At 68.0% G+C, this 57,671-nt stretch carries 52 protein-coding genes (2 of these 52 cut by a window edge); 26 read left to right on the forward strand and 26 right to left on the reverse strand.

From position 1 onward, the window contains the following. Positions 1-358: the 5' portion of an OmpA family protein gene (locus tag ACWPXK_RS20275; RefSeq protein WP_454197722.1), read on the reverse strand. It extends 149 nt beyond the left edge of the window; 358 of the gene's 507 nt are visible here — the first part of the coding sequence; its start codon is at positions 356-358; its stop codon lies off the left edge, out of view. Between the two features lie 332 nt (positions 359-690). Between ACWPXK_RS20275 and ACWPXK_RS20280 the strand changes: the two genes are divergently transcribed. Then, positions 691-1,266, forward strand: coding sequence for a potassium channel family protein (locus tag ACWPXK_RS20280; RefSeq protein WP_454197723.1), 576 nt, complete (start codon positions 691-693; stop codon positions 1,264-1,266). 40 nt (positions 1,267-1,306) lie between these two features. On the opposite strand, the gene ACWPXK_RS20285 is transcribed toward ACWPXK_RS20280, so the two are convergent. The 9 genes from ACWPXK_RS20285 to ACWPXK_RS20325 form a co-directional block, all read right to left on the reverse strand. Further along, a complete protein-coding gene (locus tag ACWPXK_RS20285; RefSeq protein ID WP_454197724.1) occupies positions 1,307-1,705 on the reverse strand; it encodes an NUDIX hydrolase in 399 nt (132 codons plus the stop codon). 55 nt (positions 1,706-1,760) lie between these two features. Then, entirely contained in the window at positions 1,761-2,528 is a 768-nt protein-coding gene (locus ACWPXK_RS20290) for a glucose 1-dehydrogenase (RefSeq protein WP_454197725.1), read from the reverse strand. Between the two features lie 75 nt (positions 2,529-2,603). Next, positions 2,604-3,458 (reverse strand): helix-turn-helix transcriptional regulator, encoded by an 855-nt coding sequence (locus ACWPXK_RS20295; protein WP_454197726.1) that lies wholly within the window; start codon positions 3,456-3,458, stop codon positions 2,604-2,606. Positions 3,459-3,485: 27 nt separating this feature from the next. Beyond that, positions 3,486-4,721 (reverse strand): cytochrome P450 family protein, encoded by a 1,236-nt coding sequence (locus tag ACWPXK_RS20300; protein ID WP_454197727.1) that lies wholly within the window; start codon positions 4,719-4,721, stop codon positions 3,486-3,488. Beyond that, positions 4,718-5,995, reverse strand: coding sequence for a cytochrome P450 (locus ACWPXK_RS20305; RefSeq protein ID WP_454197728.1), 1,278 nt, complete (start codon positions 5,993-5,995; stop codon positions 4,718-4,720). Before ACWPXK_RS20305 ends, ACWPXK_RS20300 begins: the two co-directional genes overlap by 4 nt. Beyond that, positions 5,992-6,630, reverse strand: a complete 639-nt coding sequence (locus ACWPXK_RS20310) for a GTP-binding protein (protein ID WP_454197729.1) — start codon at positions 6,628-6,630, stop codon at positions 5,992-5,994. Before ACWPXK_RS20310 ends, ACWPXK_RS20305 begins: the two co-directional genes overlap by 4 nt. Next, positions 6,611-6,976, reverse strand: coding sequence for a DUF742 domain-containing protein (locus ACWPXK_RS20315; RefSeq protein ID WP_454197730.1), 366 nt, complete (start codon positions 6,974-6,976; stop codon positions 6,611-6,613). The genes ACWPXK_RS20310 and ACWPXK_RS20315 overlap by 20 nt, the downstream gene beginning before the upstream one ends. Further along, positions 6,973-7,389 carry a roadblock/LC7 domain-containing protein gene (locus tag ACWPXK_RS20320; protein WP_195130172.1) on the reverse strand — a complete coding sequence of 139 codons (417 nt, stop codon included), beginning with the start codon at positions 7,387-7,389 and terminating at the stop codon, positions 6,973-6,975. Before ACWPXK_RS20320 ends, ACWPXK_RS20315 begins: the two co-directional genes overlap by 4 nt. After that, positions 7,386-8,714 carry a sensor histidine kinase gene (locus ACWPXK_RS20325; RefSeq protein ID WP_454197731.1) on the reverse strand — a complete coding sequence of 443 codons (1,329 nt, stop codon included), beginning with the start codon at positions 8,712-8,714 and terminating at the stop codon, positions 7,386-7,388. The genes ACWPXK_RS20320 and ACWPXK_RS20325 overlap by 4 nt, the downstream gene beginning before the upstream one ends. 490 nt (positions 8,715-9,204) lie before the next feature. Here ACWPXK_RS20325 and ACWPXK_RS20330 point away from each other — a divergent pair, with 490 nt between their 5' ends. Beyond that, positions 9,205-9,432 (forward strand): hypothetical protein, encoded by a 228-nt coding sequence (locus ACWPXK_RS20330; protein ID WP_454197732.1) that lies wholly within the window; start codon positions 9,205-9,207, stop codon positions 9,430-9,432. Between the two features lie 59 nt (positions 9,433-9,491). Here the strand turns inward: ACWPXK_RS20330 and ACWPXK_RS20335 are convergent, their stop codons facing one another. Continuing rightward, positions 9,492-9,908, reverse strand: a complete 417-nt coding sequence (locus ACWPXK_RS20335; protein ID WP_454197733.1) for a hypothetical protein — start codon at positions 9,906-9,908, stop codon at positions 9,492-9,494. 167 nt (positions 9,909-10,075) lie between these two features. Here ACWPXK_RS20335 and ACWPXK_RS20340 point away from each other — a divergent pair, with 167 nt between their 5' ends. From ACWPXK_RS20340 to ald, 3 genes are all read left to right on the forward strand, one after another. Further along, positions 10,076-10,489 carry a TIGR03668 family PPOX class F420-dependent oxidoreductase gene (locus ACWPXK_RS20340; protein WP_454197734.1) on the forward strand — a complete coding sequence of 138 codons (414 nt, stop codon included), beginning with the start codon at positions 10,076-10,078 and terminating at the stop codon, positions 10,487-10,489. A gap of 78 nt (positions 10,490-10,567) precedes the next feature. After that, positions 10,568-10,999: a nitroreductase family deazaflavin-dependent oxidoreductase gene (locus tag ACWPXK_RS20345; RefSeq protein ID WP_454197735.1), complete on the forward strand. Its 432-nt coding sequence runs from the start codon at positions 10,568-10,570 to the stop codon at positions 10,997-10,999. 208 nt (positions 11,000-11,207) lie between these two features. Beyond that, positions 11,208-12,314, forward strand: a complete 1,107-nt coding sequence (gene ald / locus ACWPXK_RS20350) for an alanine dehydrogenase (RefSeq protein ID WP_454197736.1) — start codon at positions 11,208-11,210, stop codon at positions 12,312-12,314. A 23-nt stretch (positions 12,315-12,337) separates the two neighbouring features. Here ald and ACWPXK_RS20355 read toward each other — a convergent pair whose 3' ends face one another. The 5 genes from ACWPXK_RS20355 to pruA form a co-directional block, all read right to left on the reverse strand. Beyond that, complete coding sequence (locus ACWPXK_RS20355; RefSeq protein WP_454197737.1) at positions 12,338-12,850, reverse strand: Lrp/AsnC family transcriptional regulator; 513 nt, start codon at positions 12,848-12,850, stop codon at positions 12,338-12,340. A 67-nt stretch (positions 12,851-12,917) separates the two neighbouring features. After that, positions 12,918-14,315 carry an amidase gene (locus ACWPXK_RS20360; RefSeq protein WP_454197738.1) on the reverse strand — a complete coding sequence of 466 codons (1,398 nt, stop codon included), beginning with the start codon at positions 14,313-14,315 and terminating at the stop codon, positions 12,918-12,920. A 198-nt stretch (positions 14,316-14,513) separates the two neighbouring features. Next, a complete protein-coding gene (locus ACWPXK_RS20365; protein ID WP_454197739.1) occupies positions 14,514-15,962 on the reverse strand; it encodes an amino acid permease in 1,449 nt (482 codons plus the stop codon). Between the two features lie 306 nt (positions 15,963-16,268). Further along, complete coding sequence (locus tag ACWPXK_RS20370) at positions 16,269-17,228, reverse strand: proline dehydrogenase family protein (RefSeq protein WP_454197740.1); 960 nt, start codon at positions 17,226-17,228, stop codon at positions 16,269-16,271. Then, positions 17,228-18,865, reverse strand: a complete 1,638-nt coding sequence (gene pruA, locus ACWPXK_RS20375; RefSeq protein ID WP_454197741.1) for an L-glutamate gamma-semialdehyde dehydrogenase — start codon at positions 18,863-18,865, stop codon at positions 17,228-17,230. The genes ACWPXK_RS20370 and pruA overlap by 1 nt, the downstream gene beginning before the upstream one ends. A 155-nt stretch (positions 18,866-19,020) precedes the next feature. On the opposite strand from pruA, the gene ACWPXK_RS20380 reads away from it, so the two are divergent. From ACWPXK_RS20380 to ACWPXK_RS20390, 3 genes are all read left to right on the forward strand, one after another. Continuing rightward, positions 19,021-20,280, forward strand: a complete 1,260-nt coding sequence (locus tag ACWPXK_RS20380) for a PucR family transcriptional regulator (protein WP_454197742.1) — start codon at positions 19,021-19,023, stop codon at positions 20,278-20,280. Between the two features lie 454 nt (positions 20,281-20,734). Next, entirely contained in the window at positions 20,735-21,274 is a 540-nt protein-coding gene (locus ACWPXK_RS20385; protein ID WP_454197743.1) for a type VII secretion system-associated protein, read from the forward strand. Between the two features lie 2 nt (positions 21,275-21,276). Further along, entirely contained in the window at positions 21,277-22,149 is an 873-nt protein-coding gene (locus ACWPXK_RS20390; protein WP_454197744.1) for a hypothetical protein, read from the forward strand. Positions 22,150-22,253: 104 nt separating this feature from the next. Here the strand turns inward: ACWPXK_RS20390 and ACWPXK_RS20395 are convergent, their stop codons facing one another. The 7 genes from ACWPXK_RS20395 to ACWPXK_RS20425 all read right to left on the reverse strand — a co-directional run bounded on the left by ACWPXK_RS20395 (position 22,254) and on the right by ACWPXK_RS20425 (position 27,755). Beyond that, the gene (locus ACWPXK_RS20395; protein ID WP_454197745.1) at positions 22,254-22,439 is read right to left on the reverse strand and encodes a hypothetical protein; all 186 of its coding nucleotides are present in this window, start codon (positions 22,437-22,439) and stop codon (positions 22,254-22,256) included. Between the two features lie 44 nt (positions 22,440-22,483). Then, the gene (locus ACWPXK_RS20400; protein ID WP_454197746.1) at positions 22,484-22,960 is read right to left on the reverse strand and encodes a DNA-directed RNA polymerase subunit beta; all 477 of its coding nucleotides are present in this window, start codon (positions 22,958-22,960) and stop codon (positions 22,484-22,486) included. Further along, a complete protein-coding gene (locus tag ACWPXK_RS20405) occupies positions 22,957-23,436 on the reverse strand; it encodes a hypothetical protein (protein ID WP_454197747.1) in 480 nt (159 codons plus the stop codon). Before ACWPXK_RS20405 ends, ACWPXK_RS20400 begins: the two co-directional genes overlap by 4 nt. Before the next feature lie 213 nt (positions 23,437-23,649). Then, positions 23,650-24,885 carry a helix-turn-helix domain-containing protein gene (locus ACWPXK_RS20410; protein WP_454197748.1) on the reverse strand — a complete coding sequence of 412 codons (1,236 nt, stop codon included), beginning with the start codon at positions 24,883-24,885 and terminating at the stop codon, positions 23,650-23,652. Positions 24,886-25,474: 589 nt separating this feature from the next. Continuing rightward, positions 25,475-25,696 carry a hypothetical protein gene (locus tag ACWPXK_RS20415; protein WP_454197749.1) on the reverse strand — a complete coding sequence of 74 codons (222 nt, stop codon included), beginning with the start codon at positions 25,694-25,696 and terminating at the stop codon, positions 25,475-25,477. 530 nt (positions 25,697-26,226) lie between these two features. Next, positions 26,227-27,456 carry a helix-turn-helix domain-containing protein gene (locus ACWPXK_RS20420; protein ID WP_454197750.1) on the reverse strand — a complete coding sequence of 410 codons (1,230 nt, stop codon included), beginning with the start codon at positions 27,454-27,456 and terminating at the stop codon, positions 26,227-26,229. Positions 27,457-27,572: 116 nt separating this feature from the next. Next, positions 27,573-27,755: a hypothetical protein gene (locus ACWPXK_RS20425; RefSeq protein ID WP_454197751.1), complete on the reverse strand. Its 183-nt coding sequence runs from the start codon at positions 27,753-27,755 to the stop codon at positions 27,573-27,575. A 451-nt stretch (positions 27,756-28,206) separates the two neighbouring features. On the opposite strand from ACWPXK_RS20425, the gene ACWPXK_RS20430 reads away from it, so the two are divergent. Then, entirely contained in the window at positions 28,207-29,544 is a 1,338-nt protein-coding gene (locus tag ACWPXK_RS20430) for an outer membrane protein assembly factor BamB family protein (RefSeq protein ID WP_454197752.1), read from the forward strand. A gap of 44 nt (positions 29,545-29,588) precedes the next feature. Here the strand turns inward: ACWPXK_RS20430 and ACWPXK_RS20435 are convergent, their stop codons facing one another. Continuing rightward, positions 29,589-29,954 carry a hypothetical protein gene (locus ACWPXK_RS20435; RefSeq protein WP_454197753.1) on the reverse strand — a complete coding sequence of 122 codons (366 nt, stop codon included), beginning with the start codon at positions 29,952-29,954 and terminating at the stop codon, positions 29,589-29,591. A 539-nt stretch (positions 29,955-30,493) separates the two neighbouring features. On the opposite strand from ACWPXK_RS20435, the gene ACWPXK_RS20440 reads away from it, so the two are divergent. From ACWPXK_RS20440 to ACWPXK_RS20480, 9 genes are all read left to right on the forward strand, one after another. After that, complete coding sequence (locus ACWPXK_RS20440) at positions 30,494-31,426, forward strand: LysR family transcriptional regulator (RefSeq protein ID WP_454197754.1); 933 nt, start codon at positions 30,494-30,496, stop codon at positions 31,424-31,426. A gap of 88 nt (positions 31,427-31,514) precedes the next feature. After that, on the forward strand, positions 31,515-33,224 hold the full coding sequence (locus ACWPXK_RS20445; RefSeq protein ID WP_454197755.1) for an AMP-dependent synthetase/ligase: 1,710 nt from the start codon (positions 31,515-31,517) through the stop codon (positions 33,222-33,224). A 96-nt stretch (positions 33,225-33,320) separates the two neighbouring features. Then, positions 33,321-34,580: an NAD(P)/FAD-dependent oxidoreductase gene (locus ACWPXK_RS20450; RefSeq protein ID WP_454197756.1), complete on the forward strand. Its 1,260-nt coding sequence runs from the start codon at positions 33,321-33,323 to the stop codon at positions 34,578-34,580. After that, positions 34,577-35,182 carry an SGNH/GDSL hydrolase family protein gene (locus ACWPXK_RS20455; RefSeq protein ID WP_454197757.1) on the forward strand — a complete coding sequence of 202 codons (606 nt, stop codon included), beginning with the start codon at positions 34,577-34,579 and terminating at the stop codon, positions 35,180-35,182. Before ACWPXK_RS20450 ends, ACWPXK_RS20455 begins: the two co-directional genes overlap by 4 nt. Before the next feature lie 29 nt (positions 35,183-35,211). After that, the gene (locus ACWPXK_RS20460) at positions 35,212-41,907 is read left to right on the forward strand and encodes an SDR family NAD(P)-dependent oxidoreductase (protein ID WP_454197758.1); all 6,696 of its coding nucleotides are present in this window, start codon (positions 35,212-35,214) and stop codon (positions 41,905-41,907) included. A 386-nt stretch (positions 41,908-42,293) separates the two neighbouring features. After that, positions 42,294-44,372, forward strand: a complete 2,079-nt coding sequence (locus ACWPXK_RS20465; RefSeq protein ID WP_454197759.1) for a beta-hydroxydecanoyl-ACP dehydratase — start codon at positions 42,294-42,296, stop codon at positions 44,370-44,372. Next, positions 44,372-44,755, forward strand: a complete 384-nt coding sequence (locus tag ACWPXK_RS20470; protein ID WP_454197760.1) for a hypothetical protein — start codon at positions 44,372-44,374, stop codon at positions 44,753-44,755. Before ACWPXK_RS20465 ends, ACWPXK_RS20470 begins: the two co-directional genes overlap by 1 nt. Next, the gene (locus ACWPXK_RS20475) at positions 44,752-46,320 is read left to right on the forward strand and encodes a PfaD family polyunsaturated fatty acid/polyketide biosynthesis protein (protein WP_454197761.1); all 1,569 of its coding nucleotides are present in this window, start codon (positions 44,752-44,754) and stop codon (positions 46,318-46,320) included. The genes ACWPXK_RS20470 and ACWPXK_RS20475 overlap by 4 nt, the downstream gene beginning before the upstream one ends. 364 nt (positions 46,321-46,684) lie before the next feature. Next, positions 46,685-47,872, forward strand: a complete 1,188-nt coding sequence (locus ACWPXK_RS20480) for a fatty acid desaturase family protein (protein ID WP_454197762.1) — start codon at positions 46,685-46,687, stop codon at positions 47,870-47,872. 307 nt (positions 47,873-48,179) lie between these two features. Here the strand turns inward: ACWPXK_RS20480 and ACWPXK_RS20485 are convergent, their stop codons facing one another. Further along, a complete protein-coding gene (locus ACWPXK_RS20485; protein ID WP_454197763.1) occupies positions 48,180-48,305 on the reverse strand; it encodes a hypothetical protein in 126 nt (41 codons plus the stop codon). Between the two features lie 118 nt (positions 48,306-48,423). Here ACWPXK_RS20485 and ACWPXK_RS20490 point away from each other — a divergent pair, with 118 nt between their 5' ends. Then, positions 48,424-49,188: an alpha/beta hydrolase fold domain-containing protein gene (locus ACWPXK_RS20490; protein ID WP_454197764.1), complete on the forward strand. Its 765-nt coding sequence runs from the start codon at positions 48,424-48,426 to the stop codon at positions 49,186-49,188. Between the two features lie 89 nt (positions 49,189-49,277). On the opposite strand, the gene ACWPXK_RS20495 is transcribed toward ACWPXK_RS20490, so the two are convergent. Beyond that, on the reverse strand, positions 49,278-49,709 hold the full coding sequence (locus ACWPXK_RS20495; protein ID WP_454197765.1) for a MarR family winged helix-turn-helix transcriptional regulator: 432 nt from the start codon (positions 49,707-49,709) through the stop codon (positions 49,278-49,280). A 132-nt stretch (positions 49,710-49,841) separates the two neighbouring features. On the opposite strand from ACWPXK_RS20495, the gene ACWPXK_RS20500 reads away from it, so the two are divergent. The 7 genes from ACWPXK_RS20500 to ACWPXK_RS20530 form a co-directional block, all read left to right on the forward strand. Continuing rightward, positions 49,842-50,930: an alkene reductase gene (locus ACWPXK_RS20500; RefSeq protein WP_454197766.1), complete on the forward strand. Its 1,089-nt coding sequence runs from the start codon at positions 49,842-49,844 to the stop codon at positions 50,928-50,930. A 118-nt stretch (positions 50,931-51,048) separates the two neighbouring features. Next, positions 51,049-51,972 carry a zinc-binding dehydrogenase gene (locus ACWPXK_RS20505; RefSeq protein ID WP_454197767.1) on the forward strand — a complete coding sequence of 308 codons (924 nt, stop codon included), beginning with the start codon at positions 51,049-51,051 and terminating at the stop codon, positions 51,970-51,972. A 208-nt stretch (positions 51,973-52,180) separates the two neighbouring features. Beyond that, entirely contained in the window at positions 52,181-53,497 is a 1,317-nt protein-coding gene (locus ACWPXK_RS20510) for an FAD-dependent oxidoreductase (RefSeq protein WP_454197768.1), read from the forward strand. Between the two features lie 4 nt (positions 53,498-53,501). Then, positions 53,502-54,365, forward strand: coding sequence for an alpha/beta fold hydrolase (locus tag ACWPXK_RS20515; protein ID WP_454197769.1), 864 nt, complete (start codon positions 53,502-53,504; stop codon positions 54,363-54,365). Then, positions 54,362-55,897 carry an aspartate aminotransferase family protein gene (locus ACWPXK_RS20520; protein WP_454197770.1) on the forward strand — a complete coding sequence of 512 codons (1,536 nt, stop codon included), beginning with the start codon at positions 54,362-54,364 and terminating at the stop codon, positions 55,895-55,897. Before ACWPXK_RS20515 ends, ACWPXK_RS20520 begins: the two co-directional genes overlap by 4 nt. 29 nt (positions 55,898-55,926) lie before the next feature. Further along, the gene (locus ACWPXK_RS20525; protein WP_454197771.1) at positions 55,927-57,441 is read left to right on the forward strand and encodes an FAD-binding oxidoreductase; all 1,515 of its coding nucleotides are present in this window, start codon (positions 55,927-55,929) and stop codon (positions 57,439-57,441) included. A gap of 30 nt (positions 57,442-57,471) precedes the next feature. Continuing rightward, on the forward strand, positions 57,472-57,671 hold the beginning of the coding sequence (locus ACWPXK_RS20530; protein ID WP_454197772.1) for an ester cyclase. 328 nt of this gene lie beyond the right edge of the window; the window shows 200 of its 528 coding nt (coding positions 1-200); it begins with the start codon at positions 57,472-57,474; its stop codon lies off the right edge, out of view.

Consider the following 57,671-nt stretch of genomic DNA (forward strand, 5'->3'; position numbering starts at 1 on the left):
CTTTGGCCGTCGCGGAGTTCGCATCCTGGGCGTAGGTGGTGATCTCTATCTTGGCCTCATTGCCCTTCAACGGGACCGCGACCAGTTTGATGGTGGCGACGTCTCCCGCGCTGAGATCCGAACTGCCGCTGTCGAAGTTGATCGGCGCGGCGGCCAGCGCCGTGTTGATCGCGTCCTGGATGGCTTGTTGCGCGGCATTCAGGATCGGGGAGGTGGTCGCGGCGATACCGGTGCGCGTATCGGGCGTGTGTTCGCGTGTCGGTGTCGATTCCGTGTCGTTGTCCCCTCCGCATGCCGCGGTCATGAGCAGTACGACCGCCGTTGCGGCAATTCCGGTGACGCTTTTCCTGGATATCATCGGCCTACTCCTGTAGTCGGTGGAGAATCCCGTTTTGCGTCATTCAGTGCGATGCCTGGAAATCTTCGGCACTCGTCGCACCCTGTGGCGGGTCCGCGCGTATCGATCGACGGTGCCGGTGCACCGATCCTCGCATATGTGCGTCATCCGGACTGTCGTTTCGAGGTCGCTCGATATCCGGAACACCGTCAGCGCGGACTTCGGCACCGGAATGAATATAAGTCGAGGTGGCGGCCGGAATGACGGCGTAGCGTCGCAACAGGCATGCTTCTCGTGATCCTGTGGACGACCGGCTCCGAGCGGGCCGGACGTCGATGCGGAGGGGATTCTCGATGTCGACAGCGAACGGTTCGCACAGCGGATCGGCCGGAGACCGGCGGTGGGTGCTCCGCCGAGCGCTGCTGCCGCCGATCGTCACCATCACCGCCTTGCTGCTGGCGTATTTCTCGCTACCCTTCACCCGCATCAGCGGCATGCACACACTGGTACTTCTGCTGATCGGTCTGGCCGCGGTGGGCGTGGTGGCCGCCTGGCAGATCCGGCAGGTGCTGCGTGCGCGCGACCCTGTCGCGCAGGCGTTGCAGGCGCTGACGGCGACGTTCGGCTTCTATCTCGTCGGCTACGCGACGGTCTACGTCGTGCTCTCCCATGCCGCGCCCGGCGACTTCAGCGAGCCGCTGACGCGGATCGACGCACTCTATTTCTGCGTAACGGTCTTCACCACAGTCGGATTCGGCGACATCGTGGCCACGTCGGAGACCTCCCGGGCTGTCGTGCTCACCCAGATGATCGGCAATCTGGTCCTGATCGGCTTGGTGATCCGGCTGCTGGTTCATTCGGTCCGAATTCGCCGGGAGCAGCTGCACCGATCCGGCCCATTCGCGACCGGCAACAGCGAGGGGAGGTGAAGCACGGGCCGAACACGTGCGGCGCGGGGATACGGGTGGGTTACCAGTCGACCGCGCCGAGTTCGTGCAGCTTGCGGAAGACCATCATCGAGCCGGGGGCGACGTGGTCCATGGCGGCGTACTCGCGCACGGTGAAGTAGCGCAGCTCGGCGATCTCGCTGGTCGGTCGCGGTTCGGCGTCGAGTTCGGCGGTGAAACAGGTCATGTGCAGCCGGGTACCGGGGGAGTGCCCGTACGCCTCGGCCTGGAATACCCCGAGCTCGGCGTAGGAGACGACGCCAACGCCGAGTTCCTCGCGCACCTCACGATGCAAGGCCGCCTCGGGCGTCTCTCCGGGATCGATCTTGCCGCCGGCCATGTAGAAGACGTCCTTGCCGACCGAGCGCGCCTGCAGCAGGCGGCGATCCCGGATGTGGGCCAGCGCCGCGGTGCGAATCACCGGCCCACTGTACTGAGCGGCCCGAACCGGGCGTCAACCGGATTTCGCGCGGCGGCTAGATCATCTGGCGGGAGATGGCGGCGACCAGTCCGCCGTCGATGATCAGGTCCTGCCCGTTGACGTAGGACGCCTCATCGGACGCGAGGAAGGCGACCGCGTCGGCGACATCCTCAGCGGTGCCGAGCCGCCCGCCGGCCACCTCGGCGATAACCGCGGTGTGCGCTTCCGGACTCACGTTGTCGTGGAACATGGGGGTCTCGATATAGCCGGGGCTCACGGAATTGACGCGAATTCCCTTGGGTGCCAGTTCGGCGGCGAGGGTGTGGGCCAGGTTGTGCACGGCCGCTTTGGTCGCCGCGTACAGGGAGGCGCCGGGCAGACCGCGGTGCAGCGTCCACGACGCGTTGATGACGATCGCCGCGTGTTCGGACAGCAGCGGCAGGGTCTTCTGGATGGTGAAGAACACGCCTTTGAAATTGATGTCGACGACACGGTCGAATTCGTCCTCGGTGATCTCGCCGTGCGGCTGGAACGAGGCGACGCCCGCGTTGGCGAACACCACGTCCAGCCGTCCGTGCCGGTCGCGGATGGCGGCGGCGAGCGCGTCGAGATCGGTGACACGCCCCGCGTCGCCCGGTATCGCCACCACGCGGTCTTCGCCGAGCTGCTCGACCGCGGCCTCCAGCCGGGTCTTGTCCCGGCCGGTGATGATCACCTGTGCGCCCTCGGCGAGCAACCGTCGTGCGGTGGCCAGACCCATGCCGCTCGAGCCGCCGGTGATGAGCGCGATCTTGCCGTCGAATCGGGAAATGCTGTGCGTCATGGGAATCAGCGTGCCGAAGGGCGCGCTGGGCGAACAGTGTGCAGTTGACCTAGGTGTGGCACCACCTGGCCGCGGTCACGCCGGGGCCGCGAGCCGGATGCGCATCAGCCCTTCCACCCGGTCCGCGGTCTCGGTGCCGGGCTGCGGGTTGTACAGCACCAGGCACCAGTCCGGATGGTCCGCCACCGCAAGGGTGGTCGTGTCGAAGAACAGGTCACCCGCGTCCGGATGGCGCACCGCCTTCACGGCCAGGACCGGGGCGTTCACCTCGTGGCGGGCCCACAGCCGAGCGAACTCGGGGCTGGCGGCGGTGAGTTCGTCGATCACCGTGCCCAACCGCGGGTCGCCGGGACAGTGCGCCGCGTCGGCGCGAAACGCGGCGACCACCGCGGGCGCGATCGCGTTCCACTGCGTGTGCATGCCGCGATATCTGGCATTGGTGAAGAACGAGACCAGGCAATTGTGGTCGGCGTCGTCGAGCCCGAAAACCGTGCGCGCCGTGTCGTTGATCGCGAGCAGATTCCAGTAACGGTCGCGCAGCACCGCGGGCCGCGATCCCCACGCGTCGAGCAGCTGGCGTAGCTGCGGGCTGACTTCGGCGTCGCCCGCCGGGCCGGGTTGCGGCGGGTTGAGACCGGCGAGCAGATACAGGTGTGCCCGCTCCGGCTCGGTCAGCCGTAGTGCCGCTGCGATCGCGTCGAGCACCTCGGTCGAGACGGTGATGTCGCGACCCTGCTCGAGCCAGGTGTACCAGGACACGCCGATTCCGGCGATCATCGCGACTTCCTCGCGCCGCAGACCGGGCGTCTGCCGCCGCCCCACCGCCGCCAGACCGATGTCCTGGGGCGTCAGGCGGGCTCGACGGGTACGGAGAAAGTCGCGGAGCTCGGCGCGCCGGTGCAGCGCTGCCGTAGAGGATTCCCTGGCCATACGCACGGTAACAACCGGGCGCTGGGATCAGTTCCCGAGCTGCACCGGGAACGCTTCGAGGTCGTTCTGCGTGAGCACCGGGAGGTTGCGGATTTCCTCGATCGGCACCGCCGAGCGCAGGTCGGGGAAGCGAGCGAACAAGGCGGGCAGGGCGATCCCCGCTTCCAGGCGGGCCAGCGCCGCACCGGGGCAGATATGCGGGCCGTGGCCGAAAGCCATGTGCCGGTTGGCCGTTGGGCGGGTGATGTCGAAGTTGTCGGCATCCGTGCCGTGCACGGCGGTATCGCGCCCGATCGCACGGTAGGACATCACCACTCCCTCGCCTTGCTCGATCACGATGTCGCCGACGGTGATGTCCTCGGTGGCGAAACGCATCAGCAGATGTGTTACCGGGCTGTCCCAGCGCAGTGTTTCCTCCACCGCGGCGTCCCACGCGAACTCGCCGCCGTGGATGGCGCGCAACTGGTCGGGGCGGCCCAGCAGGGCGCGCACGGCATTGAGGATGAGGCCGATCGTGGTTTCGTGCCCGGCGGCGACGAGCGCCTTCAGGTTGCCAACCACTTCTTCCTCGGTCAGCGGTCCAGCGTCAACGCTGCCGACGATGAATGCGCTGGTCAGGTCGTCGGTCGGGGCGGCGGTCTTGGTGCGAACCAGGTCGGTGAAATACGCGTCCAGCTCGTCGATCACGCGCAGCCGCTCGTCCTGCGGTGTCAGCAGTGAGAAGAACGCTTTGTACCAGGCGAGCAGCATCGGATGGTCGGCGCGATCCACACCCATCAGCTCGCTGATCACCCGCATCGGCAGCGGGTAGGCGAACACCGTCTTCAGATCGACCACCGCCCCGTCCCGCCCGGCCTGCTCGAGATCGTCCAGCAGCTCGGCGGTCATCCGTTCGATGGTCGGGCGCAGCGCGTCCAGACGACGTTTGGTGAGCGCCTGCGTGGTCTTGATCCGGAGCCTGCGGTGCTCGGCGCCGTCCACGGTGAACATCGAACGACCTGCGTCGATCATGCCGATCAGCGGCCACTGCCTGGTCACCGCGCCGGACCGCCACAGCGACCAGGCGTTGATGTCCTTGACCAGCCTGGTGTCCACGAGCAGCTGCCTGGCCAGCGTGTGGCGGGTCACCGTCCAGGCCGGCACGCCGAGCAGATCGATCCGGGTGAGCGGACCCGCGGCGCACAGGCGGTCGGTCTCCCCGGCGAGGTCGCCGACCATGGGATCGATGGCGAGGATCGTTGCGTGCGGGCATTCTCGAGTCACGGGGTACCTCCGACGGCGCGAACGGGTGTGAAGCGGACAGGCAGGGACGTCATTCCGCGCAGGAAGGCCGACGGTCGCCGGACCAGGTTCTGGGCGGGCACCGCCAGGTCGAGGTCGGGCAGCCGGTCGAGCAGGACCTCGATACCGGTGCGCGCGATGACCTCGGCGATCTGCTGGGCGGGGAAAGGACAGCGGTATTCGCCGTAGCTGAAGGCGAAGTGCGCGCTGTTGCCCGCGTGGGCCGGCTCGGCGCCGTCGGAGGCGTGTTGGCGCACGTGCGGGTCGGCGTTGGCGGCGGCCAGGCCGAGCAACAGCATGTCCCCGGACCGGATGAGCTTGTCGCCGAGCCGGGTGTCGCGCGCGGCCCAGCGCCCGGCGAGGATCTGCGTCGGCGTGTCCTCCCACAGCACTTCGTTCATCGCCTGCCCCACGCTGTGCCGCCCGCCGCCCAGCGCCGCGGCGAACCGATCGTCGGTGAGCATCAGCCGTACCGAGTTGCCGATCCAGTCGGCGGTGGGCAGATGGCCCGCGGCGGTGATCGCCATCAGGTCGAGGACGTATTCCTGATCGGTGAACGGGCCGGGATGCGCCAGCATTCGGGAGACCAGATCGGGGCCGCGCTCGGCCTTCTTGGCCGCGAGCAGGCGCTGCATGCGCTCGGCGAATTGCTGATGCGCGGCCTGGGCCTCGGCCCCGCCGTCGGCGAGCGTCTTCATCGTCCACGCCAGCCGCGGCCCGTCTTCGTCCGGGAAGCCGAGGATTCGTGCCAGCGACAGCACCGGCAGCGGCTCGGCGAAATCGGCGACCAGCTCCGCTTCGCCCCGGCCGCAGAACGTGTCGATCAGACGGTCGGCCAATTCCTCGCAGGTACGCCGCAGTTCGAAAGTGTCGACCGTTTCCAGGGCCGGTTCCACCATGGCCAGGTGTCTACGGTGCTCCGTGCCCGCGGTGAAGTAGATCGACGGCATCGGTTGTCCGACCATCGGGAGCAGCGGCCAGTCCGCGGAGATGTTCGGCCACTGGTTCCACAAGCCGACGTCGCGCGGAAACAGCTCCGGATCGCTGGTCACCTGGTGTAATTCGCGATAACCGATGACCAGCCAGGCGGGTACGCCACCGGGTAACTCGACAGCGACAACCGGGCCGTGCTCGCGGCGCATCTCGTGATAGAGCTGGTGCGGGTCGGTGTGGAAACGCGGACCGCTCAACGCGACCGCGGCGGGGTCGGCGTGCACGGGGCAGCCGCGGGCGGAACTCGGTGCTGGCGTAGTCATGACGCGGCCTCCGGAGTCGGGAGCAGGGTGTGCCGCGGCGTCGGGGCGAGGGAGGAGAGGTGCTCGACGAGGGTGATGAGGACTCCCTTGCCGGACGCGCGGGATCTGGCGTCGCAGTCGGTGAGCGGCACGTGCGGGTCCAGATCGAGGGCGTCACGGACCTGGTCCGGACGATGCCCGCCGCCGAAGTCGTTGCAGGCGACGATGAACGGCGTCCGTTGGTGTTCCAGCCGGTCGATGGCGTACCAGCAGTCGGCGATCCGGCGCGGGTCGACCAGGACGATCGCGCCGAGCGCGCCGGCGAACAGGCGATCCCAGAGAAACCGGAACCGTTCCTGTCCCGGTGCGCCGAACAGGTACAGCACGTGCTCGCTGTCGATGGTGATCCGCCCGAAGTCGAAGGCGACGGTCGTCGTCGATTTGCCCGGCGCGCCGCTCGGGTCGTCGACGCCGAGGCCCTCGTCGGTCATGATCGCCTCGGTGTCGAGGGGACGGATTTCGCTGACCGCCCGGACCATCGTGGTTTTGCCGACGCCGAAGCCGCCGACGATGACGACCTTCAGGCCCTGCCTGGTCGCGCGGTGCAGGGGCGCGTCGGCGCGGGCGGGGCGCGGATCAGAGTTTGCGGAGTCCAACGAGCACCTTCTCGAGGGTGGTGGGGTCCGGTAGGGAGTGCCATGGCGCGCCGGGAAGGCCGGTCCGCGGTGGACGCACGGTGATCTTGCCCGCGTGCAGCAGGTCGGAGAGCAGGATCGTCGCGATGCCGACCGGAATACGCAGTTCCGCGGCGATTTCCACGACAGCGGTCGGAGCGTGGCACATGTCCAGGATCGCCACGTGCTCGGACTGCATGCCCGGTGTCGGATCGCACTCGCTCACCACCAGGGTGACCAGATCGAAGGTGTCCACGTCCGGTTTGCTGCGTCCGCCGGTCAGGGTGTACAGCCGATCGGGGTCGTCGTCCCGGCCTGGCCTTGTCACGACACGCTCGCTCCCCGGAAGCGCGGCGCGGCCGCCAGATGCTCGCCGAGCTGCTCCACCAGCTCGCGCATGTTGTGCCCGACCAGCCCGGCGTCGGCGTCCTCCGCGGCGACGACCGCGATGTGGGCGCCAAGCCCGGCCTCGACGATGAACAGGATGCCGCCGTAGAACTCGGTCATCGATTGGCGCACGCCGGCGCGGCCGTCGCCGAACTCCACCGACGCGCCGTGCGAGAGACTTTGGATGCCGGCGGCGATGGCGGCGAGCTGGTCGGCTTGGTCCACAGTGAGTTCGGGCGTGTGGCAGATCTTCAACCCGTCGCTCGACAGCAGCAGGGCGTGCCTGGTGCGCGGTGTGCGGGTCAGCAGCTGTTCCAGTAGCCAGCTCAGTTGGGCGGACTCGGAGGTTGTCATCGTTCGTTCTCCACGGCGGCGGAAGGGGCGGGGGAAGGGGTTGCGGCGCCGTCGGTCCGCTTGGTCACCGCCCGCTGGAACGCACCGAGTGAGTCGGGCCGCGACGCGGGAGGCGTCGGCGCGGCGGGCTCCGGCGCGGACAATCCGTCGGGGTGAACGGCGGCCAGGGTGCTGCCGCGGCGTCGCTTGGGAAGCGCGGGGACGGTGACGGCGGAGGGGGGTTCGGCGGCGGATATGTGCGAGGTACCGGTGGGCGTGTGCGCGGGCTCGTTGGGCGGCCGCGGTGGCTGCGCGGTGGTGTGGGCGAACTCCCGAGTGACGGGTAGCGTACCGGTGATGGTGGACGGCTGGGGCCGTTCCACCCGGATGGTGAGTTCCCGCGGGACCACCACGACCACCGCCGTGCCGCCGATGGCGGAAGGACGGTAGGACACGGTGAGGCCGTGCTTGCGCGCGAGATTGCCCACCACCGCGAGGCCGAGCCTGGTTCCGGTGAGCGAGGACAGGTCGACCCCGGAACCGGGTCCGGCGCCGCCCCGGCCCGTCGTCGATACGGCTGCCTCGGCGCGGCGCAGCGCCGATTCGCTCATGACCAACCCGCTGTCTTCGATCGTGATCACGACGCCCGCGGGGACCTCGGCGGCATAGACGTGTACCTCGGTTGTGGGCGGGGAGAAGTTGCACGCGTTGTCGAGCAGCTCCGCCAGTGCGTGCATGACGCCCTCGGCGGCGTGGCCGGAAACCGCGATATCGGCGACGGCACGCAATCGGACGCGCTGATAGCCCGCGACGCGACCCATCGCGCCGCGCAGAATCGATTCCATCGCAATCGGTTTGGCCCACCTGCGTCCGGATCGCGCGCCGCTGAGCACGGCGATGCTGTCGGCCAGCCGCCCCGCCTGGGCGGTGCGGTGATCGAGCTGCAGCAGGTCGGCGAGCACGGCGGGATCACCGTGCCGGTGCTCCATCTCGCGTAGTTCCGCGAGCATGCTGGTGGTCATCGCCTGCATGCGGCCGGCCGCTCCCGCGAAAGCCGCCATCGCCGCGGCGCGACGGCTGTCGCTGCGCTTCGACCGTGCGGCGTGCTCGGCCGCGGCGTCGTTCGCGGCGGTGGTCCTGGCGTCGGCGTCGGCGGCGGCGAGCGCGCTGTCCTTCCGGGCCTGGGCGGCATCCCGCCAGGAGCGGACGGCTTCCTGCCGGAAATGGACCGCCGCGGTGACGGCGGCGCACAGGATGATCGCCGCGGCGACGGCGCCTGCCGCCAGCGATACCCGGAATTCGGCGGGTGCGTAGTACACCGCCGCCGCGACGACGGCCGCGCTCACGATTACGCAGGACGTGAATGTCGCGTACGGCGGTTTCGCGCGCCGAACAGCGCTTTCGCCGTGCTCGCTTCGGGCCGGTTCCAATAACTGTGACAAGTTCCGTACTTCCGCATTCGCGGCGTCGAGGGGAAATCGTCCCCTGACCCCCTTCTGCGTGCCCGGCAGCCGAAATGCACAGCCCGGCAAGCAGTTTCGAACCTTGCGGGCCCGAGCATAGCGGGACGATCAGTGCGGCGCCACTCGAAAGGAATGCGGCCGAACCCGTCACGGCGGATATTCCGCATGCGGCGAAGATGCTCCGCCGCCGCCCTCGATGGCCGAAAACTGCCAGGACCCAGCGTGTTCGGCAGGAGAATTGTTCGACAGGCGTTTGCTCGAAATTCACTATTGCTACGATTCCGGATTTGTCCAGACGCCTGTATTCGTTTTGCGGTACTTAAGTTTTAGATTATTCGTTCGCGGTGGCCGGTGTCGTGTGCCGGAGCATCGGGTGCTGTGCACCGGCGACATGCCGGCCGACGCCCGGGGCGTGACCATGCCGGGCGTGTTCGACGCCGACAGCGCCGCCGTCGAGCGCGCGGTGATCCGGCTGGCGGAACTGGATGTCGAGACCATATGTGTCGGCCACGGCGACGTGCTTCGTGACCTGGACGCCGCGGCGTGGCGGGTTCAGCAGGTGCCGGAAGGCGGAGCAGTGTCGCCGCGTGTCCGGCGCTGAGATCGGCCCACCGGGCTGCCCGAGCCGGGGGCCGAATCCGAGCCGCTGTTTCTGGTCGATCAGAGTTGTGCGGTTTGCTCGGACGGGGGCAGACCGTCGGCTTGGCGGAGGACATCCGCGACCGACTCCAGGTAGAGCAGGGTGCGCAGCGAGACGCCGTCCACGGCCTGTCCGAGGCGGCGCAGGGCCGAATTGTCCAGATGCGCGAGCACTTCCGCGTCCTCGGCCTGACCGGGCCCCGGGTCGAAGCCGAAATAATTGGGATCGAGTCCGAACACGTGCGCCAGCCCGGCGCGGGCCTGTTCCGGGAGCGTGGTGGCCTGCCCGCGCCGCACCTGCCCCAGGTAGCCGGGTGCCAGGTCGTACCCGGCCGCGGTCAGCCATGATGTGACCGTCTCGTCGGCCAGTGGCCGCCCGTTCGCGCGTTCCCACATCTCGAACGCTAGGTTCAGCCTCGTCGTGATATCGATGTCCACTACCGCCTTCCTTCTGGCGACAACGCCTGTTGACGGGTCAAACATTGACTCGACCGTAGCGTGGGAGTGGACGATCGCTGGGATTTCATGGCAAATGTCCGGATGCATAGGGGGCGGAACGGACTCGATCCCCGATTAGCGGGTTCGCCGACATCGAGGAGGCGTGTGTGCGGCTGAGTTCCGAGGTGGCGCGCGAGCGATTCGCGGCAAGTCCGGTCGCGCGGTTGGCGACCGTTTCGGCGGCGGCACGCCCGCATCTGGTTCCGATCGTGTTCGTCGTCGTCGGCGACCGGATCTACACCAGCGTCGACGCGAAGCCGAAGACGACCACGGCGCTGCGCCGGCTGGACAATATCGCGGCGAACCCCGCGGTGGCCGCGCTCGTCGACCACTACAGCGACGACTGGGCTCAGCTGTGGTGGACACGCGCCGACGGAGACGCCCGTATCGCGGTCGCCGCCGAGGCCGAAATGGCGAAGCGCCGATTGGCCGCCCGTTATCCCGATTACCAGGACCAGCCGCCGCCCGGACCGGTGATCGCCATCGAGGTGACGCGGTGGTCGGGGTGGTCTGCGCGGTGATCGCCTCCGGTACAGTCCGAATCGCCGCTGACGCCGCCGTCGCGCCGAGCTCTCCGAAGAGAAGACTGTGAGGATCACATGCCCTCGAATTTCGCGCTGAAAACCATGAATACGGTGCATCGCGCCTTGCTGAAGATCAGCTTCGGGAAATTCGGCAACGAGTTCTCGGGTATGCCGTCGCTCGAGCTCACGACCACCGGCCGCAAATCCGGGCGCCCGCACGCGGTCATGCTCACCGCGCCGGTGGTCGACGGCGACACCTACGTCGTCGTCGCCTCGCGCGGCGGCGACCCCGTGCATCCGGCGTGGTTTCTGAACCTGCGCGACAACCCGGACGTCGTCGTGTCCGTGCGGAGCGGTCCGAAGGTGCCGATGACCGCCCGGGTGGCGACCGCGCAGGAGCGGGCAACGCTGTGGCCGAAGGTCGTCGAGGCGTTTCCGACGTATGGCGACTACCAGAAGAAGACCACACGAGAGCTTCCGCTCGTCTTGTTGACGCCGAAGAGCTGAGACGTCCGGGTTCCGGTCCGAAGATATTGCGGACGGCGGCCGGGGAAAGGTCCTGTGTTCGTGGATTCGGATGTAGTTCGGGCCTCTTTGAGAATTATATTCAGAAATATAGCTCCGATCTAGCAGAATATTCATACTCCTGAGGAGCGGTGATCGCACTCCGGTGCGCGTCGCCGATACCCGTCCCATCGACGATCAGGAGTGCAAGGTGCGAATCGGAATCCCCCGCGAGATCAAGAACCACGAGTACCGCGTCGCGTGCACGCCGGCGGGCGTGCACGAACTCGTGTCGCGCGGTCACGACGTGTACCTCGAGGCGGGTGCCGGACGGGGTTCGGCCTTCCCGGACGAGGCCTACACGGTCGCGGGCGCGCGCGTGCTCGACAGCGCCGACGAGGTGTGGGAAACCGCCGAGCTGGTGCTCAAGGTGAAGGAGCCGGTGGCCGAGGAGTACCGGCGCCTGCGCGCGGACCAAGTGCTGTTCACCTACCTGCACTTGGCCGCGTCGAAGGAGTGCACCGACGCACTGCTCGCTTCCGGTATCACGGCGATCGCCTACGAAACGGTGACCGGCCACGACGGCTCGCTGCCGCTGCTCGCGCCGATGAGCGAGGTCGCGGGACGGCTGGCCGCCCAGGCGGGCGCCTATCACCTGATGCGCAGCGCCGGTGGACGCGGCGTGCTGATGGGCGGCGTGCCGGGCGTGCGGCCCGCCAAGGTCACCGTGCTCGGCGCGGGCGTCGCGGGCGGCAACGCGATCGCCGTGGCGCACGGCATGCGCGCCGAGGTCACCGTGCTGGATCTGAACATCGCCCGCCTGCGCGAGATCGACGCGCAGTATCGCGGCCGGGTGCGCACCATCATGTCCAACAAGCTCGAGGTGGAGACCGCGGTGCGCGAAGCGGACCTGGTGATCGGCGCCGTGCTGGTGCCGGGCGCCAAGGCGCCGACCCTGGTGTCCAACGACTTGGTCGCCCAGATGAAACCGGGCTCCGTGCTGGTCGATATCGCGATCGACCAGGGCGGTTGCTTTGCGGACTCGCGGCCGACCACGCACGCCGAGCCGACCTATCAGGTGCACGATTCGGTGTTCTACTGCGTGGCCAACATGCCCGGCGCGGTACCCAACACCTCCACTGTCGCGCTGACCAATGCCACACTGCCGCATGTCGTTTCGCTCGCGGACCGGGGATGGCGCGGCGCCTTGGCCGCCGATCCCGGACTGGCCGCAGGGCTGAGCACCGACCGCGGTGTGCTGCTGTCGGCAACTGTGGCGCAGGCGCACGGCTACGCGGCGAAACGTTCCGCCGCGTAACGGGCGTGGCCGGACGACGTCCGTCAGTCGGTGCTCGACCGGGGCCGCATGTGCTCGAAGATGAGGATGGTCTCGGTCGAGGCGACCGCGGGATGGGCGCTGAGGTGATTCAGCACGAACGTGCGCAGCTCGTCGGTGTTCGCGGTGGCGACGTGCACGAGATAGTCGTCGGCGCCCGCGATGAAGTACACGTTGAGCACTTCGTCGAGCGCCGACATGCGCTCGCCGAACTCGGCCAGTCGCCTGCGCGCGCCGGCGTGCAGGCGCACCGCGATCATGGCCTGCAGGCTGCGGCCGAGCGCGGCCGGGTCGATGTCGGCGTGGAAGCCGCGAATGACGCCGCGCTGCACCAGCGCCCGCACCCGTCCCAGGCAGGTGGACGGCGCGATCCCCGCGGCGGCGGCGAGGGCGTTGTTGGTCATCCGCCCGTCCCGCGCGAGCTGGTCGAGCAGGATCCGGTCGATGTCGTCGAGCGCGACACCCGAGGGTGGGTGGCCGGAGGCGCCTGGGCCGCCCGCCGAGTCGGTCTTGCGCATACTTCGAAGGTACCGAATTCTGTTCGCTAGCCGGGGTCCCTCGATGAATGTTGTTCGGTCACCGCGCTCATCCACCCGGACGGGGCTGCGGTCGTGCCTGTTCCAGTTGCGCCGCCACCGGCAGAATCGTCGTCTCACCGTTCGTGGGAGCGACCAGCTGAACCGACAGCGGCAGCCCGTCCTCCCCGACGCCCGCGGGCACGGCGGCCGCCGGATGCCCGGTCACGTTCCACAGCGCGGTGTAGGCGACCATCGGCAAGGAGGCGAGCTGGGCGCGCACCGTGTTCGCACCGTCGAGCACGCCGAGCAGTGGCGGGCGGATCGCGGTGGTGGGCGTGAGCAGCAGATCGCACTCGGTGAAGATCCGATCGACCTTGCGCGCCACCACCTCTCCGCGCCGGATCGCCCATTCGACCACGGGTCCGCGCGCCCACGCGCCGAGCGCGACCGTCTGCCTGGTGCGGCGTTCGAGCAGTTCGGGATGATCCATCTGGGGCAGCTCGGCGCGCACGCCGCCGTAGAACTGCGGGAAGAAGGCGTGCGTCGAATCCGGGTAGGCCGGATTGATTTCCACGACCGTATGGCCCAGCTCCGCAAGCAGTTTCGCGGTGTCGAGGACGGCCTGAATATGCAGCGGATCAGGCTTCACCAGCGGCGTGGGGGATTTCATGCTGTAGCCGATGCGCAGCGGCCGCGCGGGTGTGCGGGCCGCCGCCTCGAACGACGTCTCCGGGTCGGGCGCCCGGAACCGGTCGGTGGGGGTGCTGCCCCGGATGACGTCGTAGATGACGGCGGAGTCCAGCACACTCCGGGTGAGCGGTCCGGCGACACCCAGCGCCCACCACAGGTGCTCGTTCGGCGCGATCGGCACCCGCCCGCGCTGTGGTTTGAGTCCGAACAAGCCGCAGCACGCCGACGGGATCCGGATCGATCCGCCACCGTCGCCGCCCAGCGCGGCGGGTACCAGCCCGGCCGCTACCGCCGCCGCGGACCCGCCGCTGGACCCGCCGGTGGAGCGGGCGGGGTCCCACGGGTTGTGCGTCATCCCGAAGGTGCTGGACTCGGTGAACGGCCACTGCCCGAACTCCGGCATCGCGGTCTTGCCGACGATGATCGCCCCTGCCGCGCGCAACCTGCGCACCATCTCGGCATCCGCCGCGGCAGGTGTCGAGTTCGCCCGGGTGCCGAACGTGGTGACCACACCGGCGACGTGGAACTCGTCCTTCACCGCGATCGGGACGCCGTGCAGCGGTCCGACCGCTTCGCCCGCTGCGCGCTCCCGGTCCCGCTCGGCGGCCTCGGCCCTGGCTTCCGCATGCAGCACGTGGGTGAAGGCGCCGAGGTCCGCGGCCGCGTCGATGCCGTCGAGTGTCGCCTCGACGAGTTGTCGCGCCGAAACAAGCCCCTGGGCCACCAGTTCACGCTGTTCGAGTACGCCTGACGAGACGACGTCCTGGAGTTCCATCCGCTACCGCTCCTCTCGGCCCTTTGCGAGCCGCCACGTATGGCCCCCGGCATCGATGCCCGACACCCCGACCGTATGTAGTCGAGCGACCGATCCGCAAGGAACACTCTCGGCGAGCCGGTTCGGTTCACCGGCGGCGTTGGACGAGGCCGGGTGGGTGGACGATCCACCCACCCGGCCGTTTCCGAGCGGCTGGCGTCAGTGCCCCTCGGAGGTCCCCTTGCCCGCCGACGCGGCGGTGAGCTCGAGCTTGGAGTGCGTGCGTGAGTAGCCGAAATAGACGATCAGGCCGACGACCAGCCAGACCGCGAAGCGCGCCCAGGTCTCCCACGGCAGCGACCAGATCAGATACATCGAGAACCCGATGCCGATCAGCGGGACGACCGGCATGAAAGGCAGCCGGAACTCGCGCGGCTCATCGGGCCGGGTGCGCCGCAGCACGATCACCGCGACCGACACCACGATGAATGCCATCAGGATGCCGATGTTGGTCAGCTCGGCGACCACCGTGATGTCCAGCAACCCTGCCATCAGCGCCGATCCGATGCCGACGATCCAGGTCACCCGGGTGGGCACCTTCCGGACCGGATGGGTCTTGGCGAACCATTCCGGCAGCAGCCCGTCGCGGCTCATGGCGAACCACACCCGGGTCACGCCGAGCATGAAGGTCAGCACCACGGTGATGATGCCGACGATGGCGCCGACCGCGATGATGTTCGCGACGCCGGGCTGCCCGACCGATTCGAAGGCGGTGGAGAACCCGCTGGTCGGGCTGATCTCGGTGTACTTCTGCATGCCGGTCAGCACCAGGGTGGCCAGCACGTAGAGCACCATGGCGATGGCCAGCGAATAGATGATCGCCTTCGGCAGGTGCTTCTTTCCGTCGGTGGACTCCTCGGCGGCGGTGCTCATCGCGTCGTAGCCGAACACGGCGAAGAAGACGGTGGCCGCGCCGGTCCACACCGCACCCGCGCCGAAGGGGAAGTACGGGGTGTAGTTGGAGCTGTCGATGTGGAACACGCCGAGCACGATGATGAGCACGACCAAGGCGACCTTGATGCCGACCGCGACGGTCTCGAACCGGCCGACGCTGCGGATGCCGCGCGAGAGCAACCAGGCCGTGCCGAGGCAGAACAGCACCGCGAACACGTCGATCACGTGGCCTTCTCCGGTGCCGGAGGCGCCCATCATCCAATCCGGCAGCGTGATGTCGACCTCCTCGAGCAGGAACTTGAAGTACCCGGATACGCCGATGGCGACCACCGCCGCGACCGCGATGTACTCCAGCAGCAGGTCCCAGCCGATGAACCAGCCCGCGAGCTCACCGAGCGATACGTAGCCGTAGGTGTAGGCGGACCCGGCCTTGGGCACCATTCCGGCGAACTCGGCGTAACACAGCGCGGCGGCGCCGCTGGCCACCCCCGCGATGAGGAACGAGATGAGCACCGAAGGCCCGGTGACGGAGTGCGCCACCGCACCGGCCAAGGTGAAGATGCCCGCGCCGATGATGCCGCCGACGCCGATCGCCGTGAGCTGCCACAAGCCGAGCGACCGCGCCAGCCGCTCGTCGGCGGGAGCGGTCTCCTCATCGATCTCGCCGAGAGGTTTGCGGCGCATCATCTGGCCGCGTAACTGCGCGAGGGACATGTACATCCTTTCGTCCACCTGCGGTACGCGGAGAGGCAGTAACGCAGATCACATTTTCAGCTGCCTACTCAATACGACCACAGGGACGCTGTGATCGTTCAGTTGGACAAATAAAGTTCTGTGTTTTTTGGACAGTGTTGGTTTTGCAGCGCCTGCGGCGCTGCGTGTTCGCGGCCGGGCCGCGAACGGGCAACGCTCGGTCTCGCTTCGCTCGAAAGCGGGGGCTGGGCCCGTGTGGTTGCCCATAGCACCGAAGCGTGAGTATTCAGGTGCAGAGGGACCAAGATTTGTTGTTCGAGCCTCGCGTCAGCGGTCTCGGCCGAAGGAGCGCAAAAAGAACGCGATGTTGGCCGGGCGCTCGGCCAATCGGCGCATGAAGTAGCCGTACCACTGGTCGCCGTAGGGCACGTAGACGCGCAGCGCGTGGCCCGCCGCGACCAACCGCCGCTGTTCGGCGTCGCGAATGCCGTGCAGCATCTGGAACTCGAACTCGCCGGAAGCGCGGCCGGTTTCGTGCACGTACCGCAAGGCCTCGTCGATGAGCGCGGGATCGTGTGTGGCGACCATTGGATAGCCCTTGCCCTCCATCAGCACCCGCAAGCAGCGCGCGTAGGACTCGTCGACCGCGGCTCGGCTCTGATACGCCACCGACGCGGGTTCGCGATAGGCGCCCTTGCACAACCGGATCCTCGAGCCGGTACCGGCGAACGTCCGGCAGTCTTCCACGGTGCGTTTGAGATAGGCCTGCAAAACCGTGCCCAGCCAGGGGAAATCCAGGCGCAGCTCGCGCACGATGGCCAGTGTGGAGTCGGTGGTGGTGTGGTCTTCCGCGTCGATGGTCACCCAGATGCCCGCGTCCCTCGCGGCGGTGCAGATCTGGTGCGCGTGCTCGCGCGCGATGGCGTACCCGTTCTGGGGAAGCGACTGGCCCAGCGCGGAGAGCTTGAGCGATACCTCCAGCGGGCGCACGGGTTGCTCGTCGTCGGCCCGCACTTCGGACAGCGCCGTCAGCAACCGCAGATAGTGCGCGACGGTGGTGCGGGCCTGGTCCAGATCGGTGGTGTCCTCGCCGAGATAGTCGATCGTCACGGCGCGTCCGGAGCGCAGCAGCGCCGAGGTCGTGGTCACCGCGTCGGCCTCGGTCTCGCCCGCGACGAATCGGTCGACCACCTTCTTGGTGGCAGGCATGCGGGTGATCGTGCGCTCCAAGCGCGGGGAACGGGAGGCCGCCAGCACGGCGGGCCGGAGCAGTCCGGAGAAGGCCATCACAGCTCCTGGTGCGGGTAACGGTGGTCGGTCGCGGGGACGAACGTTTCCTTGATCGTGCGAGCGGAGGTCCAGCGCAGCAGGTTCTGCGCCGAGCCTGCCTTGTCGTTGGTGCCGGACGCGCGCGACCCGCCGAAGGGCTGCTGCCCGACGACCGCGCCGGTGGGTTTGTCGTTGATGTAGAAGTTGCCCGCCGCGAAGCGCAGCCGGTCGGTGGCGGTGACTATTGCCGCGCGGTCCTCGGCGATGACCGCGCCGGTCAGGCCGTAGGGGGAGCCCTTGTCGACCAGGTCGAGCGTGGACTCGAACGATCCACGCACCGAATCGTCGTAGACGTGCACCGCCAGGATCGGGCCGAAGTACTCGGTGCGGAATGCCTCGTCGGCCGGGTCGTCGCCGAGCAGGACGGTGGGCTCGACGAAGTAGCCGACGCTGTCGTCGGCGTGCCCGCCCGTGGCGATGGTCAGGCTCGGGGTCGCCTTGGCGCGCGCGAGAGCGTCGGCGTTCTTCGTGAAGGCGCGCCGGTCGATGAGCGCGCCGCCGAAGTGGCTGAAGTCGGTGACGTCGCCGTAGCTGAGGGCGGCGACCCGGTCGACGAATTCGCGGCCCATCCTGGCCCACACCGACTTCGGGATGAACGCGCGCGAGGCGGCCGAGCACTTCTGGCCCTGGTAGTCGAACGCGCCGCGGATCAGCGCCGTGCTCAGCACATCCGGGTCGGCGGAGCTGTGCGCCACGACGAAGTCCTTGCCGCCGGTCTCGCCGACCAGACGCGGGTAGGTGTCGTAGCGGTCGATGTTCGTCGCGACCGTGCGCCACAGGTGCTGGAAGGTCGCGGTCGATCCGGTGAAGTGGATGCCCGCGAGGCGGCGATCGGCGAGCGCCACCTCCGACACCTCTGGTCCGGTGCCGTGCACCATGTTGATCACGCCGGGTGGCAGGCCCGCCGCTTCCAGCAGCTTCATCGTCCAGTACGCCGCCACCGACTGGGTGACCGCGGGCTTCCACACGACGGTGTTGCCCATCAGCGCGGGTGCGGTGGGCAGGTTGCCCGCGATGGCGGAGAAGTTGAACGGCGTGATCGCGTAGACGAAACCCTCCAGCGGGCGGTAGTCCACCTTGTTCCACACACCTGGTGCAGAGATCGGTTGATCCTCCAGAATGCGGCGGGCGAAGTGCACGTTGAACCGCCAGAAGTCGACCAGCTCGCAGGGGGTGTCGATCTCGGCCTGGTAGGCCGTCTTGGATTGGCCCAGCATCGTTGCCGCGGCGATGGTTTCGCGCCACGGTCCGGCCAGCAGGTCGGCGGCGCGCAGGAAGATCGCGGCGCGGTCGGCGAACGACAGTGCCTGCCAGCCCGGGGCCGCGGCGGTCGCCGCCGCGATGGCGTCTTCGACGTCGTTCGGCTCCGCCGTGGTGAGCGTGCCCAATACGGCGGCGTGCCGGTGTGGTTGCACCACCTCGAGCCGGTCGCCGTGACCGCGCCGATGCTCGCCGCCGAGGACGTGATGGATTTCGGTCGGCGTCGCGGCGAGCTCGGCCAGCTTCGCCCGCAGGCGGGCGCGTTCGGCGCTGCCCGGGGCGAAGGTGCCCACCGGCTCGTTCACCGGCTGGGGTGGCGACACGACGTTGTCCATGGATCCTCCTGCGGGGTAGGCGGGTGTCTCTTCGATCCGGTGTCTACTTGGCGATTTTCCGGTAGAGCGAAGTCAACACCGGAAAACTGCCCGAAGAATGAGTCAGTAGGACAAAGATGGGGCGAGTGCGTTGTCGAGTTGGCCGAAGGATGGACATGGCCGGGGATGAGGAGTTGGCCGTCGCGGACATCGATCTGTTCGGCCTGGCGCAGATGGTCGCGCAGAACGCGGGCGGGATGGTGTCCATCGAGGACCCGAACTCGCATGTGCTGGCGTACTCGGCGTCCGACGAAACCGCCGACCAGTTGCGCGTGCTGTCGATCCTGGGGCGGGAAGGGCCGCCCGAGTACCTGATGGTGCTGCGGAAATGGGGCGTGTTCGACCGATTGCGCAACAGCGACGAAGTCATCGATGTGCCCGCGCACGACGAGCTGAACATCAAGCGCAGGCTGGCGATCGGCATCCGGCATCCCGCGGACTCCGGCGCCCGCACGGTGCGCGTGCTCGGAGCGATCTGGTTGCAGCAGGGCGATCAGCCGTTCAAGCCGGACGCGGCCGAGGTGCTACGGGGCGCCGCGGCCATCGCGGGCCGCCTGATCTCCCGCAGCCTCGACGCACCGACCACCGAGGCGCTGCTGATCCGGCGACTGTTCGGCGCGGAAGGCGGCGCGGTCGACTCGGCGGCGGTGGCGAGAGCGCTGAGTGTGCGGCCGAGCGGTCCGGCCGCGGTGGTCGGGTTCGCGCTCACGGCGACCGAGCAGGCCACCGCTACCGAGCCCACGGCCCTCGGCAGCATGCTTCGGTTGCGCGCCAGCTCTTTTCGCGGCGACTCGGTGACCGCCACGTTGGGCGACCGCGTCTATGTCCTGCTCCCTGGCTACCGCTCCGCGCAGACGGTGACCGCCTGGACGCGGCAGCTGGTCGAACAGCTCGAGACGAAGCGCTCGCTGGCGTTGCGCGCCGCAATCGCCTGTCCCGTCGCCGATCTCGGCCGCGTAGCCGAGGCGCGGGCCGAGGTCGATCGCGTCTTGGACAGCACCGTCGCGACCTACCCGAAGCATCGGGTGACCACGCTCGCCGAGTCGCGGACGGCGGTGCTACTCGGTGAGGTCCTCGATCTCGTCGGCTCACGCGCCGAACTGCACGATCCACGGCTACGCGCGTTACTCGACTACGACCGCAAACATTCCGCGAGCCTGCGCGACAGCGTGGAGACCTATCTCCGCGAACACGGCGACGTGCGCGACGCCGCCGCGGCACTGCGCGTGCATCCGAACACGTTGCGCTACCGCATCCGTCGCGTCGAGGAGATCCTCGGCATGGACCTCGGCGATCCCGCCGACCGCCTGCTGCTGGAGATCCAGCTCGCACTGCATCGCCGGACCCCCGCCCGCCCGCCGGAGCCCTCGACGTGACGATGACTTTCTGTCGGATGCCGACCGTAGACGGAGAAGATCGAGAAATCACCGTGGATTCTCGCCTATAGGTACGCCCCCGGAGCCCGGGGGCGGTCTCGGGCCCGATGATGTACACGAGGGATTGAGACGAGTTGTGCCCGTACATCCCGATGCGGACGATCTACCTATTGGGTCACGATCGAGGTGTGGACCTCTCGCGGGAGGCCGCACGATCGGCGCGGTGCCGCGAGAAATCGGGGATGGCGCCGTGAGTTCAGCACAGCTAGCGTGGCCGGATCGGAGCCGGCTTGTTCCGTCGCCCCGCATCGGCGTGGCTGCACGGATGCCTGGCACTTCCGGACCATGCCCGATCGGGGTGCAAGGAACGCGCTCCCCGAATCACATGGCGGACCGGAGAGTGTGAGGTGCGGAAGACCGGCGGGGTTCGGGGACAGCATTAGCGGGAGCAGCGATGGATCAATCGGAGTCGGGGACCATCAGGATGGGTGACTGGTTCATCCTGACGTCACCGGCGTGGGAGCCGAACGAGTCGGAGCAATCGCCCCCTGCCCGCACGATCGTCGGACGCTGGGAGATCGGCACCGACGGACGGGTCGGTCCGTTCGAACCGAATCCCGCGTATCTGCCGCCCGACGAGTGGTCGCCGACCGACCCGCTGGATGCGCTGCTGCATCTGATCGGTGCCGGGGATGCGGACGCCGCTGCTGAACTCGTGCCGACCTTGCGGCAGTCGGTGGTGGAGATCGGTTGTGACGAACACGGCCGACCGGTCGTCGAAACCGCACCGGACGAGGTGCCTTGTGTCGTCGTCGTCACCGCGGAGGTGCAGAAGTTCGGCTCGCCGGTGCACCGCTGGCTACCAGTAGTGGGTGACGAGTTGCCTGCGGTCGTCCCGCTTGGCGTCGATATCCTGCTCAATGCGAACGGTCGCGCGGCATTCCGGTTGCGGGCCGAAGCTCTTCGCCGCCACGGATCCGCTACGCAGGATTAGCGATGCTGTCAGCCAAGTGGAAGTGGGTGGCGGAGCGGCTCACTCTGCAGCTGCGGCACGCGGCCGAGGCCGTGTCCAGGCGGGTGCCGGGAGATGAGCTGCGCGAAGCGGTCAATCGCTACGTGGAGACCGATTCCGCTGAGGCGTTACGGTTCCACCCGTTCTTTCAGAAGATAGATCCCGCGACGATCGACCCGAAAGACGTGGAGTCCGTCCGCCTGATCGGCCGCATGGGATCTTTCCGGGACGAATTCCGAACGATTGTCGACCTAGGTGTCGCGTTCCCGCTGTCGAAAGAGGATGGCAGGAGGTACAAGGCGTGGGCGGGAGCGGACTCCATGGACATGTTCCGGACCTACTACTACGAGTTGGCCGAGTACAAGGAGAATTACGGTGTGACGTCCGGGGCGCAGCCTCGGGTGCCCTGGCAGGTGCCGTTCCGCGACAAGCCGCCCGTCATGGCCATCAACGCCAGTCTTGCGTCACCGCGGCTCGACGACATAGACGCCGCGCCGGTCGACAATGTCCTCCTGCAGGTGCGCGCGGGCCGGAAGCTGGAAACCGTCGCCGTCGGCGAAGCGGATTACGCTCGAATCCTGGCCGGGAACAAATACTTCCGCCAAGCCGTCGAGCAGAACGGCGGGACGGTCGCCTTGCTGTCCCATGCACCGCTGTCCGATGTGGGCGCCCGCGCGGCGAAAATCCTGCATTCCGAGGCCGGAGTCACGGAAGTCCACGCCAATACCGGCTACCTGGAACTCGGGCAGAGCGGCGAGGGTATGGGCCCTGGCACGTCCAGGTCCGCCGACTTGAAGGTGCACAGTTCGGATGGACAGTCGCCGTGGGCACTGCACAAGCCGGCGGCGCCACCCTGATCTCCGCTGGGGAAGGAATACCACCTAGTGTGGCTGGCCGACATCTTGCGTGCCATCGGCCAGGACGTTCGCTGAAATGACGCACACCGCGCTGTGCGCGCGGGTCATGGCTCGATGTAGAGGCGTTCGGTGGGCAGCCGGGGCAGTCCGGCCGTGTCGCCGAGGTGCACGGTCAAGGTGCCGGAGTGGTGTTTTCGCGCCGCCCACACCTGCACGAATACCAGTGCGGCGGTCAGGCACGCGGCGAAGTCCAGGCGTATGTCCTCGGCGAGGTCGATCGATAGACGCACGTCCGGTTCCTCTGGGCATGGCGATTCGCCGGGGCGCGGCCGGGTCATCCGCGGCCTCGTGCGGGCAGGCAGGCGCGGACCGTGTTCAGCAGTACGCGTGCCGAGGGCCGGTAGGTGTCGTGGGGTGCTTCGATCCAGGATCGGAATCCGGTCTGTTCGTCCAGCGGGGATGGCAATGCGATGATCCCGCCGCTGGTGATCATCTTCACCCGATGGCGGAAGAGTTCCGCGAGTACCTCCGGGGTGTCGGGCAAGTCGGGTCGCGCCAGGAATGTCCAGGTATGCGAACGCGGGTGCGCCACGATCGGGCCGAGGCTCTGGGCGCGTGTGCGGATCGCATCCACCACGGCTACACCGAGGGTTTCGGGCATGCAGATCGCGCACACGGAGTTACTTGCCCGCATGATGATCCGGTCCGGTTCGACCTCGGCCGCGAGATTGGCGACGCGCTTGTAGAACGCGACCCGCCCTGCCACAGACCCGATATCCAAGGGGCGCAGTCCGATTCCGGGCGCGCTCACCCCACTACCCCCGCCGATCGGTCCACCCCTGAAGGCCGCGGCGCGGTGGGGTATAGGCTGCGGCCGAGCATCACATGTCCGGGCATGATCACGCTGCACACTTGGGTGAGCACGGCCAGGACCGCTCCGCCCAGATGCGTCATCCCCGGAATGATCACCGCACCGGCCCGCGTGACGTGCACACGCTCGATCAACCCGAGCAGCGCACCCGAATCGATGTGCGACTCGATCGTGAGTATGTGCGGCAATAGGTAACCGTGGCGATTCGCCAGCGCGCGAATGACCTCCTCGTCTCGTGCCGTGTCGGCACCAGCGACCGCATCGCAGCGGAACCCGATCGCTCGCGCGGTCTCCCCATCTACCGCAGACCCTGCGATGGTGTCGACGGACTCGACGCGTAGAAACTTAGCGATTCGTTCCAGATCGGCGATCCCCGCCGAATACAAACTCCCACTATCGGTACCGCCATCGCTCATATTCATCCCCTGCGCCTCCCTGCCAGTGATGGGTAGGCACCCGACGCCGAGGGCTCCTGCACCCAGTCAGCGGCAGTACCTGCACAGCTGGAGGAAGGCCGCACCAAGCGCGCCGGGATGAGGAAACCGGCCGCTCACCCCGGCGTCGGGGCCGAACCCGACGTTATGAGCAGGGCCACAAAGGATTTGCCCTAGCAGGACAAACGGGGGAGATCAGTTCTTCGGCGCGAGTTCGGGAGCAATCCCCAGCCGCCATGCCAGGCCGCGCAGGTCACGTCCTCCGGCGTCGCGACGAGCCGAGCGTAGGACGTCGGCCACGGCTTCGCGGGCGAGTACATCGGCGTGGACACGTTGCGGTGCAAGGTGTTCAGCCCGCAGAAGTACTTGCACTCCTTTGTCGCGACTGACGGGATCGGTCAGCAATGCGCGGCCGACTTCCATGTAGAATTCGGCTTGCCGGGACTTGCTGGGGATTGTGGCCACGTTGACCCCGCGCGCGTTCTCGGCAACCTTCGCACCGTCTCCGAACTCCAGTCCGATGCACGCGCGCCAGATGCCCACGTTCGGTGTGCCGAACCACATCCGCCCGAAAGTCCCGGTCTCGGTGTCCATACGTGCGGCCAGTGCGGCGGCTTCGTTCAAGTGTGTTTCGGCGGTGGATCGGTCGCGCTGGACCGCTGATGCGAGCGCCGCCGACAGGTGCAGCATTCCGGACGTTTGGAGTACCTCGCCGTCGTCCAGGTGCGGGTTCAGTTCATCGATGCAGCGCACCGCACGGCGGTACTGCTCAGGACGCGACAGCCCACCCGTGGCATCACCCCGGAGCCAGGTGGTGAACCCGGCCCAAGCGGGGGATTCCAGCAGGGCGGCGCACTCCTGCGCGGCTTTGGCTGCCAGAAGCGGCAGGCCACGCCCGGCAAGCCGTTTGGTGACCCACATAGCCGAGGAGTAGCACATGATCATGCCGAGCAGTGCAGCGCGACGGTGTTCGGATGACCGGGCGTAGACCGCGTGTAACTCCGCCAGTAATTCCGGTACCACGCGGGCCTGTTCGGCGTAGTCGGCGCGTTGTTGGAGGTCGGCCAGTTGTTTCAGGTCGGCGTCGATTGTGGGCCAGTCGCGGACTGGGCCGCCCGGGTCTTCCCCGAGTTCGTAAACATCGAGCGCACGTTCGATCGCCACGACTCCGGCATGGGCGGATTCATTGCCGTCAGACGGTGAACCTGCTTGCCAGGGTGCGGGGTAGAACTCCGAAGGTGAGACGCGCAGTGCCCGCGCGAGCGCTTCGAGGGTGGCCCGATTGGATAGGGCTTGTTCCCCGCGCTCGAGCCGTCCGAGGTACCCGAAGCTGATTCCAGCCAGGCCCGCGACAACCTCGAGGCTCTGCCCGCGCCACGCGCGGATCTCACGCAGCCTGCGCCCGACTTCGTTCGGTGGAATGTCGTTCATCGCGTACTCCTCCGCCGATGATGGCTACCCACCTGCGACGGTACCCCGTTGGTTCTCGTCAGATGCGTGAGTGGCGAGGAAGGAAACTCAGGCCCAGGTCCTGACGTGTGATAATCCACAGAAGTAAGCGCAGTTGGTCCGCGAGTCAGCTGGAATGCAGCGTGAAGACCATCTGAAAGTCAGCGCGGCCCGGCGACACGACATGGCCGTTGGTGGCCTGGAATGCGCAGTTCATGACAAGTTTGTACTGCTTGTCGAGTTGGAGATTCGGCACCACCGAATGCCACCGATAGTCCGCCGGGATGGCGCTGTGGTTGTCCGAGTATCCGGTATTGCCCTCGACGTAGGCGCCGCAGGCCAGTGTTGCCCACGATGAGTCTCTGCACGGACGGCGAGAGCGTCAGCGACCAGATCAACCGATTGCCACCATCAGGTTGCTGACTCGCGTAAACGACATCTCCCGTGAACGTTCCGTGCTTGCCGTTGTACCTGTAGCTCTGGTCGCCGGGCCTGAAGTCGGCGTACCCGGGGACGGCGTTCGCTGGGCCCGCGGCGAGAACGCCCATAGCGACGGCTAGGGCGGCGAAGATCAGCTTTTTCGGTATACCGACTTTGCGCGACATGTGTATTCCCCCTGCGGTATCGGTTCGATCTCGACCTCGACCGGTAGTCCCTCGGCGATCGTGGTGATGTCCAGATCGCCACGAGCATCCGACAGGTGGAACCAGACAAGGGTGCTGTCGGCGTCATCGAGCTTGATCACGCCGGTACCGTTACGCGGCTTCCAGCGCCACACCGTGCCTGTCTGCATCCGTCGCTCCTTTCCTGTCGCGGCCTACTCGGTCGGTTTCATGATCCGGCAAAAGCGCCTTACGCCGAGGAGGATTCGCTACGTCTCGCCGAGCCTATGCCCCATCCGCCCTCGACCCGTTCCCGGCGCGCGAGCGTCAGCATGTTGCCGGTTCGGGGCCCTGGAGGATCATCTTCGCTCGCGCGGTTTCCCCCTCTACCGCAGACCGTGCGATGGTGTCGACGGACTCGGCGCGTAGCCACGTCGCGATTCGTTCCAGGTCGGCGATCCCCGCGAATACAAATTGCCTCTATCGGTACCGCCATCGCTCATATTCATCCCCTGCGCCTCCCTGCCAGTGATGGGTAGGCACCCGACGCCGAGGGCTCCTGCACCCAGTCAGCGGCAATACCTGCACAGCTGGAGGAAGGCCGCACCAAGCGCGCCGGGATGAGGAAACGGCCGCTCACCCCGGCGTCGGGGCCGAACCCGACGTTATGAGCAGGGCCACAAGGGATCTGTCCTCAAAGGACAGGTGTGGTGCACCCAGGTCAGTTGTTCCGCGTCAGGTCGGGTGCGATACCCAAACGCCACGCCAGACCCCGTAGATTCCGGCCCCCGGCATCGCGCCGCGCAATGCGCAGTTGATCGGCAACAGCTTCGCGAACGAAAAAGTCAGCGCGGACCTGTTGCGGCGCAATGTCTTCAGCCTTCAGCAGTAGGGCTAGTCCGGTCTCTCGGTGCTTGGGCTCCGCGAGGAGCGTCCGTCCGGCCTCGGCGTAGTAGTTGGCACGACGAGAGGGCGACGGGATGGAATCGATGGGCAGGTCTCGCGCCAACTCCACAGCCTGCACGCCATCGCCGAGTTCCATGCCGATAGAAGAGCGCCATATCCTGACATTGGTCCGGCCGAACCACAGTCGGCCGAAGCTACCGATTTCCTCGTCCATCCGCGCCGCGACTGCTTCGGCCTCTGCCAGGTGAGTGTTCGCCGTGTCCCGGTCCGACTGCACCGCGCCCGCGAGCGCGGCGGACAAGTGAAGCATCCCGTATGCCTGCAAGGCTGCGGAATCATCGAGATGTGGCGTCAGCCGATCGGCCGTGTGTACGGCGCGGGTGTACTGCTGCGAACGCGATATCGAGCCTGCGATGGTGCCGCGCAGCCACACCGTGAACCCTATCCATGCGGGCGACTCGAGTTCTTCCGCGCAGGCGTTCGCAGCCTTGACGATCATGATCGGCAAGCCTCGGACGCCGAGCCGCTTGGTTGTGTTCGCCAACGCGTAGTAGCAGCGGATGATGCCTACCAGAACCTCTCGCCTCCACTGCGGGCGTCGGACATACGCCGCGTGCAACTCGGTGAGCAGCTGCGGAGCCAACGCGCAAGCAGCCGCGTAGTCGGTGGACTCGCGAACGACCTCCAGAGTGGCCAGCTCGGCGGCGATCTCAGACCATTCACGTATCTCTGTTCCAGGGTCAGTGCCGAGTTCGCAGACCTCCAGGGCGTTTTCGACCGCGATCAGTCCGGCGTATGCCTCGGCACCCGGCCCGTCGGTGACCTCCCACGGTTGGCCATTGAACTCCGACGGCGACACCTTCAGAGCACGTGCCAGCGCCTCGAGCGTGGCGCGATTGGATAGCGGTTGTTCTCCGCGTTCAAGGCGGCCCAGGTATCCGTAACTGATTCCAGCCAGGCCCGCGACAACCTCGAGGCTTTGCCCACGCCACGCACGGATCTCACGCAGTCTGCGCCCGACTTCGTTCGGTGGAATGTCGTTCATGGCGTACTCCTCCGCCGATGATGGCTACCCACCTGCGACGGTACCCCCGTTGGTTCTGAGCTGTTGTCGGCCGTCCAACGGATGCATCCAGGATGGTCACACGGCGCGCCGCGACCTCATCCCCGATTGCGGAGGTGGCGCGCTATCTCCGCTTCGACCTGCTGGGCGTGTGCTCTCGGATAGTTCTTGGCGATGTCCCGCGCCGCTTGGGCGATGTCGGCTTGGGCAACGTTCGCCGCCAACCCGGCCGCGATCAAGAGCGACTTGGCCGCCTCTTTGATATCGATGTCCAAACTCATGTGAACCTCGCTCCACTGTGCGGTGAGAGATGTTGTCGCACATCGAACGGCCGAAGATTCGGGAACTGCGCCGAATGACCGGAACCGCACTCGATGTGCTTTCCCGATCAGCTTCGCAGCGTCGCCGTGTGGTGTCTGTCCGCTGAACGCTGGATACACCGACGGTCGGACCGGCGCTGCCGAAGGTGACATCGCGACCGGCCGGGCCGCTCATGCCTGCCTGATGATCGGTCCGCCGAGTTGGTGACAGTGGGGGTCGTGCTGTGCAGGTCGTGGCGTGGTGCCGAATTCCCAGGACTGGCCAGCTCGTTCCCCGAATGTCGTTGCCCCTCGCTAACCTTCGTCGCGTTCTGATCCGACCGAAACGACGAGGGCAGCTATGGCGAGCGGGGACGACACGTGTCTGGAAGCTGATCGGGGAAGGCGCGGGATCTGGATCACGGTGCTGATCGTGGCTGTGGTGGCGGGTATCGCTGCGGTCGTGTGGGTGAACCGATCGCCAGAGGAGCCGAAGGAGGTATCCGCGGCTTACGGCGAGTTCCTCATTTCGGCCCGGCTCGACTCCACTCCGGCGCCACAGTGGACATTGCGCGCTGCCGACTTGTCCGACGAGCCTGGTGCGGTCTTGCTGGCAGCGCCGCAGACGCTGCACCGCTACTACGGCTACGGGGCGCCGATGGACGCCGGGACGACGATCGTCGCGGCAACCGCGGTTCCCGGCGCGCCGGGGCCGGGCGAAAATGCTGGACTGACCGTGGGACCGGTGCGGATGCACGGCATCGATCCGGACACCGGCCGGGTGCGATGGACGAACGATGCCGGCGAACTCCGCGGCTGCCGTGAGCAGGTATTCGACGGACAGCTCGCCTGCCACGCCACGCATCGAGTGCTGATCATCGACGCTGCGACGGGCGCGGTGCTCGGGGACCATACGACGGACTTCGAGGTCATGGACGTGACGGTGCGGGACGGCGTCGTTTCGGTTACCGGCCGAACCCCGGACTGGATGACCGCCGTCGTCACCCGAGGGACCATTTCCGATATCGACGCGACCTGGCGGCGGACGTATCCGACACCTGTTCCCGGCGACCCGGTCACTCCCAGGATCGCGCGGGACTACTTCCTGGACGGGCACGACCATGGCGTTCGCGTCTACGATCTGCGCACCGGCGACCCGCTGTTCACCGGACCCGTTGCCTACACCTTCGACGGCGGCATTGTCGCCTCACAGGTGTTCGAACGCGGCTGGAGCGCGGGAAGGGTCACGCTGCTCGATCGCAATGGCCACCCGATCACCGAGGTCGGCAACGCCAGCTTCCTCCTCGAGTGGTACCCGACTGCGACCGCGACGCCGCCACCGATCCTCACCGGCGAGAGTGCCTACGAGCGAACGACAGGCCGAATCCTCTGGACCAATCCGCAGATCGGCATCGACGAGTACACCGGACGCATGAGCGCGATCGAAGGAGTAGTGGGTAACACCGTGATCGTCCGATCGCTCGATGGATCAGAGCTGGCCGGCCTCGATCTCACCGACGGGCACCGAATCTGGCAGCAGCCGACGCCGTTCTCGGACACGTCACGCTACGACGGCATAACCGACGCAAGCCATCTCATCCTGACCGACGGCACGACCGTGCACGCGATCGACGCCGGTGACGGTTCGACGGTCTGGTCGATGCCGTTACCGCCCAGTGGTGATCCCAGATTGCGCTCGGCGGTGAAGGCAATGGGTGGCACCATGGTCACTGTGACCGCGCATGAGTTCACCGGATACGCTGCGGCTTAATGCAGTAACGGGATCTCAGGGGCGCAGTCCGATTCCGGGCGCACTCACCCGAGGCATCCCTCCGATCGGTCCACCCCCGAAGGCTGTGGCGCGGTGGGGTATAGGCTGCGGCCGAGTATGACATGTCCGGGCATGATCACGCTGCACGTCTGGGTGAGTGCGGCCGGGGCCGCTCCGCCCAGATGCGCCATTCCCGGAACGATCACCGCACCGGCCCGCGTGACGTGCACACGCTCGATCAACCCGAGCAGCGCACCTGAATCGAACTGCGACTCGATCGTGAGTATGTGCGGCAATAGGTAACCGTGGCGATTCGCCAGCGCGCGAATGACCTCCTCGTCTCGTGCCGTGTCGGCGCCCGCGACCGCATCGCAGCGGAACCCGATCGCTCGCGCGGTCTCCGTGTCCATTGCAGACCCTGCCGAGGTGTCGACGGACTCGGCGCGTAGAAACTCAGCGATTCGTTCCAGATCGGCGATCCCCGCCGAATACAAACTGCCTCTATCGGTACCGCCATCGTTCACATGCATCCCCTGCGCCTCCCTGCCTGTCATGGTGTGGCACCCGACGCCGGGGGCTCCTGCACCCAGTCAGCGGCAGTACCTGCGTAACTGGAGGAGGGCCGCACCAAGCGCGCCGGGATGAGGAAACCGGCCGCTCACCCCGGCGTCGGGGCCGATGTCAGCGTCACAGGATCAGGGGGTGTCGACAATGGCATTCCCCGCGAAGTGCAGGTGGAAGTGTCAGCAGTGGCAGCGTAAGGCTGAACTTGCTCCGCGGCATGGTTTCGGGCATCCTGGATGGTCACGGGCGCGAATAGCACACCGCTCTCCTTCTCGGGTCCGGTTCACCCATCCGCTACGGTCCCAGCACTGTTTGTCCGGGCGTGGTTCATCCTCGGTTACCTAGTGCCGCTACCGTTTGGGTACGCGGAAAAGGAGCCGGCGGCATGGAGTTCCGACATCTGGTTTCGTTCATCACAATCGCCGAAGAGCTGCATTTCGGCCGCGCAGCGCAGCGCTTGCACCTCACGCAGCCCAGTCTCAGTGCCCAGCTGCAGAAGCTGGAGAAATCGCTCGGCGTGCAACTGGTCGCACGCAACTCGCACGAGGTCAAGCTGACCCCGGCGGGCCGGGAGTTCGAGAGTCAGGCCCGGCTCATCGTGGCGCAGCTCGACCGCGCGGCCCAGGCCGCGAAGGCGACCGCCGAAGGGCGGGCGGGCACCCTCAATATCGGCTACAACCTTCCGGCCAGCAGGCATGTGCTGCCGGAGGCGCTCACCAGGATGACCGAACGGCACCCCGACATCGTGGTGTCGCTGTGGGAGAAGCGCACCGGCCCGCAGCTGGCCGCGCTCGGCGACGGGTCATTGGATCTGGCTCTGGTGTACGGCCATCCGAGCACCACCGACTTCCGGTACCGGCGGCTGCTGCACCGCGTGCCGCTGGTCGCCGTGGTCGGGCGCAGGCACCGATGGGCCGATCGGCCCGGCGTCCCGTTCGCCGAACTGGAAGGCCAGGACTGCGTGCTGTTCGCCCGCGAGCAGTGTCCGGCCATGTACGACTCGATCTTCCGGGCGGCGGCGGACACCAGGATCTCGCTCGCGATCACGCACACCGCCGACGATCCCGGTGCGACCGCGCACATGGTCTCCGTTCGTCCGCTGGTCGGGTTCGCCTCGCTGCCGCGCGCGATTTCGATGGGCATGGGCGGACCGGGGAGCGCTTCGGTCGCGGTGAAACTGTTCGATCCGGTGCCGACCCTCGATTTGTACGCGGTGTGGCGTGCGGACGAGTCGAATCCGGCCGTCCGCTTTTTCTTGGACTGCCTCGATTCCCCGGAAGCGGCGCATATCGATATTGTCCGCGCGGTGTCGGCCTGACCACGTCGATAGGCGATGACATTCGCGCGGTAGGAACCGCGATATCGACAGACCTGTAATTCGATGTCGGCGAGCAGAATTCGACATTGTGAACACAGTGTCTGTCACCGCGGTCTCGGTCAGTGAAAATGGATACGATCTTTCGGACACCGCGAGTTTGTACTCGGTGATTTCCGGCGCCGCCGCCGACCACCCGGATCGGCTTTCGCTGTGCGATGCCGACGGAACGCAACTCACCACTGCCGAGGTCGATCGCCGAGCCAGGGCGCTCGCCTCGGCGCTGGCCGCGCGCGGCGTCGCGGCGGGCGATCGGGTCGCCGTGCTCGGCCGCACGAACCTCGCCTGGGCGCTGCTGGATTGCGCGCTGCTGGCCCTGGGCGCGGTGGTGGTGCCGGTGTACCCCACCTCCTCGCACAGTCAGATCGAGCACATCCTGCGCGACAGCGGCAGCACGTACTTCGCCGCCGAGAGCACCGAAGACGCCGAACGGCTGCGCGCGGCGGGTGCGACCGCGGCGCGCTGTTCGGGGGAGGTCTGGACCTTCGAGCAGATCGCGGAATGGTCTGCGGGAGAGGTCGATCCGGCACTGGACGCCCGCATCGCCGCCGTTCAGGCGAACGACCTGGCGATGATCGTGTACACCAGCGGCACCACGGGCGTGTCCAAAGGTTGCCTGATCACCCACCGCAACATGTTCGTGTCCTCGGCCAACACGGTGCGCCAGACCGGCGACGTATTCGACGGCACCACCGTGCTGGCGCTGCCGCTGTCGCACGTGTTCGGCCAGACGATCCTGTTCGCCTGCCTGTTCGGCGGCAGCCGCACCCACCTGCTGCCCGGCATACCGGACCTGGTGCCCGTGCTGCCGACGCTGAAGCCGACCTTCCTGGCCATGATTCCCTACGGTCTGGAGAAGATTCGCAAGTATTGCCGCACCCTGCTCAGCGAGGCCGAGGAGCGGGAAGCGGTCGAGCGCGGTCTCGACCTGATGCGCGCGCGGAAGACACCGGACCCCGTGACGCACCCGGTGGCGTCCGCGCTCGGCGGCGAGCTCAGGTACGTCATCTCCGGCGGCGCCTCGCTGGACGACTCGACCGTCGGGTTCTACGCGGCTTTCGGTGTGGTGCTGCTGAACTGCTACGGGCTCACCGAAGCCGCCACCGCCGTGACGGTCAGCGCGCCGGAGACCAACCGGCTCGGCACGGTCGGCAAGCCGATCCCGGGCACGTCGGTGGCCATCGCCGACGAAGACGGCGAGGTGCTGGTCGGTGGTCCGCACGTGTCGCCGGGTTACTGGGGCGCGGCCGCCGACCAGTCGCCGGTTGACGCGGAAGGCTGGCTGCACACCGGCGACATCGGGGAACTCGACGACGACGGCTTCCTGCGGATCACCGGACGCAAGAAGGAGATCCTGGTGACTTCCGGCGGCAAGAACGTCGCGCCGACACCGCTGGAGGATCGCATCCGGCTGCATCCCTTGGTGTCCAACTGCATGGTGCTCGGCGACGGCCGCGATTTCGTCGCCGCCCTGGTCACCCTCGACCCGGTACAGCTGGAGCGCTGGCGTGCCGCCGAGCCGGACGGTGATCTCACCGCCGCCGTCCGATCCGCCATCGACGATGCGAATTCTCTGGTCTCCCGCGCGGAATCGATTCGAGCATTCCGGATCGTGGACGGTGATTTCACGGTCGAAGAAGGATTGTCGACTTCGTCACGAAAACTGCGCCGCGCCGCGATCGCCGAGGCATATGCGGCGGATATCGAACTGCTGTATTCGGCGCCGCGACCCGCACGATAGCCGCGGCCGATCGGCCGATGAATGACGGCCCGCCGCGGTGGTTGTCCGCGCTCGGCGGCCACAGACTCGAAATCGGAATTCGACTACCGGAAAGTGATGCGAACAATGTACGACGTCATCGTTGTCGGAACCCGGGTGGCGGGCTCCCCCCTGGCCATGCTGCTCGCCAGGAAGGGTTACCAGGTACTCGCCGTCGACCGCGCGAGCTTCCCCAGCGACACCCCGTCGACCCACTACATCCACCAGGCCGGGCTCGGCTTCCTGAAGTCCTGGGGCCTGCTGGACGAGGTCGTCGCCTCCGGGTGCCCGCCGATCCGGCACCTGAACTTCTCCTACACCGACATCGTCATCAACGGCATGGCCGATCCGTCCGCCGACGGCATCGACACCGTCTACTGCCCGCGCCGCACGGTGCTGGACAAGATCCTGGTCGAGGCCGCGGGCAACGCCGGTGTCGAGGTCATCCAGGGATTCACGGTCTCCGAGCTGGTGTTCGACGGCGACCGTGTGGTGGGCATCCGGGGCAAGGTCGGCGAGGGCGCCGAGCAGGAGTTCCGCGCGAAGCTGGTGGTCGGCGCCGACGGCTCGAACTCGACGGTGGCCAAGGCGGTCGGCGCGCAGGAGTACGAGGGCTCGCCCGCGGCGTGCTTCGTCTACTACTCCTACTACGAGGGCGTGGACTGGGGCATGCACCACCGCACCGGTTTCGGGGAGCAGCAGTTCGCCTCCTGGCCGACCAACGACGGGCTCGCGCTGGTCGCGGTCATGCGCAAGCGGGACCGGTTCCGCGAGTTCCGCGCCGACCCGGACGCCGGCGTGCAGGAGATCGTCGAGCAGATCGACCCGGAAATCGGCGCGCGCCTGCGCGAGACCGGCAAGCGGGTGGAGCAGTTCCGCCCGATGCTGTACCCGGACAACTACCGCCGCCAGTCCTACGGTCCCGGCTGGGCGCTGGTCGGCGACGCCGCCTACCACAAGGACCCGTTCACCGGCTGGGGTATCACCGACGCGTTCAAGTACGCCCAGTTGCTGGCTGATCTCGTGGATGAAGGTTTGTCCGGCGCCCGCCCGATGGACGAGGCGATGGCCGAGTACCAGCGCGAGCGCGACGCGCAGAGCGCGAGCACTTACGAACTGACCCAGAGCATTTCGGAGCTCTCGCTGACCCCGTACTACGACTCGGTGTTCCGCGCGACCTCGATGGACGCCGACTACACCAAGCACTTCTTCGGGCTGATCGCCGGAATCTACTCGCCGGACAAGTACTTCGGCGAGGAGGAGCTGGCCGCGCTGTACGAGAAGGTGAACTTCCCCACGGCGGCCCGGCACGTCACGAAGCACGGAGTCACCGCATGAGTGCCCCTGTCTTGACCGCGCTGGGTGACAGCTTCGTCGAAGGGCGCGGCGACGCCGCGCCCGGCGGCGGCTACCGCGGCTGGGTGCCGCGTCTCGGCGGCCAGCTCGGCCTGCGTCCCGCGGCGGTGCGCAACTTCGGCGAGCACGGCGCCACGACCTCCGCCGTGCTGAAAAGCCAACTGGGCGAGGCAGTTTCGGTCAGGTCCAGCCTCTACGGCGTGGTGGTCGGGGTGAACGACCTGGTGAGCGAATTCGACGCGGATCGGTTCGCGCGCAATGTCGCCGAACTGTTCGGCGCGCTGGGCGCGGGCGGAGCGACGGTCTTCACCGCCAGCTACCCCGACATACCGGCCCGCCTGCCGGTGCCGGACGGTTTCCGCGCACTGCTGCGCGAACGGTTCGCCTTCGCCAACGCGGTGCTCGCCGACGTCGTCGCCGACACCGGCACGCTGCTGCTCGATATCGCCGCCCAGCCCGAATGGGAACGGCCGGAGGTGTGGACCGCCGACGGCCTGCACCCGAGCTCGCTCGGCCACCGCATGTTCGCGGCGGGTGTGGCCGAGCTGATCGCGTCGAGCACGGCGACCACCGTCGCCGCTTGATCTTCCACCCCGGTTCGAGAGGAAATTTCGTGACAGACGACAGACGCCTGGCGCGCAACCCGATCGCCATCGTCGGGATGTCCGGGCTGCTGCCCAACGCGCACAACCATCGAGAGTACTGGCAGAACATCGTCGACGGCGTGGACTGCACCACCGAGGTCCCCGCGTCGCGCTGGAGCATCGACGACTACTTCGACCCGGACCCCGCGGCGCCGGACAAGACCTACTCGCGCCGGGGCGCGTTTCTGCCCGACATCGAGTTCGACCCGCTGGAATTCGGGCTGCCGCCCAATCAGCTCGAGGTCACCAGCACCATGCAGACGCTCAGCCTCGGCGTCGCGCGTGATCTGCTGCGCGACGCGGGCGCGGTGGATTCCGCCTGGTACGACGCGAGTCGCACCGGTGTCGTGCTCGGCACCACCGGCCCGGTGCCGCTCATGCATCCCCTGGCGGCGCGGCTGTCCACGCCGGTGCTGAAAGAGGCGGCGCGCTCCGTGGGTCTGTCCGACACCGACGCCGACGCCATCGCCGACCGGTTCGTCGCGGCGTTCGCGCCGTGGGAGGCCAACTCGTTCCCGGGGCTGCTGGCCAACATCACCGCGGGCCGGGTGGCCAACCGTCTCGGCCTCGGCGGCATCAACTGCACCGTCGACGCGGCCTGCGCGGCATCGCTGGCCGCGCTGCGCACCGCCATCGCCGAACTCCAGGACGGCCGGGCGGACATGATGATCACCGGCGGTGTGGACACCGAGAACACCATCTTCATCTATATGTGCTTCAGCAAGGTCGGCGCGCTGTCCTCGAGCGGGCGGATCAGCCCGTTCTCCGCGGAAGCCAACGGCACGCTGCTCGGCGAGGGCATCACCATGCTCGCGCTGCGCAGGCTGGAAGACGCACGCCGCGACGGCAACCGGATCTACGCCGTCATCCGCGGCCTGGGTTCTTCCAGCGACGGTCGCGCCAAGAGCATCTACGCCCCGCGCGCGGGCGGGCAGCGCGTCGCGCTGGACCGGGCCTACGCCGACGCCGAGATCTCGCCCGCCGACGTCGCGCTCATCGAGGCGCACGCCACCGGCACACCCGTCGGCGACAAGACCGAGCTCACCGCGCTCAAGGAACTGCTCACCGACGCGACCTCGGAGACCACGTTCGCCGCGCTGGGCAGCGTGAAGTCGCAGATCGGGCACACCAAGGGCGCCGCGGGCACCGCGAGCCTGATGAAACTGGCGCTGGCGCTGCACCAGAAGGTGCTGCCCGGCACCATCAACGTGACCGCGCCCAACGCCGAGATCGCCGCCGCGGACGCGCCGTACTACGTGAACACGCGGACCCGGCCCTGGATCCGCGACCCGCAGCGCCCGGTGCGCCGGGCCGCGGCCTCGGCATTCGGCTTCGGCGGCACCAACTTTCACGTCGTGCTCGAGGAGGCGGACGCCGATCGGGGCGCACATCCGGTGCTGCACCGGACGGCACGCGCGCACCTGTGGCACGCCCCGGACGTCGCGGGTCTGATCGACGCGGTGCGCAGTGTGGCGCCCAGCGACGGCGGCGACATCCCGGAGCAGCACGCGCGCATCGGATTCGTGTCGGTCGACGAGGAGAACGCCGCGCACCTGCGATCGCTCGCGGTGGATGAACTCGTCCGCAACCCCGAGGCGACGGCCTGGGATCACCCCGAAGGCGTGTACTTCCGCGCGGCCGCTCTCCCTGATCGCAAGGTCGGCGCGCTGTTCGCCGGGCAGGGCAGCCAGTACGTCGACATGGGTCTGGAGGCGGCGCTGAACAATCCGGCCGTCGGTGCGGCGTTCGACGCGGCCAATGATGCCTTCGCCGGCGCATCCGTGCGGCTGTCGTCGGTGGTCTTCCCGCCGCCCGCCTTCGACGACGCCGTGGCGGCGGAACAGGAAGAGACGCTGCGCCGCACCGAATTCGCCCAGCCCGCGATCGGCGCGCTGTCGGCGGGGCAGTTCACGGCGTTGTCGGAATACGGCTTCCGCGCCGACGGCTATCTCGGGCACAGCTTCGGTGAGCTGACCGCGCTGTGGGCTTCCGGCGCGCTGGCCACCGCGGACTTCTACGCGCTGGCCCGGGCGCGGGGTGTGGCCATGACGCCGGAGGAGGGGGTCGAGGCGGGCACCATGGTGGCGCTCGGCGCCTCCAGGCAGACCGCGGAGGAACTGCTCGACGGCGTCGACGACGTGTGGATCTGCAATCACAACGCGCCCGACCAGATCGTCGTCGGCGGTGGACCGGAGGGGATCGCCGCCGTCGTCGCCCGCTGCGAGGAGCGTGGGGTGGCCACTCGCGCGCTGCCGGTCTCCGGGGCATTCCACACGCCCTATGTCGCCCACGCCACCGCGGCGTTCGCGCCCGCGGTCGCCGAGGTGCACATCGGTGCGCCGGACGCGCCGGTCTTCGCCAATACGCCCGGCGCGCGCTACAGCGGCGATGTCGCGGCCAACCGGGCCGTGCTGACCGAACAGCTCGGCAAACCGGTCGAATTCGTCGCCGCGCTCACCGCGATGCGCGACGCGGGCTGCACCGTGTTCGTGGAGTTCGGGCCGAAGCAGGTGCTGACCTCGCTGGTGCGGCGCACCCTCGGCGACGACGTCGTCGTCATCGCCACCGATTCCGGCCCGATCGGCGACAGCGATCTCGCCGTGACCCGCGCGGCGGTGCGCCTGGCCGTGCTCGGCTTCGGCCTGCACGGCATCAACCGCCACGCCGCCCCCGCGCCGGAGGCCGAGGTCTCCGGCCGCGCGATGACGGTGACGCTGTCGGCCCCCGAATACGTGCCCGACACCCGTCGCGCCGCCTACGCGGCCGCGCTCGACGACGAATACCGGCTCAGCGTCCTCGCGGCTTCCGCCGCTCCGGTCGACAGCGTGGTCGATCGCCAGCCCGCCGCCGAGAACCCGGTCGGGCCCACCGCTTTCACCGCAGCATCGGAGACCCCCGTGTATCCCACACCGCAGCCCGGCGACGCCGGTTCGGACGCGCTGGAGAGCGCGCTCGTGCAGCATCTGCACACCCACCGCCAGTTCTTGGACGGCCAGCTGGACATGGCCCGCGGCCTGGCCGGCGCGCTCGGCGACGGCAGGCTCGACGCCGCCACGGTGCGTGCCATCGAGGCGGTCAAGGAGCACGGCGTCGCGATCAGCCAGAGCCATGCGCGAGCAAGCGAAGTGCTCGCCCAACTGGTGGAGCTGGAGAGCGGGTTCGCGCCGGTACCGCGTGTCTCGACGCAGGTCGCCCGTCCGGCCGTACCGGCGCCGCGCGCGGCGATCGAACCCGCACCGGTGCGCCGCCCGCTCGCCACCGCCATGGTCGTCGATGACCACCGTGCCGCGCCTGCGCCGGAAACCCCTGCGGCGCCGTCGATTCCGGAAGCCACCACAAACGGACACGTCATCGGCGGCTCCGTCGAAGCGTCCGTCGGCCAGGTGTCGGGCGAGGCGGTGCGGCAGGTGCTGCTCGAGGTCGTCGCGGAGAAGACGGGCTATCCGGTCGAGATGGTCGATCCGTCGATGGATCTGGAAGCCGACCTGGGCGTCGACTCGATCAAGCGGGTGCAGGTCATCGGCGCGCTGCAAGAACGGTTCCCGCACCTGCCGAACCTCGGCCCGGAGCAGCTGGGCACCCTGCGGACGCTGGATCAGATCGCCGATCTGCTCGGCGCCACCGGTGGTGCGCCGACTGGTGGCTCGTCCGGCGAAACGGCTGCCGCGTCGAAGGCTGCCCAGGCAAGCTCAGCTGCCGCCGACGGTCACTTGTCGAGTGACGCGTTGCGGCGGGCATTGCGGGAGGTGGTCGCGGAGAAGACGGGCTATCCGGTCGAGATGGTCGATCCGTCGATGGATCTGGAGGCCGACCTGGGTGTGGATTCGATCAAGCGGGTGCAGGTGATCGGCGCTGTGCAGGAACGGTTTCCGCACCTGCCGAGCCTGGGTCCGGAGCAGTTGGGCACGGTGCGGACGCTCGATCAGATCATCGACCTGCTCGGCGACGGCGCGCCCACGGCCACTCCCGATCCCGCGGCCGACGATCCTGCCGCAGCCGAGGTCTCCGGGGAGGCGTTGCGGCGAGCGCTGCTCGCGGTCGTCGCGGAGAAGACCGGCTACCCCGTCGAAATGGTGGATCCGTCGATGGATCTGGAGGCCGATCTCGGTGTGGATTCGATCAAGCGGGTGCAGGTGATCGGCGCACTCCAGGAGCGCTTTCCGCAGCTACCCAGCCTGGGTCCGGAGCAACTGGGCACGCTACGCACGCTGGATCAGATCGTGGTGGAACTCGCCGGGGGTGATGTCCACCCAAAAGCTGAGGCCGCGGCGGGTGCGCCGCGGCATGCCGTCGAACTGGTCGCCCTGCCCGCGCTGGATCGGGCGGTCGCGCCGTACCGCGCAGGGGCGCGAGCCGTACTCGTCGACCTGACCGGGGAACTGGATGCCGACCGGGCCGCGCTCGAGTCGGCGCTGGGAGGACTCGGCTGGACGGTACGCCACGCGAATTCGGTCGACGACTTCGACGCCGAAGGCGAACCGGTCGACGTGTGCGTCGTCTTGGTCGGCGGGTCCGCCGACTGGGTGGCGGCTAGGCGGTATCTGACCGACTGCATCCTCCTGGCCGGTCGCGCTGTGCCGCTGCTGCGCCGCGCGCCGGGTCCGGCGGCGTTCGTGACGGTGACGCGACTCGACGGCGGACTCGGCCTGCTGGGCGGCGCCGAGCCGGTGCACACCTTGCTCGGCGGCGTCGGGGGCGTGGTGAAAACGCTTGCGGCCGAAGAGGCCGAGCTCTACTGCCGGGCGCTGGACATCGACCCGGCGTGCACCGCGCGGCGGCTGGCCGAGTTGGTGACGGCCGAGCTGTTCGACCCGGCCCGTGACACCCTCGAGGTCGGCATCGACGCGGCGGGTACGCGCAGCACACCGGTACCCAGCCGGTATGGGTCCGCGCGCTCGGTCACGGTGGTGCGTCCCGGCACCGAGCAGGAGCCGACGGTGCTCACCGCCGACGACGTACTGCTGGTCACCGGCGGCGCGCGCGGTGTCACCGCCACCTGCGTCCTGGCGCTCGCCGCGCGGAGCGAGGCACGTTTCGTGCTCCTCGGCCGATCCGAACTCGGCACCGAACCCGACTGGGCGGCTGGAGTTCCCGACGCGGAGCTCAAGCCCGCCGCGGTGCGCGCGCTGGCCGGTACCGGCGCGACACCACGCGACGTCGAGCGTGCCGTGTCCGGTGTCCGCGCCACGCGCGAGATCCAGCAGACGCTGGCGGCCCTCGGGTCGCGTGCCGCTTATCTCACCGTCGACGCAACCGATGAGAAGGCAGTCGCAGCGGCCATCGCCCCGTGGCGGGACACGATCACCGGCGTCGTGCACGGGGCCGGGGTGCTGGCCGACTCCATGATCACGGACAAGACCGCGGAATCCGTCGCCCGGGTGCTCGATCCCAAGATCGGCGGACTCGCCGCGGTGCTCGGCGCGGTCGGTGATCTACGGCATCTGGTGCTGTTCACCTCGGTGGCCGGGCTGTTCGGCAATGCCGGTCAGGCCGACTACGCGGCCGCGAACGAAGCGCTCTCGCGATTCGCGGTGAGCTGGCGGCGCCACCACCCGCAGTGCCATGTCACCGCGATCGACTGGGGTGCGTGGGACGGCGGCATGGTGACTCCCGCGCTCCGGGAACACTTCCGCGCCCGCGGCGTGGAGCTGCTCGACCCGCAGGTCGGTGCGGCGGCGTTCACGGAGCAATTCACCACCGCCCGCGCCGACGACACGATCGTGCTGATCGGACCTGCGAAGTCGCTGTCGGGCACCGCGGGCATCGGTACGGCGACCGTGCGGGCCCGGCGAACGATCACCGGGATCACCGAGGATCCGATCATCGCTGCGCACCGGATCGGCGAGCACGTCGTCCTGCCCGCCACCTTCGGTCTCGGCGCCATGGTCAACGTCGCCGAACGCGCCCTGCCGGGATGGACGGTGGTCGGCGTCCGGGATTTCCAGGTGCTGAAGGGGATCGTGTTCGACCATCCGGTCGATGAGCTCGAGCTCGAACTGGTCCCGGGGGAGGTGGCGACCGCGGCGCTGCGCGGGAACAACGCGGTTCACCGGTCGGTCGGCGAACTCGAGCTCGGATCGTCGCGGAGGGAGGCGATGGCAGTCCATGCGGTGGTGCGCGGGGCCGATGCGGTCCACTTCCGCGCGACGCTCCTGCTCGCCGATGCGGCGGACCGGCCGCCGCACCAGCCGATTCCCGCCGGCTCACCCGATGACACGGATATCTACTGCGACGCCATCCAGTTCCACGCGCCCGCCCTGCAAGGGCTGCGCCGGATTCGGGCCGTCACCGACGACGCGATCGTCTTCGACTGCGAACTCCCCGCCGCCACAGTGGCGGGCGGCGCGTACGCGGGACGGTTGCACGATCCGGTCCTGGCCGACCTGATCCTGCAGGGACCGCCGGTGCTCGGCTACCGGCTGCTCGGTAGCGCCTGCCTGCCCCTCGGCGTCGGACAGGTCGACTACTACCGGCCGCTGCCCATGGACGAGCCTTTCCTGCTCACCGTGGACAACCCGCGGCCCGGTCGTTTCGACGCCAGGATCGACGCCACCGCCACGACGGTGGACGGCACGGTGCTGCAACGGTTCTCCGACGTCACCGTGGTGACGACACCTGATCTGACGGAAAAGTTCCAGACCTCGGTGAGGCGGTGGATGGCATGACGACGCTGGAGTTCGACGGTGTTCCGTTCGATCCGGTAAACGCACCGGCCGCGCCAGCGGTGGGGCAAGGAAGCGGCGAGGGTCTGCCGCCGCGTCGAGCGGGGGCCGACGGTTCGTCTCTGGGATCGGTTGGCGACGACCATTGGTCGGATTTCGGATCTGACAGTGCGACAGGCGCATACACCGAGGCGGTGCAGGAGAGCGTCGACCGGCAGCCGTCACGCCGAGCGGGTTCCGGCGGCGACGGTGCGTCTCGGGAACCCGTCGGCGGCCATCGGTCGGCCGTTTCCGGAACGCGCCGTGCAACAGCAGATCTCGCATACCCGGAGGTCGAGAGCACCGCACTTGCGTCTCCGGTGCGCGCAGAGGCCTCCGACTCGTTTGCCGTGTCCGATCGGTCGGCGGGTCCGCTCGCCGAGATCCGCTCCGGTGTCGTGGCGGCGCACCGGGCGGCACTGAGCGCGCAACTGGCGATGCAGCGGGCGGTGTGGCAGCGGGCCACACGCCGGACGACGGCGGCAGTCGAACCGAACGCGACCGAGCCCGCACGCGTCGCCGGGCTCGATTCGCCCGCCAGCGGCACCGGCCACCCTGCCGTCCACGACGAGCCAGCACACCCGCGGCCGCAGCACGGTCGCGATCACGACGGCCAGTACCTGCGGCAGTACCACCACGCACAGCAGAGCGATGACGATGCCTTTTCTGCGAGCGGCGACACGCGACCACCTCTCGAGGTGGCCGCCGCGGAATCGGCGTTCAAGCCGCGGACGGGCGATGGCGATGCCCTCGCTCCGAGTGGCGACCGGCCGGCACCCGTGGGGGTGGCCGCCGCGGAGTCGGCCTTCAAGCCGTTGGCCCGCACCGATCGCACGCGTCTGGATCGAGCCGCGCTGGCCCGCCTCACCGAAGGCGACCTGACCGGCGTCTTTGGAACCGCGTACCGGCGTCCCGGAGTCGACACGGTGGCCCGGCTCGCCGCGTCGGCGCCGCTCGCTCTGACCGAGGTCACCGAGATCGCGCTGTACGGCGAGTCGGGCAAGGGCAGCGTCACGGCACTGTTCCAGGGTGACCCGAGCGCCGCAGCGGCTCAGGCCGCGGAGGTGTTCGCCTTGTACCTCGGCATGCCGTTGGTGCTGTCGGGTAGCTCGCTCGTCGCCGAGTGTGCCGGTGCCGTCGATGGGGACGGATCCGGCACGATCACGCTGACCGTGACAGCCGTCGACCTGGTGCCGCGACCCCATGTCACGGGGACGGCGATCGTGGCGGGCACCCCGGGCGAGATCGACGTCACGGTCACGGTGACCGAATGCAAGGGCAGCGGTGTCGGCCCAGGTCAGGTCTCGGAAAGCCTGTTGCTCAACGAGTTCCACATGGCGCACCTCGCCCGGGGCGATCAGGGCATCGCCATGGGGCCGGAATTCGCCCCGTACACCGGCGTGCGGGCGACCAGGCTGCCGACCGGCGGACTGCTGCTGGTCGACCGCGTGCTCGACTTCGACGGCAGGCGCGGCCACTTGGATGCGGCGTCCTATCGCACCGAATACGACTCGCCCGCCGATTCCTGGTACTACGCGGACACCGCCAACGAGTCCATGCCGCACTTCGTCTACATGGAGACCTCGCTGCAGGCGGCGCTGCTGATGGGCTACTACGCGGGACCCACGCTCACCCAGCCGGGAACCACGCTGAGCCTGCGCAATCTCGGCGGCAGCGCCACCGTGCTGCGGCGGGTGGATCTGCGGGACAAGACGATTCACCAGTCATCCCGGCTGCTGTCGACCACCATCCTGCCCGGTTCGTCGCTGCAGACCTTCGACTACACGCTCAGCGTGGACGGCGAACCGTTCTACACGGGCGAGACGATGTTCGGCTACTTCAGCGACCGAGCCCTGGCCAACCAGACCGGCTTGGACGCGGGCCGTGCGGCGCCGAGCTGGCTGGCGGAGAATCCCGGCGCGCGGGTGCGCACCATCGACGTCGCCGCCCGGCGTGCCGACCCGAACGCCAGGCTGTGTGCGCGGCGAACGCTGGCGCTGATCGATCGCGTCGACGTGGTCGACCGCGGCGGCAGATACGAAGCCGGATACCTGCATTCGCTGCGCGAGATCGACCCGTCGGACTGGTACTTCACACGGCATTTCCACCTGGACCCGGTGATCCCGGGGTCCCTCGGAGTGGAATCGGTGATCCACGCGATCCAGGAGTGGATGATCGACGCCGGATTCGCCGACACGATCGGCGATCCGGTCTTCCGCATCCCCTCCGACATCCCATTCCGCTGGCGCTACCGCGGGCAATTCCTGCCCACCGACGGCACGGTCGAACTCGAAGCGCACATCAAGGAAGTCCGTCGCGGCCCGGACGGCGTCACCGTGATCGCCGACGGCTCGCTGTGGAAGCCGGGACTGCGCATCTACGAGCTGATCGATCTCGCGGTCGAACTCGGCGAACGGAAGGAACGGTGATGACCACGACCCCGATCAGCGTGGCTGCGGAGACTGCCGATGACGTCACGGCCGTGCTGCTGGACCCGACGCGCCCACGCCGGATCGTGCGTCACGAAGGCCGCGCGGGTGTGACTGTCGACCAGCGGACTGCGGCGCTCGCCGACGAACTGTTGGGGCCTCGCGGTCGAACCAGGCGAGCGGCGGGAGCGGTGACGACCACGTCCCGGATCAGCATGGTCGTGGAGACCGCCGACGACAATACGGCCGTGCAGCTGGGCCTGACGCGCCCATGCTGGATCGTGTGTCACGGCGGCCGGGTGGGCGTGACCCCCGACAAGCGGACAGCGGAACAACTGCTCGACCTCCCCGTCGGACGCGGCGAGCGGAGGGAACGGCGATGACCACGTCTCGCATCAGCATGGTCGCGGTAACCGCCGAGGACATCACCGCCGTCCTGCTGGACCTGACGCGGCCGTGCTGGATCGTGCGTCACGATGGCAGGGTCGGCGCGACATCCGACGAGCGGATCGCGGCACGCGCCGATGTCCTGGCGGCGGTCGCCCCGTTGCCGCCCGAACAGCTGGGCGACCGGCGTTTCGCTGCCGCCCATGGTGTGCGCGCTGCCTACGCGGCGGGCGCCATGGCCAACGGAATCGCCTCGCCCGCATTGGTTTCGGCCATGGCTCGGGCGGGATATCTCGCGTCCTACGGTGCCGCCGGCGTGCCACCCGCCGCGGTGGACGCGGCCTTGGCCAACCTGAGCGGTTCGTTGGCGGGAAGGCCGTTCGCGTGCAATCTGATCCACAGCCCCTCCGAACCGGCCCTGGAACGCGCGATCGTGGACGCGTGCCTGCGCCACCAGGTTCGCTGCGTGGAAGCGTCGGCGTTCATGGATCTCACCGGTGAGGTCGTGCGGTACCGGGCCGCGGGACTGGCCGTGGACCGTCAGGGTCGCATCGAGGTGCGAAATCGCCTCATCGCGAAAGTGTCCCGGGTCGAAGTGGCCGAGCTGTTCCTGCGTCCGGCTCCCGCGCGGTTGCTGCGCGGACTGGTCGAGTCCGGTGATATGACGCCGGAGCAGGCCCGTCTCGCCGAACAGGTTCCGATGGCCGACGACATCACCGCCGAGGCCGACTCCGGTGGGCACACCGATCGTAGGCCGCTGGTGGTGTTGCTGCCGGAGCTGATCGCGGCCAGGGACCGCCTCGCCCGCACCGTGCCCGCCGCCGCGGCGGTCCGCGTCGGCGCTGCGGGCGGCATCGGAACCCCCGCCGCCGCGGCCGCGGCCTTCGCCATGGGCGCCGCCTATGTGGTGACCGGTTCGGTGAACCAGGCGACCCGGGAGGCGGCCCAGTGCGACACCACCAAACAGCTCCTCACCCAAGCGGATTTCGCCGACTGCGTCATGTCGCCGTCCTCGGACATGTTCGAGCTCGGCGTCCAGGTGCAGGTGCTGCGCAGAGGCACCATGTTCGCCACCCGCGCCCAGCGGCTGTATGACACCTATCGCGCCTACGACGGCACCGACGACCTCCCGGCCGACCTGCGCCGCGATCTCGAGGCCACGCTGTTCCGGCGACCGCTCGAGGCCGTGTGGGCGGACTGCGTCACGTATTTCACCGAACGCGATCCGGCCCAGCTGGCCGGCGCGGAGGCGGACCCGAAACGCAAGATGGCGCTGGTGTTCCGGTGGTATCTGGGCTTGTCGTCGGGGTGGAGCATCCGCGGCGAGTCCGATCGCGTGGCCGACTATCAGATCTGGTGCGGACCCGCGATGGGCGGGTTCAACAACTGGGTGGCGGGAACCTATCTGGCGGCGCTGCGCAACCGGCATGTCGCCGATATCGCCGACCAGATGATGCTGGGCGCGGCATACCTGACCCGGGTCGCCCAGCTGCGCACCGCGGGCGTGCGGCTGCCCGCCGACTGCGCCCGGTTCGTGCCCCGGCCGAGGGAGGGACGATGACCACGCTCGAATCCGACACCGCGCCGCGGACCACGACACCGCCCTCATCGGCACCCTCACCATGGTGTCCCGCGTCGCCTCATGAAGCCGCCGCCGTCGGACGGGGTGACGGCCCGCGTCCGGCGGCGGCGCACCCTCGTACCTTTCCGCGAAAGCTCGGCCTGGCGGTTACCGCCGACGCAGCGCAATCGTCACTCAGATGTGTCGTCGGTCGGTACGTCGGTTAACCTGGCGGTGGTCTCATCGCGACATTCTGTTGTCGAGGTAGGCGAGCCTCCATGTGCTGACTTCCGGTAGCCCGCTGTGCTGGGGCACGGGGGTGGAGGACGACAGTTCGAGCCCGGAGACCGACAACGACAACAGGATGCGTAGGCAACCCGTGGTAATCGAAAGAAGTACCGGCCGGGTGGTGCCGAAATCCGCCGCCACAACGAGCGCGCTCGTAACGTTGGAGCACATCGATCCAGGCGCACCGGGAGCGGGGCAACTTGCCTCGTCGCCGACCGTGCAGACCGGGGGAGACGGACCGGCGCGTGGCAGCGAGTACGCGGTCTTGCTGCGCCGGGTGCGGCAGGCGGGGCTGCTGGATCGACGGTTGCGGTATTACGTCTGGAAGAGCGCGGTCACCGCGGTTGCGTTCGCTGCCGGGTGGGCGGCGTTCTTCTTCGTCGGCGACTCGTGGTGGCAACTGGGCGTCGCCGTGTTCTTGGCGGTGGTGTTCGCTCAGATCGCCTTCCTCGGTCATGATGCCGGGCACAGACAGATCTTCGGCAGTCGGCGGGCCAACTATCTGTTCGGTGTGATCGCGGGCAATCTCGGTATCGGGCTGAGCATCGGCTGGTGGGTCAGCAACCACAACCGGCACCACGCCCACCCCAACACCGAGGGTGCGGACCCCGACGTGATGGGAGTGCTGGCCCATTCCGGCGATCGAGCGCGGGCGGGCAAGGGTTTCCGGCGGCTGATTTTCCGCTACCAAGCCTGGCTGTTCTTTCCGATGCTGTTGCTCGAGGCAGGCAGTCTGCACTACGCGAGTGTTCGGGCGGTGCTGCGCTGGGCGATACCGAACCGCATCTGGGAGGCCGTCCTGCTGGCCGCGCACGCCGCCGGGTATCTCGCCGCGGTATTCCTGGTCCTGTCACCGGGCAAAGCGGTGGCCTTCATCGTCGTGCAGCAGGGCCTGTTCGGGTTCTACATGGGCTGCACCTTCGCCCCCAACCACAAGGGGATGGAAGTACTGGCCGAAGGCCAATCGACAGACTTCCTACGCCGTCAAGTGCTCACATCTCGGAACGTCCGCGGCAGTTGGCTCGTCGACACAGCCCTGGGCGGTCTGAATTACCAGATCGAGCACCACCTGTTCCCGTCCATGCCGCGGGCCAACCTGCGCCGAGCCCAGCCGATGGTCGAAGAGTTCTGCCTCGAGCTCCAGGTGCCCTACAGCCAGACCAGCCTCCTGGACTCCTACCGCCAAGCACTCGGCCACCTCCACACCGTCGGCAAACTCGCGCGACCACTACCTCCCGCTGTAGCCGCCGGTCGAAGCAACTGAGTTTCATCCGCCTGCCCACGCACGTCAGTGCCTCTTACCGTCGCGCTATGACACTGCGCCCCATCGCGCCTGCCGGTCTCCGGTCCGCAGCGACGAGATCTGGACTTTCAGTGCAGCCGAGCTGGTCAGCCTGCGGTATCGGTGCAGGTCGGCCCCGGTAGGTCTGCAGGATGGGGGAGACCCCAAGCGTCGAATCGGTCGACACTGCGCCCCGCTCGACTGGACGCGAGACCGAGTGCGGCTGCATGCCCCCAAAACCGCGGTACCGGTACGCTCATTTTCTCCGCGGTAGGTGTCGCCGTGCTGGCTATTGGAACCATGACTGGTTGCGCCGTTCGTTGAGCTCGATCAGTTCCTCCTCGCTGAGCTCGTCATCCCCGACACGCGCGTCGACGGAGAGGGCAACGAGGTGAAAGACTCCCAAGACAATCACGCCGATGCCTTCCGTCCTCACCCGAGGATGCCGCCGTGTAGATCGCCGAAAAACGCGAGCTCATCACCGATCCCGAGTTCCGCGCCCTGCTGCTCGAACGGTCGTATATCCTGCCCGTGTGGGGGTGTACGAACAGGTCACATATTCGATCATCCGTGGGTATCGGCCGCTGCTGCTGGACCTGTATCTGCCCGAAGGCGTGGATCGCCCACCCATCGTGGTGTGGATCCACGGGGGCAGCTTCTATTCGGGAGATCGGCGGTGGCTACATCGGACGTTTCCGGACAACTCGGTGTTCACCGGGCTGGTCGATGCTGGCATCGCCTGCGCGTCGATCGACTATCGGCTCAGCAAGGAGGCGATCTGGCCCGCCCAGGGCGAGGACGTCGCGGCCGCGATCGAGTTTCTGCGGGCGCATGCCGACGAGTACGGCTTCGATGCGGAGCGCCTGGGGACTTGGGGTGATTCGGCCGGCGGCCATCTGGCCTTGATGGCGGCGTTCACGCGGAAGGACGTCGCGGCGGTGGTGGCGTGGTACCCGGTGACCGACATCGTCGACATGGACGGCGCGGGCGGCGAGCTGCCGTACTCGCCCTGGCTGGGCGGCTGGCCATCGGACATGCTGGAACGCTGCGCGCAGGCGAGCCCGATCACGCATGTCCGTCCGGACGCTCCGCCCTGTCTGCTCCTCCACGGCGAGCTGGACACTGTCGTGCCAGCGCGCCAGAGCGAGCATCTCTACACCCGTCTGGCCGAGGCGGGCGCCGAAGTGGTCTACCGGAGTATTCCCGGCGCGGAACACGGGTTCGACGGCCATCCGGACGTGGCAGGCTTGGTCGCGGAATCGATCGAATACCTCTGGGCCGCACTGGTTTCCGAGTGAAGCGCTCTACCTACCGAGCTGCGGCGGCGTACCGGTCCTGTTCGCTCTATGCAGGTAGGCAACGGTTTTCGTGTTCCCGGTGGATATCGCTACTCGGGAGCGGTGAGGGCTTTGCGGAGTAGCTCGGTCAGTTGGTGTTGTTCGTCGGGGGTGAGGTTGGCGCCGGCGCGGCGGGGGAAGTCGAAGGATTCTTCGAAGGCGGCGTTGACGGCGTCGCCTTCGGCGGTGCGCTGGATTTGCCGGAAGCGGCGGTCCTCGGGGTTGGTTTGGCGCTGCACCAGCGAGCGGCCCTCCAGGCGGGTGACGATCTGGGTGATGTTGGAGGCGTCGCAGCCGAGTTCTTCGGCGAGCTCGCCCATCCCCCTGGGGGTGCCGACCCTGCCGAGTACGCACGCGTGGGCCATGCTCATCGCGTGTTCGCGGGCCGCGTCCTCGAAGGCGTGGTTGTAGGCGTCCACGAACTCGAACATCACCTGCTCGAGGTCGGTGGATGTGCTCACGGGGCCTGCCGGTACTGCCATATCGGAATTCTAGGCCAACTTTGCCGTAGATACTTGATCCACTAAAGCGATCTGTGACACGATGATGCTTGATTCGATAAAGTATTCGCGGCGGGCCACCGCGCGCGACTCTGACAAGCTAAGGAGTACATGGTGAGCACCCTGTTCGAGCCGGTGTCGATCGGCAAATTGCAGCTCCCGAGCCGACTGGTGATGGCTCCGATGACCCGGAACCGGGCCACCCTGCAGGGCCTGGTCACCGACCTCACCGCCGAGTACTACGCCCAGCGGGCGAGCGCGGGCCTGATCATCAGCGAGAGCATCCAGCCCAGCGTGATCGGACAAGGCTACTTCCTGACCCCGGGGCTGCACAACGCCGAGCAGACCAACGCGTGGCGCCAGGTCACCGACGCCGTGCACAAGGCGGGCGGCCGAATCATCGCACAGCTCACCCACTGTGGCCGCATCGGGCACCCCGCCCTCTACCCGGATGGCGCGCTTCCGGTCGCCCCGTCCGCCGTGGTGTCCGGCGAGCAGCTGTTCACACCCGACGGGATGATCGATCACCCCGAGCCCCGGGAAATGACCACCGAGGACATCGCCACCACGATCGCCGACTTCACCGCCGCGGCGCGCAATGCCATCGCGGCCGGGTTCGACGGTGTCGAGCTGCACGGCGCGAACGGCTATCTGCTGCACCAGTTCTTGGCCGACAACACCAACCTGCGCACCGACTCCTACGGCGGATCGGTGGCCAACCGCATCCGGTTCGTCCTCGAGGTCGTGGCCGCGGTGTCCGAGGCCATCGGTGCCGATCGCGTCGGCATCCGGCTCTCGCCCGGCAACCCGTTCAACCACATCGAAGAGGCCGACCCGGCGCCGCTGTACGTCGAACTGCTGACGCAGTTGGCCGAACAGGGCATCGCCTATGTGCACATCGTCGAAGGCGGCGACCGCGAGCTGACCACGAAGCTGCGCGCCGCTTGGCCCGGTGCGCTCATCCTCAACCCGCACCGCACCCCGGAGGCTTTCCCCGCGACCGTCGAAGCGGCCGAGGAGGCGCTGGAATCCGGTGTCACGGACGCGGTCTCGCTCGCCACCCTGTGGCTGGCGAACCCGGATCTCGACGCCCGGATCAAGGCGGGCGGGCCGTACAACACCGCCGACCAGGCGACCTTCTACGGCGGCGACCGCACCGGTTACACCGACTACCCGACTCTCGACAAGGTCACTTCGGCCTGATATCCGCGATGACCGCTCCGATGCCGGTCCCGGGCTCCGGGCGACGTCGGGGCGGTCTCGGCGCGCCCGCACACATCCGCCGGCGCTCCTTGCGCCGGCCTACGGAGGAACGCAGGAGATGAAGGCACTCGTACACGACAGGGTCAGTCCGCACATGCTGCGGATGGGAGACGCGCAGGAGCCCGTTCCCGGGCCGTCCGAAGCGCTCGTCGAGGTAGTTTCGTTCTCGTTCAATTTCGGGGAGGTCGCTTTCCGGGTACCCGATCTACCCGACGGGACCATCCCCGGCTGGGATGCCGCGGGCATCATCGTCACCCCCGCGGCGGACGGATCCGGACCACCCGCGGGCACCCGGGTGGTCACGTTCGGCTGGTCCGGTGCCTGGGCGGAACGGCGCGCGGTCGACACCGCGCAACTCGCCGTGGTGCCCGGCGGGCTCGATCTGGGTGCTACCGCGGCACTCCCGGTGGCCGGGGTCACCGCGCTGCAGGCGGTTCGGCAACTCGGGTCCATCGTCGGGCGTCGTGTGCTGATCACCGGGGCGTCCGGTGGTGTCGGCAGGTACGCCGTGCAACTCGCGCACCACGCCGGTGCGGAGGTCATTGCCTCGGTGGGCAGTTCGGAACGGGGGGTCGGTCTCGCCGAACTCGGAGCCGCCGAAGTGGTGATCGGGCCCGAAGCGATGCGTGGCCGGGCCTTCGGGGTGATCGACAACGTCGGCGGGAAGCAATTGGCCGACGCCTATCTGCGGCTCGAACCGGGTGGCACCGTGGTGGCCGTCGGCAAGGCCTCGCGGGAATCGACCACCATCGACTTCGAGGAAGCCCGCATCCGGGTCGACCGGGGGCGCATCGAGACCTTCAATATCGCCACTCCCTTGGGCGGCGACCTCGAGCAGCTCGTCCGGTTTGCCGAGCGGGACGAACTCGACCTGTCGATCGGCTGGCGCGGCGACTGGGCAGACTATCGCGGCGCCGTCGAGGCGCTGTTGCACCGCAAAGTGCGTGGCAAGGCCGTCCTCGATATCCGCCAATCGGTCTGAACGCTCCCGGCATCCGCCACGGGGCGGCGCGAATCGTGCGACGCGCCGCCCCGCTGCGGCTGGAAAACTGCTCCGACCTGCACGAATGAAGTCCAGTGTCCCGACGATGAGCGGTCGATGAGGACGCTCTCGATACGGTCGCCCCGTGGCTGGTCGCGGATGGGCGAGGAGCCACTGGCACGAGCTGTACTAACAGAGGAGACAGGCCATGACCAGCCGCGCAGAGAGCCGCGCTGTCGTACTGGGGGGCGGGCTCGCCGGGTTGTTCGCCACCCGCGTGCTCGCGGACCGGTACGAGCGGGTAACCCTCGTCGACCGAGACCACCTCACCGGCCCGAACCTCCTGCGGCGTGGCCTGCCGCAGGGGCACCACCTGCACGGCCTGCTCTCCCGCGGCCAGCAGATCGCCGAAGAACTCTTCCCGGGAGTCACCGACCAGATGGTCGCCGACGGTGCGGCCATCGGTGACGCGTCCGGCGACGTGCGTTGGATCATCAACGGCAAACGCCTGGTGCAGGTGGACTCCGGTCTGATCTGCCTCACCGCGAGCCGGCCGTTCTTCGAAGCCCACATTCGCGAGCGCGTGCTGGCCCTGCCCAATGTGGACTTGGTCGAACAGGCGGACATCAGCCGGCTCGAGGTGGTCGACAACGGCAAGCGAATCGCCGGTATCTGGGTGTTCCCGGAGAACTCGCACGAGACCCTGCTGCCCGCCGACCTCGTGCTCGACGCCTCGGGCCGTGGCTCCCGGGCGGCGGTGTGGCTCGACGACCTCGAGTACGGGCGGGTCGAAGAAGAGAAGCACAAGATCGGCATGGGGTACGCCACGCGGTACTACCGCATCCCGGACGAGGCGTTCGGCGGCGACATCTCGATCAACACCGTGGCCTCGGCGGGCATACCGCGCGGATGCATCTGCCAGAAGATCGACGGCAACCGCGCCATCGTGACGGCCTACGGCATCCTCGGCGACCACCCGCCCACCGACCCGGAGGGGTACCTCGCTTTCATCAAAACCCTTGCCGCGCCGGACATCTACGAAACGCTGCAGCACGCCGAACCGCTGAACGACCCGGTGGCCTACAAGTTCCCCACCAACCTGCGCAGGCACTACCAGCGCATGACCGCCTTCCCGGCCGGATTCCTGGTCATCGGCGACGCGGTGGCAAGCTTCAATCCCAGCTACGCGCAAGGCATGACCGTCGCGGCAATGGGCTCCATGGTGCTGCGCAAGCACGTGCAGGCCGGGGGCGAGATCGATCCGCTGGCCTACTTCCGTGACCTCGCCGCCGAGGCCATCGACGGATGCTGGGATATGGCGGTCGGCGCCGACCTGAGCTTCCCCGAGGTCCAGGGCGAGCGGACCCCGGAGATCCTGGCGGCACACGCATTCATCGCCCAAGTCCAGGACGCGGCCAGCCGCGACGGCGACGTGTCGCGGGCGTACCAGCGTGTCATCGGTCTGGCCGACCACCCGAGCGTGCTGCACGAGCCGCACCTCGAAGCCAAGATCATGGCGGGGTGACCCGATGTCGCTGGAACGAATTCGCCTGGGCGAGTTTACCTTCGACGTCGATGTCGAAGGACCCGCCGACGGCCCTGCGGTACTGCTGTTGCACGGCTTCCCACACAGCCGGTCGTCCTGGGTCGATGTCGCGCCGATCCTGCACGAGGCCGGGCTGCGCACCATCGCCCCGGACCAGCGTGGCTACTCCGACGATGCCCGCCCGACGCGGGTGAGCGACTACGCGCTGCCGCTGCTGGCCGGTGACGCGCTGGGGATCCTGGACGCGCTGGAAGTCGAGTCCGCCCACGTGGTCGGCCACGACTGGGGCGCGGCGGTGGCCTGGTACCTGGGCGCGCGCCACGCCGACCGGGTGCACAGTGTGGTCGCGCTGGCGATTCCGCATCTGGACGCGTACCAGCACGCGTACCGGGTCGACGCCGAGCAGCAGCACAGTTCCCAGTACGTGGAATTCCTCATGTCCGAGGGCGCGACGGCGCAGTTCCTCGCCGACGATTCCGCTCAGCTGTGGGCGTGGTTCGCGCAGGCGGGGGAGGGGGTGCTCACCCCGGAGCAGGTGCGCCGGTACGTGACCAAGCACAGCGAGCCTGGCGTGCTCGACGCGGCGCTGAACTGGTATCGCGCCAACAACCTGCTCGGTGAGCCGTTCGGATTCGGCCCGGTGCCGGTACCGACGACGTTCGTGTGGAGCGTCACCGACACGGCCGTGAGCAAGCTCGCGGTCACGAAGACCGCCGAATACGTCACCGGACCGTATCGGCTGGTGACGCTGGAGAAGACGTCGCACTGGCAGCCGCAGCAGGCGCCGGAAACCGTGGCGGCGGAAATCGTGAACCTGGTTCGGCTCGAGGAGGTCGAGAACCGATGACAACGGTCGGAACCGAGCAGGAATACGCCGAACCCTACCTGCGTGGGGTGCTGGCCACGGCCGGGCTCGATGTCGAATACACGCGGGGCGAGGCGAACACGCTCTACTATCACCGCGACGGACAGGAAGTCGGGGTGCTCGACTTCGTCGGCGGATACGGCTCGACCCTGCTCGGGCACTCCAACCCCGAACTCATCGACTACGCCAGGGAACTGCTGGCCGGGCAGACGCCGATCCACGCCCAGTTCTCCCGCCACCCCTACGCTAATCGGGTTGCGGCCCAACTGAACCGAATCATTCAACGGGAACTGGACTCCGACGAGTCGTATTACGCGATCTTCGCCAACAGCGGCGCCGAAGCCATCGAAGCGGCGATGAAACACGCTGAGCTGGAACGATTCGCGCGGGTCGCCGAGTTGCGCGCCGAGATCGAGGCGAATGTCGCCGCCGCGCGCGCGTCGGTCGACAGCGGTGCGGTGCGGGAAGAGCGCATCGACGCGCTCGTGGCCGAAGTGAACGAGCACAACCAGGCGGTGTTCGACAGCACACCGCTGTTCCTCACCCCGGTCGGCTCGTTCCACGGCAAGCTCGCCGGCAGTGTCCAGCTCACCTACAACCCGATCTATCGGGCGGTGTTCTCGGCGTTGGCTGCCCAGGCGCGGTTCGTTCCCGTGGACGAACCCGGTGCGATCGACGAGGTGGTCGCATCCGAGCGCCGCGACCTGCACGACCTTCAGGTCGAGGGTGATCGGCTGCGGGTGGTCCATCGGCCGTTCCCGGTGTTCTGTGCGGTGGTGCTCGAACCGATCCTCGGCGAGGGCGGAATTCACGAACTGCCGTCCGACTTCGCCAAAGACGTGGCCCGAGTCGCGGCCGACCTGGGCATCCCGGTCGTCATCGACGAGATCCAGAGCGGAATGGGGCGCACCGGCGCGTTCCTGTCGAGCACCCACCTGGGCTTGCGCGGCGACTACTACGCCATGGCCAAGAGCCTCGGCGGCGGGATCGCCAAGGCCGCGGTCATGCTGGTGCGCGAGTCGCGTTACCAGCGCGATTTCGAGATGATGCACAGCTCGACTTTCGCCAAGGACAGCTTCTCGTGCCTGCTCGCCGAAAAGGTGCTGGCGATGCTCGAGGCGAATGACGGCGAGGTGTACCGCCTGGCCGCCCAGCGCGGTACCGAACTGCTCACCGCGCTGCGCTCGTTGCAGGCGGAATTCCCGACCGTGCTCGCCGATGTGCGTGGACGGGGCCTGATGGCCGGACTGGAATTCGTGGGCCAGGCCGACTCCTCGTCCGAAGTGCTGCGGGAGCTCGACGGAAGTGGCTTCTTCGGCTACTACGTGTCCGGTTTCCTGTTGCGCGAGCACAACATTCGCACATTTCCTACCTCCAGCGCGGTGTACACACTGCGTTTCGAGCCGTCGGTCTACATCGATGCGGCCGATATCGAGAAGCTCATCACGGCCCTGCGGGACGTGTGCCGCGAGATCCGGGACGCGGGTGGACATCGTTTGGCGGCGATCGCCTGACCAACAAGCAGCGGACAGAAGGAGAAGCAATGATCGAAACCTTCGATGTCGAGCGGGTAACGCCGGAGGACCCGAGATACGGCGTGCTCGGCGCGAGCTTCAACGGCCGGTGGGTGGGCGCACCGGATTACGTGCTGCTGCCCAAGACGGCCGATGAAGCCGTCGAGTCGGTGCAGCACGTGCTCGACCGCGGCGTGCGGTTCTCGCTGCACAGCAGTGGCGCCTGCTACGAGGATCTGATCGCCAACCCCGAGAACAAGGTCATCATCAGCACCTCGCAGATGACATCGGTGGACTACGACCCGGAGCGGTCGGCCTTCGCCGTTGGGCCGGGCATCACCACCGCCGATCTGTACCGGAAGCTGTACGAAGGGTGGCAGGTCACGGTCCCCGCCGGCGTCGGGCCGCCGGTCGCCCTGGGCGGGCAGCTGACCAACGCCGGATACGGCGCGTTGTCGCGGCAGCTCGGACACCTCGTCGACTACCTGGAGGCCGTCGAAGTGGTGGTCGCCGACGCGGACGGTCGTGCGCGCAAGGTGGTGGCGACCCGCCGGGCCGACGACCCGCACCGGGATCTGTGGTGGGCGCACACCGGCGGCGGTGGCGGCACCTATGGGCTGGTCACCAAGTTCTGGCTGCGGTCGCCCGGCGCCGAGGGCAGTGACCCGGCGAACCAGTTGCCTGCTGCGCCGAGGGAATTGATCGTTTCCGAGGTCGCCTTCTCGTGGGACCAGCTGAGCGAGGAGTCGTTCGGCACGCTGCTGGGCAACTTCACCGCCTGGCACGAGCGTCATTCCGGACTCGACTCGCCGTATCTGAATCTGTTCAGCGCGCTCAAGCCCCGGCACATCTCCGCCGGTGAGTTCCTGATGTCCTCGCAGATCGACGCGGCGACCCCGAATGCCGAGCAGCTGCTCGACGATTTCCTCGCCGCGGTCACCGACGGCACCGGCCTGACCTATCGCGTCGATGTGCGGCAGCGAGTCGACTGGCTCGCGCACGTGACCGCATGGGCCGGACTCGGTGGCGACGGCTGGGAAGGCAAGGGACGGTTCAAGGGCAAGTCGGCGTATCTGCGCACCGCCATGCCCGCCGATCAGGTGGGGGCGATGTATCGCCACCTCACCGACCCGGACTACGACAACCCCGCAACCCTGGTGGAGATCGCCGGATACGGTGGCCGGGTCAACAGCGTCAGTTCCACGGACACCGCTGTGCCGCAACGTGATTCGGTGATCAAGATGCTGTACGTGGTGATGTGGGCCACGGCGGAGGAGGACGCGGCCCACCTGGCCTGGATCCGCCGTTGGTACCGCGACGTGTACGCCTCGACCGGCGGTGTTCCCGGCCTCGGCGGAGCCAACGACGGTGCGGTGCTCAACTACACCGACGCCGATCCGCTCGACCCGGCGCTCAACGGTTCGTCGATCCCGTGGCATCAGCTGTATTTCGGCAGCGCCTACCCGCGGCTGCAGCAGATCAAGGCGAAGTGGGACCCGGCGAATCACTTCACCCACGCCCTGGCCGTGCGCGGCTCGGACTGACGAACTACCCGATCGACCTGGAGGCATCCGATGACATCGCTCGAGAAGATCGAGTACTTCGACCACCGTTACCACCGTGCACGCGCCGAACTGGGCGGCTCGCTGCCCGCCGCCGAGCAGATCGGCGACCTGATGGGCCGCTGGTACCAGGCGGTGAATTCCGCTGACATCGACACGCAACTGTCGATGTGCACCGAGGACATCCTCGTGGAGGACCCGGCCATGTTCGG

This window comes from Nocardia sp. Marseille-Q1738, assembly GCF_965283145.1.

Coding starts and splice junctions, on each gene's coding strand:
- ACWPXK_RS20495 (WP_454197765.1), bottom strand. CDS start 49,709: ATGGCAGTACCGGCAGGCCCCGTGAGCACATCCACCGACCTCGAGCAG.
- ACWPXK_RS20415 (WP_454197749.1), bottom strand. CDS start 25,696: ATGCAGACAGGCACGGTGTGGCGCTGGAAGCCGCGTAACGGTACCGGC.
- ACWPXK_RS20440 (WP_454197754.1), top strand. CDS start 30,494: ATGGAGTTCCGACATCTGGTTTCGTTCATCACAATCGCCGAAGAGCTG.
- ACWPXK_RS20525 (WP_454197771.1), top strand. CDS start 55,927: ATGATCGAAACCTTCGATGTCGAGCGGGTAACGCCGGAGGACCCGAGA.
- ACWPXK_RS20280 (WP_454197723.1), top strand. CDS start 691: ATGTCGACAGCGAACGGTTCGCACAGCGGATCGGCCGGAGACCGGCGG.
- ACWPXK_RS20385 (WP_454197743.1), top strand. CDS start 20,735: ATGGATCAATCGGAGTCGGGGACCATCAGGATGGGTGACTGGTTCATC.
- ACWPXK_RS20305 (WP_454197728.1), bottom strand. CDS start 5,995: ATGACTACGCCAGCACCGAGTTCCGCCCGCGGCTGCCCCGTGCACGCC.
- ACWPXK_RS20505 (WP_454197767.1), top strand. CDS start 51,049: ATGAAGGCACTCGTACACGACAGGGTCAGTCCGCACATGCTGCGGATG.
- ACWPXK_RS20320 (WP_195130172.1), bottom strand. CDS start 7,389: ATGACAACCTCCGAGTCCGCCCAACTGAGCTGGCTACTGGAACAGCTG.
- ACWPXK_RS20420 (WP_454197750.1), bottom strand. CDS start 27,456: ATGAACGACATTCCACCGAACGAAGTCGGGCGCAGACTGCGTGAGATC.
- ACWPXK_RS20290 (WP_454197725.1), bottom strand. CDS start 2,528: ATGACGCACAGCATTTCCCGATTCGACGGCAAGATCGCGCTCATCACC.
- ACWPXK_RS20435 (WP_454197753.1), bottom strand. CDS start 29,954: ATGGACACGGAGACCGCGCGAGCGATCGGGTTCCGCTGCGATGCGGTC.
- ACWPXK_RS20450 (WP_454197756.1), top strand. CDS start 33,321: ATGCGAACAATGTACGACGTCATCGTTGTCGGAACCCGGGTGGCGGGC.
- ACWPXK_RS20410 (WP_454197748.1), bottom strand. CDS start 24,885: ATGAACGACATTCCACCGAACGAAGTCGGGCGCAGGCTGCGTGAGATC.
- ACWPXK_RS20390 (WP_454197744.1), top strand. CDS start 21,277: ATGCTGTCAGCCAAGTGGAAGTGGGTGGCGGAGCGGCTCACTCTGCAG.
- ACWPXK_RS20480 (WP_454197762.1), top strand. CDS start 46,685: ATGCGTAGGCAACCCGTGGTAATCGAAAGAAGTACCGGCCGGGTGGTG.
- ACWPXK_RS20405 (WP_454197747.1), bottom strand. CDS start 23,436: ATGAGCGATGGCGGTACCGATAGTGGGAGTTTGTATTCGGCGGGGATC.
- ACWPXK_RS20475 (WP_454197761.1), top strand. CDS start 44,752: ATGACCACGTCTCGCATCAGCATGGTCGCGGTAACCGCCGAGGACATC.
- ACWPXK_RS20345 (WP_454197735.1), top strand. CDS start 10,568: ATGCCCTCGAATTTCGCGCTGAAAACCATGAATACGGTGCATCGCGCC.
- ACWPXK_RS20455 (WP_454197757.1), top strand. CDS start 34,577: ATGAGTGCCCCTGTCTTGACCGCGCTGGGTGACAGCTTCGTCGAAGGG.
- ACWPXK_RS20470 (WP_454197760.1), top strand. CDS start 44,372: ATGACCACGACCCCGATCAGCGTGGCTGCGGAGACTGCCGATGACGTC.
- ACWPXK_RS20295 (WP_454197726.1), bottom strand. CDS start 3,458: ATGGCCAGGGAATCCTCTACGGCAGCGCTGCACCGGCGCGCCGAGCTC.
- ACWPXK_RS20355 (WP_454197737.1), bottom strand. CDS start 12,850: ATGCGCAAGACCGACTCGGCGGGCGGCCCAGGCGCCTCCGGCCACCCA.
- ACWPXK_RS20365 (WP_454197739.1), bottom strand. CDS start 15,962: ATGTCCCTCGCGCAGTTACGCGGCCAGATGATGCGCCGCAAACCTCTC.
- ACWPXK_RS20425 (WP_454197751.1), bottom strand. CDS start 27,755: ATGAGTTTGGACATCGATATCAAAGAGGCGGCCAAGTCGCTCTTGATC.
- ACWPXK_RS20515 (WP_454197769.1), top strand. CDS start 53,502: ATGTCGCTGGAACGAATTCGCCTGGGCGAGTTTACCTTCGACGTCGAT.
- ACWPXK_RS20380 (WP_454197742.1), top strand. CDS start 19,021: ATGGCCGGGGATGAGGAGTTGGCCGTCGCGGACATCGATCTGTTCGGC.
- pruA (WP_454197741.1), bottom strand. CDS start 18,865: ATGGACAACGTCGTGTCGCCACCCCAGCCGGTGAACGAGCCGGTGGGC.
- ACWPXK_RS20360 (WP_454197738.1), bottom strand. CDS start 14,315: ATGGAACTCCAGGACGTCGTCTCGTCAGGCGTACTCGAACAGCGTGAA.
- ACWPXK_RS20520 (WP_454197770.1), top strand. CDS start 54,362: ATGACAACGGTCGGAACCGAGCAGGAATACGCCGAACCCTACCTGCGT.
- ACWPXK_RS20510 (WP_454197768.1), top strand. CDS start 52,181: ATGACCAGCCGCGCAGAGAGCCGCGCTGTCGTACTGGGGGGCGGGCTC.
- ACWPXK_RS20370 (WP_454197740.1), bottom strand. CDS start 17,228: ATGGCCTTCTCCGGACTGCTCCGGCCCGCCGTGCTGGCGGCCTCCCGT.